Source organism: Massilia genomosp. 1 (assembly GCF_011682185.1).
Classification (GTDB): domain Bacteria; phylum Pseudomonadota; class Gammaproteobacteria; order Burkholderiales; family Burkholderiaceae_D; genus Telluria_A; species Telluria_A rubra.
Window position 1 is genome coordinate 1 of record NZ_WHJF01000049.1, and the last position, 48900, is coordinate 48900.

Annotated in this window: 41 protein-coding genes and 1 other RNA gene; 24 read left to right on the forward strand and 18 right to left on the reverse strand. The window is 63.2% G+C overall.

The window, feature by feature from the left end; translation table 11 throughout:
- Positions 1-131: 131 nt before the first annotated feature.
- From lpdA to aceE, 3 genes are all read right to left on the reverse strand, one after another.
- Positions 132-1940: a dihydrolipoyl dehydrogenase gene (gene lpdA / locus F1735_RS18390; RefSeq protein ID WP_167238291.1), complete on the reverse strand. Its 1809-nt coding sequence runs from the start codon at positions 1938-1940 to the stop codon at positions 132-134.
- 13 nt (positions 1941-1953) lie between these two features.
- Positions 1954-3315 (reverse strand): dihydrolipoyllysine-residue acetyltransferase, encoded by a 1362-nt coding sequence (gene aceF, locus F1735_RS18395; RefSeq protein ID WP_167238292.1) that lies wholly within the window; start codon positions 3313-3315, stop codon positions 1954-1956.
- A 176-nt stretch (positions 3316-3491) separates the two neighbouring features.
- A complete protein-coding gene (aceE, locus tag F1735_RS18400) occupies positions 3492-6188 on the reverse strand; it encodes a pyruvate dehydrogenase (acetyl-transferring), homodimeric type (protein WP_167238293.1) in 2697 nt (898 codons plus the stop codon).
- A gap of 298 nt (positions 6189-6486) precedes the next feature.
- Between aceE and folD the strand changes: the two genes are divergently transcribed.
- The 6 genes from folD to F1735_RS18430 all read left to right on the forward strand — a co-directional run bounded on the left by folD (position 6487) and on the right by F1735_RS18430 (position 12347).
- Positions 6487-7341 (forward strand): bifunctional methylenetetrahydrofolate dehydrogenase/methenyltetrahydrofolate cyclohydrolase FolD, encoded by an 855-nt coding sequence (folD, locus tag F1735_RS18405; RefSeq protein ID WP_167238294.1) that lies wholly within the window; start codon positions 6487-6489, stop codon positions 7339-7341.
- 72 nt (positions 7342-7413) lie between these two features.
- On the forward strand, positions 7414-9498 hold the full coding sequence (locus F1735_RS18410) for a M3 family metallopeptidase (RefSeq protein ID WP_167238295.1): 2085 nt from the start codon (positions 7414-7416) through the stop codon (positions 9496-9498).
- A 26-nt stretch (positions 9499-9524) separates the two neighbouring features.
- The gene (locus tag F1735_RS18415) at positions 9525-10151 is read left to right on the forward strand and encodes a glutaredoxin family protein (protein ID WP_167238296.1); all 627 of its coding nucleotides are present in this window, start codon (positions 9525-9527) and stop codon (positions 10149-10151) included.
- A gap of 8 nt (positions 10152-10159) precedes the next feature.
- On the forward strand, positions 10160-10585 hold the full coding sequence (locus F1735_RS18420) for a DNA polymerase III subunit chi (protein WP_167238297.1): 426 nt from the start codon (positions 10160-10162) through the stop codon (positions 10583-10585).
- On the forward strand, positions 10582-10956 hold the full coding sequence (locus F1735_RS18425; protein WP_167238298.1) for a hypothetical protein: 375 nt from the start codon (positions 10582-10584) through the stop codon (positions 10954-10956). Before F1735_RS18420 ends, F1735_RS18425 begins: the two co-directional genes overlap by 4 nt.
- Positions 10957-11201: 245 nt before the next feature.
- Positions 11202-12347 (forward strand): branched-chain amino acid ABC transporter substrate-binding protein, encoded by a 1146-nt coding sequence (locus F1735_RS18430; RefSeq protein ID WP_167238299.1) that lies wholly within the window; start codon positions 11202-11204, stop codon positions 12345-12347.
- 82 nt (positions 12348-12429) lie between these two features.
- Here the strand turns inward: F1735_RS18430 and F1735_RS18435 are convergent, their stop codons facing one another.
- Complete coding sequence (locus F1735_RS18435; protein WP_167238300.1) at positions 12430-12738, reverse strand: c-type cytochrome; 309 nt, start codon at positions 12736-12738, stop codon at positions 12430-12432.
- Positions 12739-12923: 185 nt separating this feature from the next.
- On the opposite strand from F1735_RS18435, the gene F1735_RS18440 reads away from it, so the two are divergent.
- A complete protein-coding gene (locus tag F1735_RS18440; RefSeq protein WP_167220988.1) occupies positions 12924-13154 on the forward strand; it encodes a TIGR04438 family Trp-rich protein in 231 nt (76 codons plus the stop codon).
- 158 nt (positions 13155-13312) lie between these two features.
- Here the strand turns inward: F1735_RS18440 and ilvD are convergent, their stop codons facing one another.
- Positions 13313-14998, reverse strand: a complete 1686-nt coding sequence (ilvD, locus tag F1735_RS18445) for a dihydroxy-acid dehydratase (RefSeq protein WP_167220986.1) — start codon at positions 14996-14998, stop codon at positions 13313-13315.
- 128 nt (positions 14999-15126) lie between these two features.
- On the opposite strand from ilvD, the gene F1735_RS18450 reads away from it, so the two are divergent.
- Entirely contained in the window at positions 15127-16044 is a 918-nt protein-coding gene (locus tag F1735_RS18450; protein ID WP_167238301.1) for a LysR family transcriptional regulator, read from the forward strand.
- Positions 16022-16861: a prolipoprotein diacylglyceryl transferase gene (lgt, locus tag F1735_RS18455; protein WP_167238302.1), complete on the forward strand. Its 840-nt coding sequence runs from the start codon at positions 16022-16024 to the stop codon at positions 16859-16861. Before F1735_RS18450 ends, lgt begins: the two co-directional genes overlap by 23 nt.
- Here lgt and F1735_RS18460 read toward each other — a convergent pair.
- The 5 genes from F1735_RS18460 to F1735_RS18480 form a co-directional block, all read right to left on the reverse strand.
- Entirely contained in the window at positions 16812-17615 is an 804-nt protein-coding gene (locus F1735_RS18460) for a sulfite exporter TauE/SafE family protein (RefSeq protein ID WP_167238322.1), read from the reverse strand. The genes lgt and F1735_RS18460 overlap by 50 nt on opposite strands.
- Positions 17616-17802: 187 nt before the next feature.
- Positions 17803-18264, reverse strand: coding sequence for an EVE domain-containing protein (locus F1735_RS18465; RefSeq protein ID WP_167238303.1), 462 nt, complete (start codon positions 18262-18264; stop codon positions 17803-17805).
- Between the two features lie 90 nt (positions 18265-18354).
- Positions 18355-18535, reverse strand: a non-coding RNA gene (ssrS, locus tag F1735_RS18470) — 6S RNA.
- A 45-nt stretch (positions 18536-18580) separates the two neighbouring features.
- Positions 18581-18892: a cell division protein ZapA gene (locus F1735_RS18475; RefSeq protein ID WP_166882511.1), complete on the reverse strand. Its 312-nt coding sequence runs from the start codon at positions 18890-18892 to the stop codon at positions 18581-18583.
- Complete coding sequence (locus F1735_RS18480) at positions 18889-19152, reverse strand: hypothetical protein (protein WP_167238304.1); 264 nt, start codon at positions 19150-19152, stop codon at positions 18889-18891. Before F1735_RS18480 ends, F1735_RS18475 begins: the two co-directional genes overlap by 4 nt.
- Before the next feature lie 443 nt (positions 19153-19595).
- Here F1735_RS18480 and groES point away from each other — a divergent pair, with 443 nt between their 5' ends.
- Positions 19596-19886, forward strand: coding sequence for a co-chaperone GroES (groES, locus tag F1735_RS18485; RefSeq protein ID WP_099916332.1), 291 nt, complete (start codon positions 19596-19598; stop codon positions 19884-19886).
- 94 nt (positions 19887-19980) lie between these two features.
- Positions 19981-21627, forward strand: coding sequence for a chaperonin GroEL (gene groL, locus F1735_RS18490; RefSeq protein WP_167238305.1), 1647 nt, complete (start codon positions 19981-19983; stop codon positions 21625-21627).
- Positions 21628-21743: 116 nt separating this feature from the next.
- Here groL and F1735_RS18495 read toward each other — a convergent pair whose 3' ends face one another.
- On the reverse strand, positions 21744-22181 hold the full coding sequence (locus tag F1735_RS18495) for an OmpA family protein (RefSeq protein WP_167238306.1): 438 nt from the start codon (positions 22179-22181) through the stop codon (positions 21744-21746).
- Positions 22182-22484: 303 nt separating this feature from the next.
- Between F1735_RS18495 and F1735_RS18500 the strand changes: the two genes are divergently transcribed.
- Positions 22485-23114, forward strand: coding sequence for a 2-hydroxychromene-2-carboxylate isomerase (locus tag F1735_RS18500; protein ID WP_167238307.1), 630 nt, complete (start codon positions 22485-22487; stop codon positions 23112-23114).
- A gap of 77 nt (positions 23115-23191) precedes the next feature.
- On the forward strand, positions 23192-23662 hold the full coding sequence (locus F1735_RS18505) for a hypothetical protein (RefSeq protein WP_229505848.1): 471 nt from the start codon (positions 23192-23194) through the stop codon (positions 23660-23662).
- Between the two features lie 17 nt (positions 23663-23679).
- Here the strand turns inward: F1735_RS18505 and F1735_RS18510 are convergent, their stop codons facing one another.
- Positions 23680-25533, reverse strand: a complete 1854-nt coding sequence (locus F1735_RS18510; RefSeq protein ID WP_167238308.1) for a glucokinase — start codon at positions 25531-25533, stop codon at positions 23680-23682.
- Entirely contained in the window at positions 25530-27173 is a 1644-nt protein-coding gene (locus tag F1735_RS18515) for an alpha-amylase family glycosyl hydrolase (protein ID WP_167238309.1), read from the reverse strand. The genes F1735_RS18510 and F1735_RS18515 overlap by 4 nt, the downstream gene beginning before the upstream one ends.
- 364 nt (positions 27174-27537) lie before the next feature.
- On the opposite strand from F1735_RS18515, the gene F1735_RS18520 reads away from it, so the two are divergent.
- From F1735_RS18520 to F1735_RS18555, 8 genes are all read left to right on the forward strand, one after another.
- Positions 27538-29100 carry a POT-type proton-dependent oligopeptide transporter gene (locus tag F1735_RS18520; protein ID WP_167238310.1) on the forward strand — a complete coding sequence of 521 codons (1563 nt, stop codon included), beginning with the start codon at positions 27538-27540 and terminating at the stop codon, positions 29098-29100.
- Between the two features lie 67 nt (positions 29101-29167).
- Positions 29168-29629: a cache domain-containing protein gene (locus F1735_RS18525; protein WP_167238311.1), complete on the forward strand. Its 462-nt coding sequence runs from the start codon at positions 29168-29170 to the stop codon at positions 29627-29629.
- Between the two features lie 197 nt (positions 29630-29826).
- Positions 29827-30795: an ABC transporter substrate-binding protein gene (locus F1735_RS18530; protein ID WP_167238312.1), complete on the forward strand. Its 969-nt coding sequence runs from the start codon at positions 29827-29829 to the stop codon at positions 30793-30795.
- A gap of 12 nt (positions 30796-30807) precedes the next feature.
- The gene (locus tag F1735_RS18535; RefSeq protein ID WP_167238313.1) at positions 30808-31629 is read left to right on the forward strand and encodes an ABC transporter permease; all 822 of its coding nucleotides are present in this window, start codon (positions 30808-30810) and stop codon (positions 31627-31629) included.
- Position 31630: 1 nt separating this feature from the next.
- Positions 31631-32428: an ABC transporter ATP-binding protein gene (locus F1735_RS18540; RefSeq protein WP_167238314.1), complete on the forward strand. Its 798-nt coding sequence runs from the start codon at positions 31631-31633 to the stop codon at positions 32426-32428.
- A gap of 45 nt (positions 32429-32473) precedes the next feature.
- The gene (locus F1735_RS18545; protein ID WP_167238315.1) at positions 32474-34246 is read left to right on the forward strand and encodes a sensor histidine kinase; all 1773 of its coding nucleotides are present in this window, start codon (positions 32474-32476) and stop codon (positions 34244-34246) included.
- Entirely contained in the window at positions 34243-35583 is a 1341-nt protein-coding gene (locus tag F1735_RS18550; RefSeq protein ID WP_373888546.1) for a sigma-54-dependent transcriptional regulator, read from the forward strand. Before F1735_RS18545 ends, F1735_RS18550 begins: the two co-directional genes overlap by 4 nt.
- Before the next feature lie 113 nt (positions 35584-35696).
- The gene (locus tag F1735_RS18555; RefSeq protein WP_167238316.1) at positions 35697-38414 is read left to right on the forward strand and encodes an alpha-1,6-glucosidase domain-containing protein; all 2718 of its coding nucleotides are present in this window, start codon (positions 35697-35699) and stop codon (positions 38412-38414) included.
- A gap of 2 nt (positions 38415-38416) precedes the next feature.
- Here F1735_RS18555 and F1735_RS18560 read toward each other — a convergent pair whose 3' ends face one another.
- From F1735_RS18560 to F1735_RS18575, 4 genes are all read right to left on the reverse strand, one after another.
- Complete coding sequence (locus tag F1735_RS18560) at positions 38417-40270, reverse strand: glucokinase (protein WP_167220933.1); 1854 nt, start codon at positions 40268-40270, stop codon at positions 38417-38419.
- 102 nt (positions 40271-40372) lie between these two features.
- A complete protein-coding gene (locus F1735_RS18565; protein ID WP_167238317.1) occupies positions 40373-42025 on the reverse strand; it encodes an alpha-amylase family glycosyl hydrolase in 1653 nt (550 codons plus the stop codon).
- Positions 42026-42059: 34 nt separating this feature from the next.
- Positions 42060-43691, reverse strand: coding sequence for an alpha-D-glucose phosphate-specific phosphoglucomutase (locus F1735_RS18570; protein WP_167238318.1), 1632 nt, complete (start codon positions 43689-43691; stop codon positions 42060-42062).
- Between the two features lie 57 nt (positions 43692-43748).
- Complete coding sequence (locus tag F1735_RS18575) at positions 43749-45080, reverse strand: MFS transporter (protein WP_222853022.1); 1332 nt, start codon at positions 45078-45080, stop codon at positions 43749-43751.
- A 166-nt stretch (positions 45081-45246) separates the two neighbouring features.
- On the opposite strand from F1735_RS18575, the gene F1735_RS18580 reads away from it, so the two are divergent.
- From F1735_RS18580 to F1735_RS18590, 3 genes are all read left to right on the forward strand, one after another.
- Positions 45247-46527: an MFS transporter gene (locus tag F1735_RS18580; RefSeq protein ID WP_229505849.1), complete on the forward strand. Its 1281-nt coding sequence runs from the start codon at positions 45247-45249 to the stop codon at positions 46525-46527.
- A gap of 58 nt (positions 46528-46585) precedes the next feature.
- Complete coding sequence (locus F1735_RS18585; protein WP_167238319.1) at positions 46586-47155, forward strand: hypothetical protein; 570 nt, start codon at positions 46586-46588, stop codon at positions 47153-47155.
- Positions 47156-47234: 79 nt separating this feature from the next.
- Positions 47235-48242: a MerR family transcriptional regulator gene (locus F1735_RS18590; protein ID WP_167238320.1), complete on the forward strand. Its 1008-nt coding sequence runs from the start codon at positions 47235-47237 to the stop codon at positions 48240-48242.
- Positions 48243-48472: 230 nt separating this feature from the next.
- On the opposite strand, the gene F1735_RS18595 is transcribed toward F1735_RS18590, so the two are convergent.
- Positions 48473-48900: transposase (locus tag F1735_RS18595; RefSeq protein ID WP_167238321.1), on the reverse strand; the 428-nt coding region annotated here is incomplete at its 5' end.

The window sequence follows — 48900 nt, forward strand, 5'->3', positions numbered from 1 at the left end:
CTATGGATCCCCGCCTTCGCGGGGACGACGGCTCTAAAAGACAGGGTACTAAAGTCTACGTAGCTATTACAGCGCAATAGAAAAGCCCCGTTGACGCAAACGCGCGAACGGGGCTTTTTGTATTCCTGCGCTTACTTCTTGCGCACCGGCGGCAAGTCCGTGCATGTGCCTTCATACACTTCCGCCGCCATCCCGATCGACTCGCCCAGGGTCGGGTGCGGGTGAATCGTCTTGGCGATATCGATGCCGTCGGCGCCCATCTCGATCGCCAGCGCGATCTCGCCGATCATGTCGCCGGCATGCGTGCCCACGATCCCGCCACCGACAATGCGGTGCGTCTCGGCGTCGAACAGCAGCTTGGTGAAGCCCTCGTCACGCCCATTGGCAACCGCGCGACCGCTGGCGGCCCACGGGAAGTGCCCTTTTTCGAGCTTGATGCCCTTGGCTTTCGCCTCGTCTTCGGTCATGCCGACCCATGCCACTTCGGGATCGGTATACGCCACCGATGGAATCACCTTGACGTCGAAGAAAGCCTTCTCGCCATGCGCCGCTTCGGCCGCGACGTGCGCTTCATGCACCGCCTTGTGCGCCAGCATCGGCTGGCCCACCAGGTCGCCAATGGCGAAAATGTGCGGCACATTGGTGCGCATCTGCGCGTCGACCGGAATGAAACCGCGCTCGGTCACCGTCACGCCAGCCTTGTCGGCGGCGATCTTGCCGCCGTTCGGGCTGCGGCCCACGGCGACCAGCACCATGTCGTAAATCTGCGGCTCGGGCGCGGTGGCGCCGGCTTCCGCTGCTTCGAAGCTCACTTTGATGCCCTCTTCCAGCGCTTCCACGGCGACCGTCCTGGTCTTGGTCATGACCTTGTCGAAGCGCTTCTCGTTGAACTTCTGCCAGACCTTGACCATGTCGCGGTCGGCGCCCTGCATCAGGCCATCGAGCATTTCAACCACATCGATGCGGGCGCCGAGGGTCGAGTACACGGTGGCCATTTCCAGGCCGATGATGCCGCCGCCGATGACCAGCATGCGTTTCGGGATCTGGCGCAGTTCCAGCGCGCCGGTCGAATCGACGATGCGCGGATCTGTCGGCACGAACGGCAGGTTGACCACGGCCGAACCGGCGGCGATGATCGCCTTCTGGAACTGCACCACCTTCTTGCTGCCGTCGGCGGCCGTCACTTCGATGTGGTTGGCGCTGACGAACTGGCCGACACCCTGCACCACATTGACCTTGCGCATCTTGGCCATGCCCGCAAGACCCGTGGTCATCTTGGTGATGACCTTGTCCTTGTAGGCGCGCAGCTGGTCGATGTCGATCTCCGGCTTGGCGAAGCTGATGCCGTGCTTGGACATGGCTTGCGTTTCATCGATCACGGCCGCCACGTGCAGCAGCGCTTTCGATGGAATGCAGCCGACGTTCAGGCACACGCCGCCGAGCGAGGCGTAACGCTCGATCAGCACCGTGTTCATGCCCAGGTCGGCCGAGCGGAATGCCGCCGAGTAGCCGCCGGGACCTGCGCCGAGCACCATCATCTCGCATTCGATGTCGACCTTGCCGTCGTACCTGGCCATGCTTGGCGCTGGTGCTGCCGCCACCGGAGCGGCTGGCGGGGTCGGATGCGCAGGCGCCTGCGATTCGGTTGGCGCGGCAGCGGCAGTTGCCGCCGGAGCCGCCGCCGGGGCCGCAGCAGCGTCGCCAGCCTCGTCGAGCACCAGCAGCATCGAGCCTTCGGCGATCTTGTCGCCCACCTTGACTTTGATTTCCTTGACCACGCCGGCGTGACTGGCCGGGATTTCCATGCTGGCCTTGTCGGATTCGACGGTGATCAGGGATTGGTCGACCTTGATCGTGTCGCCCACCTTGATCATCACTTCAATGACTTCGACTTCCTTGAAGTCGCCGATATTCGGTACTTTTACCTCGATTGTGCTCATCGCTGTGTCGTCCTTATAACAAGGTCTTGCGCAGATCGGCCATCACTTCGGCCAGATATGCGGTGAAGCGTGCGGCCATGGCGCCGTCGATCACGCGGTGATCGTACGACAGCGACAGCGGCAGCATCAGGCGTGGCTGGAAGGCCGCGCCGTCCCACACCGGCTTCATGGACGACTTGGACAGGCCAAGGATCGCCACTTCCGGTGCGTTGATGATCGGCGTGAAGGCCGTGCCACCAATGCCGCCGAGCGACGAGATGGTGAAGGTCGCGCCCTGCATGTTGGCTGGACTGAGCTTGCCGTCGCGCGCCTGGGCCGACAGCTCGCCCATGTCGACGGCGATCTGCGAGATCGATTTCTTGTCGGCGTCCTTGATGACCGGGACCATCAGGCCGTTCGGCGTATCGGCTGCAAAGCCGATGTTGTAGTACTGCTTGAGAATCAGGTTGGCGCCGGTGGCGTCGATCGATGCGTTGAACGCCGGGTACTTTTTCAGCGCGGCGACGCTGGCCTTGATCACGAAAGCGAGCATGGTCAGCTTGACGGTCGACTTGGACTTGGCCAGCGCGGCGTTCGAATCGACGCGGAACTGTTCCAGGTCGGTCACGTCGGACTCGTCGAACTGCGTCACGTGCGGGATCATCACCCAGTTGCGGTGCAGGTTCGGGCCACTGATTTTCTTGATGCGCGACAGCGGCAGCAGTTCGGTCGGACCGAATTTGCTGAAGTCGAGCGATGGCCATGGCAGCAGGTCGAGACCGACGCCGGTACCGCCGCCCGAGGCCTTGGCGCCGTTGCCAGGCGATGCGCTCGCGAGCACGCCCTTGACGAAGTTCTGCACGTCCTGCTGGGTGATGCGGCCCTTCGGTCCGCTGCCGGGCACGCGCAGCAGGTCGACCCCGAGTTCGCGCGCGAACTTGCGGATCGATGGCGAGGCGTGGGCCTTGGCGTTCGATTGGGCAGGGGCGGCGTCGGCGGCGGCAGGTGCGGCGGCTGGTGCTGGCGCTGCGGCTGGCGCTGCGGCTGGCGCAGCGGCGGCTGGCGCTGCGGGGGCTGGCGCCGGAGCGGCTGCGGCGGCTGGCGCTGGCGCGGCTGCGGCGGCTGGCGCGGCTGCGGCGGCTGGCGCGGCGGCTGCGTCGTCGCTTTCGAGGATCAGCAACAGTGCGCCTTCGGCGACCTTGTCACCGACCTTGATTTTGAGTTCCTTGACCACGCCGGCGTGGCTGGACGGGATCTCCATGCTGGCCTTGTCGGATTCGACCGTGATCAGCGACTGGTCGACCTTGATGGTGTCGCCCGGCTTGACCATCAACTCGATGACTTCGACTTCCTTGAAGTCGCCGATATCCGGGACTTTGACTTCCACAATGCTCATAGCGTTTACTCCGTTCTTATTCGTTTAGTCGCGCGTTCGCGGCACCCCGACACTTGGGTTCCCGCCGAGGGCCATCTTGATGCGGGAACGACGAGGCTAGCTCCGTCGTTCCCGCGCCAAGGCGGCCCTCGGCGGGAATCCAAGTTACGCACGAGGGCCAGGACGCCGTGGCAAAGTTACTGGGTCACCGGATTCGGCTTGTCAGGATTGATGCCGTACTTGGCAATCGCCTCAGCCACCACCGAAGTGGCAATCGCGCCTTCGTCAGCCAGCGCTTTGAGCGCCGCCACGACGATATAGTAACGGTTCACTTCAAAGAACTCGCGCAGCTTGACGCGGCTGTCGGAGCGGCCAAAACCATCGGTGCCGAGCACTTTGTAGGTGCGGCCCTTCGGCATGAACGCGCGGATCTGTTCGGCGAACAGGCGCATGTAGTCGGTCGTGGCGATGATCGGACCGGTGGTCTTTTCCATCAACTGCGTGACGTACGGCAGGCGTGGCGCATCGGTCGGATGCACCATGCTCCAGCGCTCGGCGTCCTGGCCGTCGCGGGCGATCAGGGTCAGCGACGGCGCCGACCACACATCGGCCGCAATGCCGAAGTCCTTCTGCAGCAGTTCGGCCGCGAAGATCGATTCGCGCAGGATCGTGCCCGAACCGACCAGCTGCACGCGCTGGGCGGCTGCCGCCTCGCCCGCTTGCAAGAGGTACATGCCTTTCAGGATGCCCTCTTCCGTGCCGGGGGTCAGGCCTGGCTGCTCGTAGTTCTCGTTCATCAAGGTGATGTAGTAGAACACGTCTTCCTGTTCCGCCACCATGCGGCGCAGGCCGTCCTGGACGATGACCGCCACTTCGTGCGCGAAGGTCGGATCGTACGGCAGACAGTTCGGAATGGTCGCCGCCATCACGTGGCTGTGACCATCTTCGTGCTGCAAGCCTTCGCCGTTCAAGGTCGTACGGCCCGCCGTGCCGCCCATCAGGAAGCCGCGTGCGCGCATGTCGCCCGCCGCCCACGCCAGGTCGCCGATGCGCTGCATGCCGAACATCGAGTAGAAGGTGTAGAACGGGATCATGATCCGGTTGTTGGTCGAGTACGAGGTCGCCGCGGCGATCCACGAGCTCATGCCGCCCGCTTCGTTGATGCCTTCCTGCAGGATCTGGCCGGCCTTGTCTTCGCGGTAGTACATGACCTGGTCTTTATCGACCGGCTCGTACAACTGGCCCTGTTGATTGAAGATGCCGATCTGGCGGAACAAGCCTTCCATCCCGAAGGTGCGCGACTCGTCGACCAGGATCGGCACGATGCGCTGGCCCAGGTTCGGGTCGCGCAGCAGGGTCGAAATGATGCGCACGAAGGACTGCGTGGTCGAGATTTCGCGGCCTTCGGCGGTCGCGTCCAGCACGTTCTGGAATGCCGACAGCGCAGGCACCGGCAGCGATTCGGCAGCTTGCGGACGGCGCTGCGGCAGGTAGCCGCCCAGCAGTTCGCGGCGCTTGTGCAGGTAGACCATTTCGGGCGCATCGTCGGCCGGCTTGAAGAACGGGATCTCGGCCAGCTTGTCGTCGGGAATAGGGATCGCAAAGCGGTCGCGCATTTCGCGGATCGCTTCGTCGTCGAGCTTCTTGGTCTGGTGCGCGGTGTTGCGCGCTTCGCCGGACTTGCCCATGCCGAAGCCCTTGACGGTTTTCACCAGCAGGACAGTCGGGGTGCCCTTGTTTTCCTGCGCGATCTTGAAGGCGGCGTAGATCTTGTGCGGATCGTGGCCGCCGCGCGTCAGGCGCCAGATGTCGTCGTCGGTCATGTTGGCGACCATTTCGAGCAGCTTCGGATGCTTGCCGAAGAAGTTCTTGCGCACGTAGGCGCCGTCCTTGGCCTTGTAGTTCTGGTACTCGCCGTCGACGGTTTCCATCATCACGCGCTGCAGGATGCCTTCCTTGTCCTTGGCCAGCAGGGCGTCCCAGCCCGGTCCCCAGATCACCTTGACCACGTTCCAGCCGGCGCCGCGGAAGTCCGCTTCGAGTTCCTGGATGATCTTGCCGTTGCCGCGCACAGGGCCGTCGAGGCGCTGCAGGTTGCAGTTGACGACCATCACCAGGTTGTCGAGGCGCTCGCGCGCGGCCATGCCGATCGCGCCCATCGATTCCGGCTCGTCCATCTCGCCGTCGCCGCAGAAGACCCAGACCTTGCGGTTGGAGGTGTCGGCGATCGAACGCGCGTGCAGGTACTTCAGGAAGCGCGCCTGGTAGATCGCCATCAGCGGGCCCAGGCCCATCGAGACGGTCGGGAACTGCCAGAAGGTCGGCATCAGTTTCGGGTGCGGGTACGAGGACAGGCCCTTGCCGTCGACTTCGCGGCGGAAATTGAGCATCTGGTCTTCCGACAGGCGCCCTTCGAGGAAGGCGCGCGCGTAGATACCGGGCGACGAGTGCCCTTGCAGGTACAGCAGGTCGCCGCCGTGGTCGGCGGTCGGCGCGCGCCAGAAGTGGTTGAAGCCGATGCCGAGCATGTTCGCCAGCGAGGCGAAGCTCGAAATGTGGCCACCCAGGTCGCCGTCGGCGCGGTTGGCCTTGACCACCATCGCCATCGCGTTCCAGCGCATCCACGAGCGCAGGCGCTCTTCGTACTCCAGGTTGCCCGGGCAGTGTTCTTCGAGGTGGGTGGGAATGGTGTTGACGTAGGCGGTGTTGCTGGAAAACGGGATGTGGGCGCCGCGGCGGCGGGCCAGGTCGACCATGCGTTCCATCAGGTAGTGCGCGCGGTCGGTGCCTTCATTTTCAATGACGGCTTCGAGCGCGTCGAGCCACTCCTTGGTTTCGAGCGTGTCGGGATCGTTGGCGGCTGCTGCCGTCAACTGGTCGAGTTGAGCTGACATTGATGCGTCTCCTTTGTTAGTGCCCTACCCGATCGACATCGCGGCGGACGTTTTGCTGATTATTTACCAATACCCAAAATTAGTGCAGCAATTCTAACAGTAGTTTTCTGCTTTTTCAAATTGCGATATATCGTTTCATATCGTGGTAAATTGCTTTCCGTGAAGGTCAAGTCCATATTTCCTTCAAGGCAAGAGTATGGTCGCTTACGGGGATTCGGGGCACGCGATAGCAGCAGTGGCTTTATAATCCCGCTTTTCTCCCGCTCTTTTCCTCCCACTCTTGCTCCGGCTAAAAATCATGTCCGCTCAACTGATCGATGGTGTTCTCCTCTCCCAACAATTACGCGCAGAAATCAAGCAGCGCGCCAGTGTCCTGACCGCCAAAGGCAAGCAGCCCGGCCTGGCCGTGATCCTGGTGGGGGAAGACCCGGCCAGTCACGTGTATGTACGCAACAAGGTCAAGGCTTGCGCGGACGTCGGTTTTCATTCGATCCTGGAAAAGTATGACGCCGACCTGAGCGAAGCGGCTTTGCTCGCACGCATCGCCAGCCTGAACGCCGACCCGGCCATCCACGGCATCCTGGTGCAGATGCCGCTGCCGAAGCACATCAATCCGAACAAGGTGATCGAAGCGATCTCGACCACCAAAGACGTGGACGGCTACTCGGTCCTGAGCGCCGGCGAACTGATGACCGGCCTGCCGGGTTTCCGCCCGTGTACCCCGTACGGCTGCATGAAACTGATCGAAAGCACCGGATACGACCTGCGCGGCAAGCACGCCGTCGTGATCGGGCGCAGCAACACGGTCGGCAAACCAATGGCGCTGTTGCTCTTGCAAGCGAACGCCACCGTGACCATATGCCATAGTGCGACGCCGGACCTGGCTTACCACACGCGCCAGGCCGATGTGGTGGTGGCCGCCGTGGGACGTCGCAATACGCTCACCTTTGACATGGTCAAGCCGGGCGCGATCGTGATCGATGTGGGCATGAACCGCGACGATGACGGCAAGCTGTGCGGCGATGTCGATACCGCGGCGGTACGCGACGTGGCCGCCCACATCACCCCGGTGCCGGGCGGCGTGGGGCCGATGACGATTACCATGCTGCTGATGAACACGGTCGAAGCGGCCGAACGCGCGCGTTTAGCGTAAAACACGTACACGCGCCGGCGCGACTGACGTTGAATTGAAACCGCCATTTGAAACCGACTTGAGGAAACCACCATGACTACCGATACCAGCAATCCCCTGCTCGATTTCAGCGACCTGCCACGTTTTAACGATATCAAGCCGGAGCATGTCACGCCGGCCATCGACCAGCTGATCGCGCAGGCGAGCGCGGTCGTGGCCGGGCTGGAAGCGCCGGCCGACGACGTTAGCTGGGACAACTTCGTCATTCCGCTGGAAGAAGCGACCGAACAGCTGGGCCGCGCCTGGGGCGTGGTCAGCCACCTGAACAATGTGGTGGACACGCCCGAACTGCGCGCCACCTACAACGACAACCAGCCGAAGGTGACCGAATTCTGGACCGCGCTGGCCCAGAACGAAGCGCTGTTCGCCAAGTACAAGGCGATTCGCGCCAGCGCCGCCTACGACACGCTGTCGGCGGCGCGCAAGCGCATCGTCGACAACGCCCTGCGCGACTTCCGCCTGGGCGGGGCCGAACTGCCCGAGTCGAAAAAGGAGCGCTTTGCCGCCATCCAGGAGCAGCACGCCAGCATCTCGACCCGCTTTTCGGAAAACGTGCTCGACGCCACCAACGACTACAAGCTGATGGTGGAAGAGGAGGCCGACCTGGCCGGCCTGCCGGACGACGTCAAGCAAGCCGCGCGCGCCGCCGCCGAGAAAGACGGCAAGGCCGGCTGGCAGTTCACCCTGCACTTCCCGTCCTACTTCCCGATCCTGCAATTTGCCGACAAGCGCGAACTGCGCGCAACGATCTACCGCGCCAGCGCCACCAAGGCGTCGGAAATGGGCACCGTGTTCAGCGAGCTGGAAAAGTGGGACAACAGCAGCAACATCGCCAGTTTGCTCAAATTGCGCGACGAAGAAGCCAAATTGCTCGATTATCGTAATTTCGCCGAAGTCTCGCTGGTGCCGAAAATGGCCCAGAGCCCCGAACACGTGATCGAATTCCTGGAAGACCTGGCGCGCCGCGCGCGTCCGTTCGCCGAGCAAGACCTGGCCGAACTGCGCGCCTTTGCCAAGGATGAACTCGGCATCGGCCAGGTCGAAGCCTGGGACCTGAGCTACGCGTCCGAAAAACTGCGCGAGCGCCGCTACGCCTTCTCGGCCCAGGAAGTGAAGCAATACTTCCCCGAGCCGAAAGTCGTCGATGGCCTGTTCCGCCTGGTGCAAAGCCTGTTCTCGGCCGACATCAAGCCCGATACGGCCGCCGTCTGGCATCCGGACGTGCGCTTTTTCCGCATCGAGAAGGGCGGCAAGCTGGTCGGCCAGTTCTACCTCGACCTGTACGCGCGCAGCGGCAAGGGCGGCGGCGCCTGGATGGACGACGCCCGCGGACGCCGCCTGCAAACCGGCGGCCTGCTGCAGACACCAGTAGCCTACCTGACCTGCAACTTCACCCCGCCGGCCAGCGTCGACGGCCAGTTGCAGCCATCGATCTTCACGCACGACGAAGTGACGACCCTGTTCCACGAATTTGGCCACGGTTTGCACCACATGCTCACGCAAGTGGACGAAATCGCCGTTTCCGGCATTTCCGGCGTGGAGTGGGATGCGGTCGAACTGCCATCGCAATTCATGGAAAACTTTTGCTGGGAATGGGACGTGCTGCAGCACCTGACCGCCCACGTGAAGACCGGCGAACCGCTGCCGCGTACACTGTACGACAAGATGCTGGCCGCTAAAAACTTCCAGTCAGGCCTGCAAACCCTGCGCCAGGTGGAGTTTTCGCTGGTCGACATGCACCTGCACTACGACTTCGACCCGGCCAGCAAGCAGACGGTGCAGGAATTGATCAACGACGTGCGCCAGAAGTTCTCGGTCATGATGCCGCCCGCATTTAACCGTTTCCAACATTCTTTCGGACATATTTTTGCCGGAGGGTACGCCGCCGGTTACTATAGCTACAAGTGGGCTGAAGTATTGTCCGCCGATGCGTACGCCGCCTTTGAAGAAGCGGTCGAGGCCGGCGGCGGAGCCCTTTCCGAAGAAACCGGCAAACGCTTCCAGCAAGAGATACTGGCCGTCGGCGGTTCGCGCCCCGCGCTCGAATCGTTCAAGGCTTTCCGTGGCCGCGAGCCCAGTATCGATGCGCTGTTGCGCCACAGCGGCATGCAGTCCTGAAAGACCGTGCCAGCAGGAGAATTGTAATGACAGTAGCAAAAAAGATGGCTGGCACGATGATGGCACTGCTGTTGTGCGCAGGCGGCGCCGGCGCACAACAGATGTACAAGTGGGTCGATGCGTCGGGCAAGGTGACCTTCAGCGACAAGCCGCCGCCGGCCAACGCCAAGCCGATCGAAATCAAGGCCGGCGCCGGCGGCGCGGCCACCGTGCCGCTGCCGTATGCACTGGCGCAGGCGGCGCGCGCGCATCCGGTGGTGTTGTATACGCGCGCCAAATGCGAATATTGCGACAAGGGCCGCACCTTCCTGAAAGCGCGCGGGATTCCGTTTACCGAGAAGACCGTGCAAACGAGCGCCGATGAAGCCAAGATGAAGGAAGCGGGCGGCGACGGCCGCATTCCGTTCATCAAGATCGGCCGCGCCAAGTCGACCGGTTTTGAAGCGGCCGCCTGGAATTCGATGCTGACCGACGCCGCCTACCCGGAAAAAACGATTCTTCCTTCGGGGTATCAATATACGAAGCCAAGCCCGGCCTCCCCGCCGGAACCGGAAGCACCGAAAGCGGACGACAAGGGCAAGGAGGGCGATCGCAAAGCCGCGCCGGCCCCGGCGCCGGGTGAAAAAACCGCCCCGCCCGGCTTCGTGTTCTGAGGACGACGATGACGCGGATCGATTTCCATACCAATATCCCGGACAAGCTGAGCTACGCTTGCCGGCTGGCGCGCAAAGCCCTTGCCAGCCGTGCCCGCGTGGTGCTGCTGGCCGAGGATGCGGCGCAGGCGCAAGCGCTGGATGAGGCCCTGTGGACCTTGTCGGAAACCGATTTCCTGCCGCACGTGATGGCCGGCGACCCGCTGGCCGCGCACACCCCGATCATCATCGCCCATGACGCCGCGGCCGAGCTGCCGCATCATGACATGCTGGTCAACCTGAGCCGGGCCACGCCGGCCCAGCTCGATCGCTTCGAGCGCCTGTTCGAAATCATTTCCACGGATGAAAGCGACGCCGCCGCCGGCCGCAAGCGCTACGTCGCCTACAAGCAGCAATCCTATCCATTGACCCACTTTGTCGCAGGCCAGTCATGAGCCAGGCTCGTCCATTCGACCCGAATATTCCTGTGTTGACGGAATTGTTTTCCGATCAGGGCGAGGCGTTGGCCGAGCCCGCCACCGACAGCGTGCCGGCAGACCAGGACGGCGCGCCGGCAGGCGCCGATCCGGAATGGGCGGCGCTGGAACGGCGCCTGTCCGACCGCATCGTCCAGCAACTCCAGGGAAGCGTCGACATCATGCTCGAACACCGCCTGCGCGAGAGCTTGGAACAAGTGTTGCGCCAGGCCGTCGGCGATATCACGGCCGAGCTGCGGCGCGGCCTGCAAGACAGTATCGACGCCATCGTCGCGCGCGCCGTCGCGCAAGAGCTGGGCGCGCTGCAACAGCGCCAGCCGCCGCCATAGTCGCCCCACCCGCGCCCGCCTGGGGCCGGCGCCTTTCATTTGCTTACAAAACAGCGTCAATAGTGTGCGACGCGCTGTCTACGCACGCCTGCCACGCGCGTTTATGGTGAGCAAGGTCAAATTGTTGCGAAAATTCTGACAATCGGCTTTGCGTTGCATTTAAATTGTTGTACCTTTTGCCCTACACAAAATTTTCGAAACGGCGCCACGAGCGCTGTCTGTTTTCAATCCAATGGAGAATGCACATGCAGTTCACGACCAAACTCATTCCACTCGCAATCGCCATGGCCTTCGCCGGCAGCGCCAGCGCACAAGATATCGTCAAGATCGGCCACGTTGCTCCGATTTCGGGCGCCAGCGCGCACTTGGGCAAGGATAACGAGAACGGCGCCAAAATGGCCGTGGAAGAATTGAACGCCAAAGGCTTCATGATCAATGGCAAGAAGGTCAAGCTGGAACTGGTGCTGGAAGACGACGGCGCCGATCCCAAGCAGGGCACGGCCGTGGCGCAAAAACTGGTCGATGCCAAGGTCAACGGCGTGATCGGCCACCTCAATTCGGGCACCACCGTACCGGCTTCGCGGATTTACCACAACGCCGGGATTCCCCAGATTTCCCCGTCTTCCACGATTCCCGAATACACCAAGCAAGGCTTCAAGTCGGCCTTCCGCGTGGTCGCCAACGACAACAAGCTCGGCGGCACCCTGGGCCGCTACGCGGTCGACACCCTGAAGGCGAGCAACATTGCCGTGATCGATGACCGCTCGGCCTACGGCCAGGGCGTGGCCACCGAATTCCTCAAGGGCGCCAAAGCCCAGAATCCAGCGGTCAAAATCGTCGGCAAGGAATTTACCAGCGCCACCGCGACCGACTTCACCGCCATCCTGACCTCGATCAAGAACAAGAAGCCGGACCTGGTCTTCTTCGGCGGCATGGATGCGGTCGGCGGCCCGATGCTCAAGCAGATGAAGGCGCTCGGCATCAACGCCAAGTTCATGGGCGGCGACGGCATTTGCACCGAATCGCTGGTGCGCCTGGCCGGTGACGGCGTGGGCGAAGGCAACGTCACCTGCGCCGAAGCGGGTGGCGTGAGCGGCGAGCAAGAAAAATCGTTCGCCGACTTCGTGGCGCGCTACAAGAAACGCTTCCCGAACGAAAGCGTACAGTTGTATTCGCCGTATGTGTACGATGCGGTGATGGTAATGGCGACGGCGATGCAGAATGCCAAGTCGGCTGACCCGGTCAAATATCTGCCGGAACTGCAAAAAATCAAGTATCAGGGCGTTACCGGCCTGATCCAGTTCGACGACAAGGGCGACATCAAGGATGGCGCGCTGACCATGTTCACCTTCAAGGGCGGCAAGAAGACCAAGATGTCCGTGGTCAAGTAAGCGCTGGCGGGCCTTGGCTGCGGCCAACGCTGGCGGCATAAAAAAACGCGCTGACAGCGCGTTTTTTGTTGGGTGCGGCGATTTACTTCTGGGTCAGGATCCATTTCACCAGGGTATGCGCTTCAGCGTCGCTCACCTGCGGATTGGCTGGCATCGGTACCGCGCCCCATGCACCGGCGCCGCCCTTCAAGACTTTGGCCACCAGCTTGGCTTCGGCATCCTTCTGGCCGGCATACTTGGCCGCAACATCCTTGTAGGCTGGCCCGACTACCTTGTTCGCGACCGCGTGGCAAGCCATGCAATTTTTTGCTTTTGCCAGATCGGCGTTCGCCATGGCGCTCGACGAGGCCAGTGCCGACAATACCGTGAACAACATCAGGGACCGTTTCATGTATTTCTCCAGAGTGAACAACTGAATGCAATTTTACCGTGTTTCGTCAATGCGAATGTGCGGCCACACGCTCTATAACGGGTCAAGCGTGTGGACGGTTGACCCAACTATTTGCCAGAGGACACGATTTTACTGCCCCTTCGGAGAAATTGTTTGTAAGATACGCATATGAAAAGGAGTGTGTCATGCCAGTGATTCTATTAATTGCAGCGCTTGTGGGCCTGCGCTATTTCGAAGTCTGGCGTTTTGCCGAGTTGTCGTGGTGGTGGATCATCGGGCTGATGTTCGTGGCCTTCCTGTGGTTCGAGTTTGTCGAAAAGATTTTCGGACTGGACAAGAAAAAAGCCCACAACGTCGATGAGCAACGCCGCAAGGACCGCATCAAGGAAGCGTTTGACAAGGCCAACAAGCGCTAAGCTCTTGCGCGCCGGGCAAGCGCGAACGCCCGATGACCTCAAGACCGGCGCCTGCGCGCCAATCCAGCCTTTGACTTAAACACCATCGCCCCCGCCTGCGCGGGGGCGACGGTTTATGGGTCGACGGCCAGAAGCGACGATCAGAAGCGACGGCTTATTTACCCCGTCACCGCTCCCTTGCTGGCCGACGAGGCCAGCGCCGCGAACTTGGCCAGCACCCCGCGCGTATAGCGCGGCGCCGGCTTGACCCAGTTGGCGCGGCGGCGGGCAATTTCCTCATCGCTCACATTCAGCTGGATCAGTTGCTGGTGCGCATCGATGGTCACCGAATCGCCCTCTTCCACCAGTGCGATCGTGCCGCCATCGAAGGCTTCCGGCGCCACGTGGCCGACCACCATGCCCCAGGTCCCGCCCGAAAAACGCCCGTCCGTAATCAAGCCCACCGATTCGCCCAGTCCCTTGCCGATCAGCGCCGCCGTCGGCGCCAGCATTTCCGGCATGCCGGGACCGCCCTTCGGCCCCAGGTAGCGCATCACCAGCACGTCGCCCGCCTTGATGCCGTCGGCCAGGATCGCATCCATGGCCGTATATTCGTCGTTGAACACGCGCGCCGGACCGGTGATCACGGGATTTTTCAGCCCGGTAATCTTGGCCACGCAGCCTTCCGGCGACAGGTTTCCCTTGAGGATCGCGAGGTGCCCCTGGCGGTACAGCGCCTTGTCGATGGTGCGGATAACATCCTGCTTCGGGTCCGGTACCGACGGGATCTCGGCCAGTTCCTCGGCGATCGTGCGGCCGGTGATGGTGATGCAGTCGCCGTGCAACAAGCCGGCGTCGAGCAAGAGCTTGAGCACTTGCGGCACGCCGCCGGCCTTGTGCAGGTCGGTCGCCACGTACTGCCCGGACGGCTTGAGGTTGCAGATGACCGGCACTTTCTGGCGCACGCGCTCGAAGTCGTCGATGGTCCACTCGACTTCGGCCGCATGGGCAATCGCCAGGTAATGCAGCACGGCGTTGGTCGAACCGCCCGTGGCCATGATCAGGGAAACGGCGTTTTCGATCGACTTGCGGGTGATGATGTCGCGCGGCTTGAGGTCCTTTTTAACGGCCTCGACCAGCACGCGCGCCGATTCGGCGGCCGAGCCGACCTTTTCATCGTCCGGATTGGCCATGGTCGACGAATACAGCAAACCCATTCCCAGCGCCTCGAACGAGGATGACATGGTGTTGGCCGTGTACATGCCGCCGCAGGAACCGGCCGAGGGGCAGGCGTTGCGCTCGATGCCGTCGAAGTCTTCCTTCGACATGCGCCCGGCGGTAAATTCGCCCACCGCCTCGAAGGCCGACACGATGGTCAGGTCCTTGCCTTTCCAGTTGCCCGGCTTGATGGTGCCGCCGTACACATAAATGCCCGGCACATTGGTGCGCGCCAGGGCGATCATCCCGCCCGGCATGTTCTTGTCGCAGCCGCCGATCACGACCACGCCATCCATCCACTGGCCGTTGACGGCGGTTTCGATGCAGTCGGCGATCACTTCGCGCGAGATGAGCGAATATTTCATGCCTTCGGTGCCCATCGACATGCCGTCCGAAATGGTCGGCGTGCCGAACACCTGGGGATTGGCGCCGGCCGCCTTGATCGTGGTGATGGCAATGTCGGCCAGCTTTTGCAAGCCCGAGTTGCATGGGGTAATGGTGGAGTGGCCGTTGGCGATGCCGATCATCGGCTTGTCGAAATCCTCGGTTTCATAGCCCATGGCGTAGTACATCGAGCGGTTCGGGCTGCGCGAGACGCCTTCGGTGATGTTGCGGGAACGACGGTTGTAGCGTGGCTGGTCTGACATGGCTTGCTCCGGATGATTTGATAGCGACAAGAATGCCTTGCAGGCAAGCGCGCGTCAAATATATCATTTGCATCGCTGTGAGTCGCCCCGCATATCACAGTCCATCATTGACATGGAAGCGCATATCGATGCACCTTGAACTGCGCCAATTGCGCTATTTTGTCGCCGTCGCCGAAGAACTTCACTTCGGCAAGGCCGCGCTGCGCCTGCACATGACCCAGCCGCCGCTGTCGCAAACCATCCAGGGTCTCGAAGCGTTGCTGGGCGCGCCGCTGTTCGCGCGCAGCCGCCGCGCCGTCGAGCTCACACCGGCCGGCGCCGCCCTGCTGCCGGAGGCGCGCCGCATCCTGGCCGCGAGCAGCGCCTTGCCCGCGCTGGTGCAACGCGCGGCCGGCGGCGCGGCCGGGCGCCTGTCGCTGGCCTTCGTGTCTTCGGCCGATTACAGCGTGCTGCCGCCCTTCCTGCGCCGCTACCGCGCGGCTTTTCCGCAAGTAAGTATCGCGCTGCAAGAAGCGACTTCCGACGTCCAGATCGACGACCTGCTGCACGGGCGCATCGATACCGGCCTGTTGATCGCGCCGCTGCCGGACAAGGCGCGCCTGGAACTCGATTACCTGAAGGTGTTGACCGAAGCGCTGATCGTGGCCCTGCCGGCCGGCGTCGTCAGCGGCGCGCCCGGCCAGGCGGTGGCCCTGGCCGCGCTGCCGCCGCTGCCGCTGATCATCTTTCCGCGCCCGATCGCGCCGGCCCTGCACGACGCCATCCTGGCTTGCTTCCGCGCGGCCGGCATCACTCCCGAGATCGGGCAGGAAGCGATCCAGATGCAGACCATCGTCAGCCTCGTCTCGGCCGGCATGGGGATGGCACTTGTGCCACAATCGGTGTCCAACCTGATGCGGCCCGGCGTAGAATACCGGGCCCTGCGCGATCCGACGCCGCAGGTGGAAACCGGGCTGGCCTGGCGGCGCGACGCCGTCTCGCCGGTCCTGCAGGGCTTTTTGGATTTACTACGAAAGAATACCGATGCTGACCCACCCGATGCCTGACCCCGTCGCCTTTTCGCTCGGCCCGCTGCACGTACACTGGTACGGCCTGATGTACGTGCTGGCGTTCGCCATGTTCCTCGCCCTCGGGCGCGTGCGCATCAAGCAGCCGCACATCGCCGCGCGCGGCTGGAAAAAGGAAGACCTGGACGACATGCTGTTCTACGGCATGCTCGGGGTGATCATCGGCGGGCGCCTGGGTGAAGTCTTCTTCTATCAACCGGCCCGCTTCATGGCCGATCCGGTGGCCATCTTCAAGATATGGCAGGGCGGCATGTCGTTCCACGGCGGCTTTCTCGGGGTGCTGCTGGCCATGGGATTGTGGGCGCGCAAGGCCAAACGCAATCTGCTCGACGTCTACGATTTCATCGCACCGCTGGTCCCGCTCGGCTACGCGGCCGGACGCATGGGCAACTTCATCAACGCCGAACTGCCGGGCAGGGTGGCCGACCCCAGCCTGCCGTGGGCCATGCTGTGGCCGGGCGTGCAGGGACCGCGCCATCCCTCGCCGCTGTACCAGTTGATCGTCGACGGCCTGGTGGTGTTCGTGCTGCTGTGGATCTATGCGCGCAAGGAGCGTCCACGGCTGGCGGTGGGGGCCATGTTCACCCTGCTGTACGGCTGCGCGCGCTTTTTCACCGAATACTTCCGCGTGCCGGACTGGCAGGTCAGCGTGGCCGGCTTGCCGGTCACGTCGGGCCAGATGCTGTCGCTGCCGATGATCGCGGGCGGCATCGCCATGCTGGTGTGGGCCTACCGGAAAGGCGCTGTCAGTGAAACGCCTTCCACAGCATATAAGCGGCCAGCGCATACAAAATGAACGGGAAGATGCGTTTTAACTGTTGCACCGGCATGCGGTGCGCGGCGCGCGCGCCCAGCGGCGCCGCCAGCACGCTGGCCGTGGCAATCACGGCCAGCGCCGGCAGGTAGATGTAGCCGAGCGAATACGGCGGCAGGCCGGGCTGGTCCCAGCCGAACCAGATGTTCGACAAGGTGCCCGAGAGCGCAATCGGAAAGCCCAGCGCGGCGCTGGTGGCGACCGCGTTGTGGATCTTGACGTTACACCAGGTCATGAACGGGATCGACATGAAGCCGCCGCCCGCCCCCACCACCCCCGACACCACGCCGAACACCCCGCCGGCGGCGAACATGCCGGGCGCGCCGGGCAGCTCGCGCGCGCCGGCGGGCTTTTTCCCGCTCAACATCTGGGTGGCCGAAAACGCCACGAAGGCGGCGAACACCAGCGCCAGCGCGGTGGTGTTGAGCTGCTTGCCCAGCCACGGCCCGATCCAGGAGCCGATCACGATGCCGGGCGTGAGCATGCGCACGATCGGCCACAGCACGGCGCCATGCGCGTGATGCGCGCGCACTGACGACAGGGACGTAAACATGATGGTGGCGAGCGAGGTGGCGATCGCCATATGCACCACCGCGTCGGGCGGAAAATGCTCGGCGGTGTAGATCATCGTAATGAAGGGCACCAGCACCATGCCGCCGCCGATGCCCAGCAAACCGGCCGCGAAGCCGCCGGCGGCGCCCATGGCCAGCAAGATCAGGATCAGGCTCCAGGCCATCGGCGCCCCCTTGAAGTGGCCGTCGTTGCAGTTGCAGTCGTCATGGGTGCGGTCGGTGAGGCTTGCGTTGGTGGCAAGCCACCCGCGGACTCGCCTTGGCAAGTATTCTACAACGCAACGTCCGCATTCACCGCCGAGGCCGCCCCGCGGCCCCAGGCGCGGCACGGACGTGCGAATGCTGGGGCGTCTACTTTTCCAGCAAGGCTTCGATGGTACGCCATTCGTGCGCGTCGACCGGCATGACCGACAGGCGGCTGCCCTTGGCCAGCAGGCGCATGTCGGCCAGGGCGGGGATGGTGCGCAATTGCTTCAGGCTCAACAGAGCTGTCTTGCGCACGGCGCGCACGTCGACGCTGATCCAGCGCGGCTGTTCAAGCGTGGCCTTCGGATCGTAATAATGGCTGGCCTGGTCGAACTGGCTGGCGTCAGGGTAGGCGGCGCTGCACACTTCGACGATCCCGGCGACGCCCGGCTCGGCGCAGCTGGAATGATAAAACAGGGCCAGATCGCCGACCCGCATGCCGTCGCGCATGAAGTTACGCGCCTGGTAATTGCGCACGCCGAACCACGCCACCGTTTGTTCCGGCGCGGCCAGCACGTCGTCGATACTTACTTCGTCCGGTTCGGACTTCATCAGCCAATAGGCCATGCAATTGCTCCGCTTTGGGCGTCGCACAGCAAAGCGCGCGCCCATAAAAAAACGGTTGCGCACCGAATGCTTGCAACCGCTTTGTAAAATCAGTGCCCCGCATGTGCCGTCTTTACCGGCATCCTGAACCTAATGGTTCAAGGCGGTCGCAGTTAGTTCAATTTCGGGTTCGTCGAACGAGCGACGCTCACTCCCATCAAACAAGATTCCGCAACCTGTGCACATAAATGGTTCAAGGAATATATGGCAATCGCGAACACCGCAGGGTGAGACGGAGTTTACTCCGATGTGCCGTCATGTCAAACAAAAATTAAACTCAGAACAGATTTTCCTGGGGAGTCAGGGCGTTGTCGAGCACCGTATGCATCTCGCCGAGTTTCTGCTTGACTTCCAACATCGTCATTTCGGCAAGCGGCCCTTGCGGCGTTTTCACCGACAGGAATTCGGCCGCCATATTGAGCGCAGCCATGACGGCGATGCGGTCGTTTCCCTTGACCTTGCCCGAATCGCGCAAGGTACACATTTTGCCGTCGAGATAACTGACCGCCTCCTGCAAGGTGCGCTCTTCGCCCTCCTTGCACACCAGGCGATAGGAACTGCCCATGATCGTGACATTGAGCTGGATCATTGCACGCCCTCGGCCTGGGGCGCCACGGTGGCCACGGTCACCCCGTTCGGATCGGGTATCTGGGCCAGCAACGCTTCGACCCGGCGCTGCACTTCGTTCAGGCGCACCAGGCAAGCCTCCTTTTCGGCGAACAGCTGCGCATTCGACTGGCGCACCTGTGTATTCCATTGCCGCAACTGAGTATTCTCGGCGCGCAGTGAGAGGGTCAACTCGGCAAGCCGGTCGATTTTTTCGGATAGTTCGATGAATTCAGAAATCATCCCGTAACTATAGGGGTGCGAACGAAAGTCCGTCAACCGAATCAGCAACAGGGGTAGACGATTGATGTAAGGGGATGTAAGAAGGCTGCCGCGAAAGCGCGGGCGTCGGGCCGCCGCTCCATGCACAACCCCCGGTCGCACCCAGGCGCACAGCACAAGTCGCGGGCGGCGCACAGCTGGCCCGGCGCCTCTTGAGATAAGGCCAGTTTTGGCCTCGCCGGCGCTTCCACACTTTGCGCCAGATCAAGCTCATCTGTTAAATAGTCAACAGGATGCCTTGAAAAACCCTTGGACCGTCCCTATAATTAGCACTCGTTAGTAGAGAGTGCTAACAACTCTTTCTAGTCTCGGCGGCAACACCGCGAGACATGTTGAAACACCGGGAACGCCCAGGGCGGTCCTGACCAATAGCTACTAAACCACTGAATATTAAGGAGTTTTGCATGAACCTTCGCCCATTGCACGATCGCGTCATCGTCAAGCGTCTCGACCAGGAAACCAAAACCGCATCCGGCCTCATCATTCCTGACGCAGCCGCTGAAAAACCGGATCAAGGCGAAATCTTGGCTGTCGGCAACGGAAAAGTCCAGGATGACGGCAAAGTACGCGCGCTGGAAGTCAAAGTCGGCGACCGTGTCCTGTTCGGCAAATACTCCGGCCAAACCGTCAAAGTCGACGGCGACGAGCTGCTGGTGATGCGCGAAGAAGACATCATGGCCGTTCTGGTCAAGTGATCGACTCGGTCGGGAACATGGTTTCCCGGCCGGCGCACGACCTTTCATTAAGCATTCCACGCGATAGACATCTACGCACAACGGAGAAAAAAACATGGCAGCTAAAGAAGTAGTATTCGGCGACGCAGCGCGCGCCAAAATGGTTGAAGGCGTCAACATCCTGGCCAACGCAGTCAAAGTCACCCTGGGCCCGAAAGGCCGCAACGTGGTGCTCGAGCGCTCGTTCGGCGCGCCGACCGTCACCAAGGACGGTGTTTCGGTCGCCAAGGAAATCGAACTCAAAGACAAGCTCATGAACATGGGCGCGCAAATGGTCAAGGAAGTTGCTTCCCGCACCAGCGACAACGCCGGCGACGGCACCACCACCGCGACCGTGCTGGCACAAGCCATCGTGCGCGAAGGCATGAAGTTCGTTGCCGCCGGCATGAACCCAATGGACCTCAAGCGCGGCATCGACAAGGCGGTTGCCGCCACCGTCGAAGAGCTGGCCAAGATCTCCAAGCCATGCACCACCACCAAAGAAATCGCCCAGGTTGGCGCGATCTCGGCCAACTCGGACTACTCGATCGGCGAGCGTATCGCTGAAGCGATGGAAAAAGTCGGCAAAGAAGGCGTGATCACCGTGGAAGACGGCAAATCGCTGAACGACGAACTCGACATCGTCGAAGGCATGCAGTTCGACCGCGGCTACCTGTCGCCGTACTTCATCAACAACCCGGACAAGCAAGTTGCCATCCAGGACAGCCCGTTCGTCCTGCTGTGCGACAAAAAGATCTCGAACATCCGCGATCTGCTGCCGATCCTGGAACAAGTCGCCAAAGCCGGCCGTCCACTGCTGATCATCGCGGAAGACATCGAAGGCGAAGCGCTGGCCACCCTGGTTGTGAACAACATCCGCGGCATCCTGAAAACCTGCGCAGTCAAAGCCCCTGGCTTCGGCGACCGTCGCAAGGCCATGCTGGAAGACATCGCTGTCCTGACCGGCGGCCAGGTCATCGCTGAAGAAGTCGGCCTGACGCTCGAAAAAGTCACCCTGGCGGAACTCGGCCAAGCCAAGCGCGTTGAAGTGGGCAAGGAAAACACCATCATCATCGACGGCGCCGGCCAGGCTGAAGCGATCGAAGCGCGCGTCAAGCAAGTGCGCGTGCAGATCGAAGAAGCGACCTCGGACTACGACCGTGAAAAACTGCAAGAGCGCGTTGCCAAACTGGCAGGCGGCGTTGCAGTGATCAAGGTTGGCGCAGCCACCGAAGTCGAAATGAAAGAAAAGAAAGCCCGCGTTGAAGATGCACTGCACGCCACCCGCGCTGCCGTGGAAGAAGGCATCGTTCCTGGCGGCGGCGTAGCCCTGCTGCGCGCACGTGCCAACATCACGGTCAAGGGCGACAATCCTGACCAGGACGCCGGTATCAAGATCGTCCTGCGCGCCATGGAAGAGCCACTGCGCATGATCGTTCAAAACGCTGGCGAAGAATCGTCGGTGGTCGTTGCAGCAGTGTTGGCCGGCACCGGCAACTACGGCTACAACGCAGCGAACGGCACCTACGGCGACATGGTCGAAATGGGTGTTCTGGATCCAGCAAAAGTGACCCGTTCGGCACTGCAAAACGCAGCCTCGATCGCCGGCCTGATGCTGACCACCGACGCCATGGTGTGCGAACTGGCGGAAGACAAGCCAGCTGGCGGCATGGGCGGCATGGGTGGCATGGGCGGCATGGGTGGCATGGACGGCATGATGTAATTGCCCCCGGCTTGCCGCAACGCGCCGCCAGCGACATCGCTTGCGGCGCCGCTGCGACACATAAAAAGCCTGCAAGGTTTGCGCCTTGCAGGCTTTTTTACGTCTGGCGATCCTGTTTACGGTTCGCTCGGGGCCGTTGTTGGCGCCACCAGCTGGACCTCGACCCGGTTGTTGCGGGCGCGCCCTTCCCGCGTAGCGCTATCGGCAACGGGCATGCGCTTGCCCTTGCCTTCGGTATAGATGCGGATGCGTTCGACGCCCTTGTCGGCCAAATAGGTCTTGACCGCTTCCGCGCGCCGCACCGACAAGCGCTGGGCCAGGGCGTCGCCGGGCAGCGCATCGGTATGGCCGATGGCCATGATCAGCTCGGGACTGAGCTCGCGGCTCTTGCCGGCGACCTGGTCCAGGATCGACACCGCGTCGCCCGACAGGCGCGCGCTGCCGCTGTCGAAAAACACTTCGGTCGCGAACAGGATCCGGGCCGGATCGGCACGGACCACGCCCGGCAGCGCGCAAGCCAGGCAAACCGACAGCATGGTGAGAATGTGTCGCATGGCGCAACCTTCCGATGTAAGCTAGTCACGCGACTTTAGCCCAATATTGCACTATAAACAAGCAATCCAGCACCCCGGTGAGCACCCCGGTGTCAGGTCTGACATTCGGACACGGCCTCAGCAACCCCACCCCCGGTGTCAGGTCTGACATTCGGACACGAGCCCGGCTTTAGCAGGCGACTGCGCATTTGTACAGCCGAGGCCGTGTCCGAATGTCAGACCTGACACCGGTGGCGGGCATTTGTATAGCCGAGGCCGTGTCCGAATGTCAGACCTGACACCGGCGGTGGATAAGGAGACTTCATGACGACCCATGATCCGCAGATCGCATTCTGGTTTGATTTCGGCAGCAATTACAGCTACCTCGCCACCATGCGCATCGAGGCGCTCGCTGCCGCCCGCGGCGTGCGCGTGCTGTGGAAACCATTTTTGCTGGGACCGGTCTTCAAGGCCTCGGGCTGGTCCTCGTCTCCCTTCGTGCTGCAAAAGGAAAAAGGCGCTTATGTGTGGCGCGACATGCAGCGCCAATGCGACAAGTACGGCTTGCCGTGGACCCAGCCGGGCGCCTTTCCCCGGCGCGCGCTGCTGCCCCTGCGCGTGGCCCTGCTCGGCGCCGGCGACGCATGGATCGGCACCTTCTGCCGGCACATCATGCATGCCAATTTCGCCCTCGACCGCGAGATCGACGACCCGGCCCTGGTAGGCGACGTCCTCACCGCGCTCGGCCTCGACGCCAGCGCCCTGCTGGCCGCCGCCGGCACCGAACAGAACAAGCTGGCGCTGCGCGCCCAGGGCGAGGAAGCGGTGCGGCGCGGCATTTTTGGCGCGCCGATGTTCTTCGCCGGCGACGACATGTTCTGGGGCAATGACCGGCTCGAGGATGCCGTCGACTGGGCCGTTGACCATGTTGCCGCACGTATAGATTTGGCGTAGTATGGCCGCTCCATCAACGTGTTTTGCCGCCCACAACTATGCCTGGATTGTCGAAAAAAACAGTACTGTTGTTTGCCATGATTGCCTTTGTCGCCGCCGGGGCAGCGCTGTACCACAATCATCACCAGGAGAACCTGGCGCCGGCCGCGTCCAGGGCTGCGCTCACGCCCAAGCCCGCGGCGGCGCGCACCAAGGCACAGGCGATCGACGCCCTGATGGCGCTGCCGGAACTCAAAGCCTGGTCGGCCCACATCGAAAAGGCCTCGGGCGGCAAAGCCCGCGGCGCGGTGCTCGACGATGAGGAAGAAGGCACGAAGCTCATCGGCGGTAAACGCTACTGGAGCCTGTCGTTCATCGAAAACGGCGACGAGGCGGCGCACCGCTGGGAGACCTTCCTGGTCGCCACCAGCGGCGACGAGATCCTGGTCGACGACAGCAACGACGACCGCCAGCTGACCTTGAGCCAATGGCGCGCCGAAAAGCGCCCGCTCGAGCGCATCGTCAAACACGCCGACAGCGCTCCAGGCGGGACCGCCCCGCCACCGTAAGGATACGGGCCGGGTGATTAACCTCCCAGGTGCGAAATCTGCGTGTGCGCGCTGGCGCCGTCGCCCTGGCCATCGGCGCCCAGCGAAATCCCGACCGACAGAATATCGATCAGCAGCAGTTGCATGATGCGCGAGATCATCGACAGGAAGCTGGTGCTGTCCTCGGCATGGTCGACCGCCAGGCACACCGTGGCCTTCTTGGCCAGCGGCGTGCCGCTGCCGGTCATCGCAATCACGTCCGCCCCGGCCGCGCGCGCCGCGTCCACCGCCACCAAGAGCTCGGGCAAGCGCCCCGAGTTCGAAATCGCAATCACCACGTCGCCCGGCTTGAGCAGTTCGGCCGCCAGGGTAAACAGGTGCGAGTCGCCGTACGAGGCGGTCGGGATGCGGAAGCGGAAAAACTTGTGCTGGCCATCCAGGGCCACCACCCGCGAATTGCCCATCGCGTAAAACTCGACCCGGTGCGCGTGGGTCAGCAACGCGATGGCGCGGTCGAGCGCATGCACGTCGAGCTGGTCGCGGAATGTCAGGATCGCCGAGACGGTATTGTCGATCACCTTGGCCGACACATCGTGCGTGCTGTCGCCGCCGCGCACCTGGCTGTGGCGCACGGGGATGGCGCCGGTCAGGCTGCTGGCAAAGCGCAGCTTGAAGTCGGCCAGTCCCAAAAAACCGAGCGAGCGGCAGAAGCGGATCACGGTCGGCTGGCTCACTTCGGCCAGGCGCGCGATGTCGGCAATCGGCTCGCCCAGCACCAGGCGCGGTTGCCCGAGCACCAGGCTGGCCACGCGCTGCTCGGCGGGCGTCAGTTCGTGCTGCAGGTGCTGGACCCGCTCCATCAGCGTGTTGGCGCCGCTGCGTCCGCGCAGGTGCTCCGACAAGATCGTCGCCACGCCGTGAAAGGCAGGATTCGGTGTCGTGATGACGTAGGTGGGAATGCCGGCCAGGTAGCTGGAAAAGCGCCCCTTGGCTTCGAAGCGGCTGCGAAAGGGCGAGCTGGCAAACAACGCGCCGATGCGCGGCACGATGCCGCCACCGATGAACATGCCGCCGAACGCGCCCAGCGTCACCGCCAGGTTGGCGGCGGCCCCGCCCAGCATGCCGCAGAAGCACTCGATCACCTCCAGGCACAGCGGGTCCTGGTCGTCCAGCGCGCCGGCGATGATCTCGGGCGAGGTGCGCGGCGCGCCGGCGACGCCGCGCACGCCATTGCGCTGCGCCAGCGCGCGGTAGATGATTTCCATGCCGGGGCCGGAGATCAGGCGTTCGTTCGATACGTGCGGCCACTCCGTCCAGGCGAACCGCAGGATCGCAAATTCGCGCTCGTCGGCCGGCGCGAAATTGACGTGCCCTCCTTCGCTGCCGAGCGTGACAAAGCCATCGAGCGTGGGAATCACGCCCGACACACCCAGGCCGGTGCCGGGACCGAGCACGCCGATCACGGCGTTGGCGGCGGCCTTGCCGGGGCCGACCTGCATCAGGTCCCCAGGCATGAGGCCCGGCAGCGCCATCGCCAGCGCGGTAAAGTCGTTGACGATCAGGAGCGTGTGCAGCCCCAGTTCGCGCCGCACCGCATCGGTGGAAAATTCCCAGTCGCGGTTGGTCATGCGCACCTGGTCGCCGTTGACCGGGTTGGCGACCGCCAGCGCGGCGTGGTTGAGGGTCATGCCGGCATGGTCGGCCAGGTAGAAACGCAGCAGCGGAACGATGCCTTCGAAGTCGTCGCACTTGAGCACCCGCACCGAACGGAATACGCCCGGCGCGGTTTGCAGCGCGAAGCGCGCATGCGTGGCGCCGATATCGGCCAGCAGGCGCGGGCCGTCGGCAAACGCCGTGCGGCCCAATCTTTCGGCGTCGCTCTGGTCGTTCATCCGTTCTTGGTGCCGAACCAGGCGCCGTAGGCAGGCAGGGTGATGCTGCCTTCTTCGGCATTGCCATGCAAGCCATGACCGATCATCGATACCGCTTCAAGCGCGTCGGCAAACTGGTAGGTGACCGGCTCGGGGCCGAGATTGAACACGGCCAGCACGCTGGGGTGGCCGGCCAGGTCGCGGCGCAGCGCCAGCAGCGGTTCGGGCGCATCGAAAAAGACGATGTCGCCGCGCGTGAGCTGCGCTTGCTGGCGGCGCCAGGCAACGATGCGGCGCGCGAAATTGAGCGGCGAGTCGGTGTCGGTTTCTTGCGCGCTGGCGGCCGAGGCGATGTGTTCTTCGGCTACCGGCAGCCACGGGGTACCGGTGGTAAAGCCGGCGTTGGGCAGTTCGGCGGTCCAGGGAATCGGCGTGCGGCAGCCGTCGCGGCCCTTGAACTCGGGCCAGAAGGTGATGCCGTACGGGTCCTGCAGCAGCTCGAACGGCACGTTCGCTTCGGTCAGCGCCAGTTCGTCGCCCTGGTACAGGCACGGCGTGCCCTTGAGCGAGAGCTGCATCGCCAGCACCAGCTTGGCCAGGGCATGGGTCGGGGCGGCGCCGCCCCAGCGCGTCATGACGCGGATGCTGTCGTGGTTCCCGACCGACCAGGAAGCCCAGCCGCCCTTGACGCGCGCTTCGAACTCTTCCACCTGGCGGCGCACGTGGCCGGCCGAAAACTCGGGCGTGAGCAGGTTGAAGCTGTACGCCATGTGCAGCTTGTCGCCGTCGGCGGTGTAGTCGGCCATGACGCCGAGCGCATCGTCCGCGCCCACTTCGCCGATGGCGACCGCGCCGAATTCGTCGAGCAGCACGCGGATCTTCCGCAGGAAGGCGATGTTCTCGGGCCGCGTCTTGTCGTACACGTGCGCCTGCATGCCGTACGGGTTCACGTCGGTGACGGTGGAGGTGTCGCGGTTGGTGGCGGCTGGATTACTGCGCAGTTCAGGATCGTGGAAGTGGAAATTGCAGGCGTCCATGCGCACGCCGTCGACGCCGCGCGCCAGCCAGAAACGCAGGTTGTCCAGGTGCGCCTGCTGCACCTGCGGATGATGGAAGTTCATGTCCGGCTGGCTGACCAGGAAGTTATGCAGGTAGTACTGCTTGCGCCGGCTGTCCCACTGCCACGACGAGCCGCCGAACACCGACAGCCAGTTATTCGGCGGATTGCCGTCGGCGAGCGGGTCGGCCCACACGTACCAATCGGCCTTGGGATTGTCGCGGCTCTGGCGGCTCAGGGCGAACCACGGGTGGATGTCGGCCGTGTGCGAGAGCACCTGGTCGATCATGATCTTCAATCCCAGGCCGTGCGCTTTGGCGACCAGCGCGTCGAAGTCGTCCAGGGTGCCGAACATCGGATCGACGTCGCAGTAATCGGCCACGTCGTAGCCGAAGTCTTTCATTGGCGAGGTGAAGAAAGGCGAGATCCAGACGATGTCGGCCCCGAGCTGGGCGATGTAGTCGAGTTTTTCGGTAATGCCCGGCAGGTCGCCGATTCCGTCGCCGTTGGTATCACGGAAACTGCGCGGATAAACCTGATAAATGATGGCCTCGCGCCACCATGGCGTATTTTGTTCGGAGTGCAGCGAAATATCGTTGTTCATGATGGGCGCCCAGTTGAGATTCTGTACATAATATACATCAATTTAATCGATCTTACAATTTGCCGGACCGCGCTGGAAGTAGCTGAAAATCCTCTATTTTTCAATCACTTACCTGCCCGTCACGGATATTTCACGAACCGCAACAGTAGTCAAACTACATACAAAACCGCAGACGCCCCTCACTGTCCATACAGCCCCGCGCACCCGCGCGGCGTGCCGGCGCGCCTGGCGGGGCCGATCCTGAATATACCTATTGCCAGCCCCCGGACGTGGGCTTAGCATCCCATCTGTTTATATAGCAGGAGTACCCATGTCGCAGTTGGATAAAGAAAGAGAAAGAGAAAGAGAAAGCGGAAACGGGCCGATGCCCCGGCAGATTCCGTACATCGTGGGCACCGAAGGATGCGAGCGATTCAGTTTTTACGGGATGCGCAACATCCTCACCCCTTTTTTGATCAGCACCCTGCTGCTGTTCATGCCGCTCGCCGAGCGCGCCGGCGAAGCCAAGCACGTGTTCCACACCTTCGTCATCGGTGTGTACTTTTTCCCCTTGTTGGGCGGCTGGCTGGCCGACCGCTTCTTCGGTAAATACGACACCATCTTCTGGCTCAGTCTTGTGTACTGCGCGGGGCACGCCTGCCTGGCGGTTTTCGAAGATAGCCTCAAGGGCTTTTACTTCGGCCTGTTCCTGATCGCGCTCGGTTCGGGCGGCATCAAGCCATTGATCTCCTCGTTCGTGGGCGACCAGTTCGACCAGACCAACAAGAACAAGGCGAAAGTCGTCTACGACGTGTTCTACTGGATGATCAACTTCGGCTCCTTCTTCGCCTCGCTGCTGATGCCCTACTTCCTGTCCAGGCACGGAGCGGCGGTCGCTTTCGGCATTCCCGGCGCGCTGATGTTCGTGGCCACCATCGTGTTCTGGCTCGGGCGCAAAAAGTACATCCATGTGCCGCCCGCTCCACCGGACCCGGACTCGTTCACCCGCGTGGCGTACACCGCCCTGCTGGCGCACAAACCGGGCCAGGCCCGCACCGGCCTCGCGGTCGCCCTGTTCGGCATGGCCGGCGCGGTCGCCTCGCTGGCCATGGCGCCGCAATGGGGCTTTGTTATCGCCGCCTGCACCGCGCTGGTCCTGCTGCTCGCTTTTGGGGGCATCGGCACCTCGATGCAGCTCGAACGCGCGCGCGGCCTGCATCCGGATGTGGCGGTGGACGGCGTGCGCGCCGTGCTGCGCATCCTGATCGTGTTCGCGCTGGTCACGCCGTTCCACTCGCTGTTCGACCAGAAGGCGTCGACCTGGATCGTGCAGGCCAATTCGATGGTCCCGCCGACCATCAATATCTTCGGCAGCGAATTCTCCTTCGTGGCGGCGCAGATGCAGGCCCTCAACCCGCTGCTGGTGATGATCCTGATCCCGTTTAACAACCTGGTGCTGTACCCGGCCCTGCGCAAAATGGGCGTGGAGCCGACCCCGCTGCGCCGCATGACGACCGGGATCGTGTTCTCGGCGCTGTCGTGGATCGTGATCGGCACCCTGCAAGTGCAGATGGATGGCGGCACCCCGACCTCGATGCTGTGGCAGGTCCTGCCTTACGCGTTGCTGACCTTCGGCGAAGTGCTGGTCGCGGCCACCGGGCTCGAATTTGCCTACAGCCAGTCGCCACCGTCGATGAAGGGCGTGATCATGGCCTTCTGGTTCCTGTCCATCACCGTGGGCAGCCTGTGGGTCCTGATCGTCAATGCCAGCATCAAGAACGATGCGGTGCTCTCGAATATCGGCGCCAGCGGCTTTAGCGTCATCGCCTTCCAGATGTACTTCTTCGCCGGCTTCGCGTTCGTGGCCGCCGCGGTCTTCGGCTGGTACGCCACACGCTACAAAATGATGGATAACTACCGTTCCGACGCCGCACCGGCCAAGGCGTAAAACCGGCCGTAGCAAAGGCGGGCAGGCTGCCAGCTTGCCCGCCCCCACAACGAAAAAGGGGATCGTCATGCGTAAATTATTCCAGATAGCGTTCATGTGCTGCGCCGCCGTGTTTTGCACCAGCGCTTTCGCCGCCAGCGACCATGGCAGCGCCGAGGAAGCCAAGGCACTGGTGCAGAAAGTGATCGCCTCCATGAAAGCGAACGGGCGCGAGAAGACCATCGCCGAGATCAACGACATGCAAAGCACCCGCTTTCGCGACCGCGACCTGTACGTGACCATCAACGACATGAGCATGAAGAACCTGGCCCATGGCGCCAACGCCAAGATGCAGGGCAAGGACTTGATCGACCTGAAGGACGCGGACGGCAAACCGTTCATGCGCGAGCGCCTCGACCTGGTCAAGTCCAAGGGCAAAGGGTGGCAGGATTACAAGTTCGTCAACCCGGTCACCAAGCAGATCGAACCGAAGTCGATGTACTTCGAAAAGTACGAAGACTTGATCATCAACTGCGGCATCTACAAATAAGTACGCTTTGCGGGCGCCGCAGCCGTGGCGCCCTTCGCGCGCGCGCGGTTTTCCGCACACCGCAGCGCTTCCATTGCGGATTTCCGCCAGTTTTCCCGCCGCCCCGCGCCTGTGCGCCCGTGTGCGCCCCGTGCGCAAGCGTGGCACGAAAAATGCAACAAGCGTTGATGCACATAAACCATAACGGAGACTCAAGCATGAAAACCATCCATCACCTCGTCCTGGCGGCAGCCGCCCTGTCCGCGTCCGCCCAGGCGGCCGATAATGTCGTCAGGCTCGGCAACCTCAAATTCGCCCACTACGGCGCCGTCTCGTACATCAAGGAGATCGCGCCCAAGTGCGGCATCAAGGTTGAAGAAAACATGTTCGCCAAAGGCCCGGACGTGATGCAGGCGATCCTGTCGGGCGACCTCGATGTGGGCGCCACCGCGTCGGAAGCGGCCATCTCGGGCCGCGCCAACGGAGCGCCGATCTTCATCGTGGCCGGTTTCGCTAAAGGTGGCGCGCGCCTGGTCGCGCGCCCCGACGGCGGCATCAAGTCGGTCAAGGACCTCAAGGGCAAGAAGGTCGGCGTGACGCGCGGCGGCATCCATGAAGTGCTGCTGTACGCGCAACTGGCCAAGCATGGCCTGTCCTGGTCCGACTCCCCCGGCAAGGACGTGCATGTCATCTACCTCGCCTTTGCGGACCTGAACCAGGCGCTGCTCGGCAAGAACCTGGACGCGATCATGCAAAGCGAGCCGCAATCGTCGCAGGCGATCAACAAGGGCTTCGGCATGGAAGTGATGAAACCCTACGACACCCCGATCGGCGAGCCGGTACGCACGCTCGTCATGAGCGAAAAATTCTACAAGGAGAACCGCGCCACCGCCGCCAAGTTCATGAACTGCTTCGTCCAGGCCACCAAGCTGTTCATCGATAACAAGGCCGCCGGCGAAAAATACGTGCGCGAGACGATGTTCAAGAACCAGATCACCAAGGACGATTTCGAGGATGCGATCGCCAACTCGCCCTACACCTACGACATCAGCATCGAGCATATCCAGACCACCACCGACGTGATGGCAAAGACCGGCACCGGCAAGATGCGCGTGCCGCCGGTGGCCAAGGACTGGGTCAAGACCGACCTGCTGGAGCAGGCCAAGAAGTCGCTCTCCGTCCAATAAGCCGGGGTTCCCATGACTCAGACTAAGTGGCGCGAAAGCGCCGTTGGATTCGTCGTGCCGGTCGTCATTGTCGCCTTGTGGCAGGCTGGCGCCATGCTCGGCTTGATCAATCCGCAGGTCTTGCCATCGCCTTGGGCGGTGCTCAAGAAGTGGGTCGAATACGCCCTGCCGCTGACCGCGTTCGACCCGGCCGCCGGTTCGCGCCTGGCCTGGATGTTCTCCGGGGAGCTGCTGATCGACACCGCCGGCAGCATGTACCGCGTGGTGGTCGGTTTTGTCATCGGCGCCGGCCTGGCGCTGCCGCTTGGCCTGGCCATGGGATCGAGCCGCACCATGTACAACTGGCTCAATCCCCTGATGCAGGTGCTGCGCCCGATTCCGCCGATCGCCTACATTCCGCTGGCGATCCTGTGGTTCGGACTTGGCAATGCGCCGGCCGTGTTCCTGATCGCCATCGGCGCGTTCTTCCCGGTGCTGATGAATACCATCGCCGGCGTGCGCCAGGTCGACAGCATCTACATCCGCGCCGCCCGCAACCTGGGCGCCAGCCAAAGCACCATGTTCCTGCGCGTGATGCTGCCGGCCGCCGTGCCGTACATTTTGTCCGGCGTACGGATCGGGATCGGCACCGCTTTCATCGTCGTCATCGTCTCCGAGATGATCGCCGTGAACAACGGGCTCGGTTTCCGCATTCTGGAAGCGCGCGAATACTTCTGGTCCGACAAAATCGTCGCCGGCATGATCAGCATCGGCATGCTGGGCCTGGGCATCGACATCGCCATGAATAAACTGAACAACCATCTGCTGCGCTGGCACCGCGGCCTGGAGACCTGACATGACTTCCTCCCACATCGACATTACGAACGTCAGCAAGATCTTCAACGCCGGCGAGCGCGAAGTGACCGCCCTGCGCGACATCAACCTGCACATCCCGGACGGCCAGTTCGTCTGCCTGCTGGGGCCTTCCGGCTGCGGCAAGTCGACCCTGCTCAATGCGATTGCCGGCTTCGCGCTGCCGTCCACAGGCGACATCCACGCCAACGGCAAGCTGGTGAGCGCGCCCGGACCGGATCGGGGCATGGTGTTCCAGGAGTACGCGCTGTTCCCCTGGATGACGGTCGAGAAGAACATCGGCTTCGGCCTCGGAATCAAGGGCATGGCCCCGGCGGAAATCGACAAGCGCGTCGGCGCCCTGCTCGAGATGCTGTCGCTGGCGGACTTCCGCCACCGCTTTCCGAAGGATCTGTCGGGCGGCATGCGCCAGCGCGTGGCGATTGCGCGGGTGCTGGCGCTCGACTCGCCCATCATGCTGATGGACGAACCGTTCGGCGCGCTCGACGCGCTCACCCGGCGCAACCTGCAGGACGAGCTGCTGCGCATCTGGGCCGAGGTGAAAAAGACGATCGTGTTCGTCACCCACAGCATCGAAGAGGCGATCTACCTGGCCGACCGCATCATCGTGATGACTTACCGGCCCGGCACCGTCAAGCGCGACATCATCGTCGAACTGCCGCGCCTGCGCGATCCGTCGTCGGCCGCCTTCAATGAGCTCAAGCGCGAGCTGGGGGCGCTGGTCATGGAAGAGCAGCAGCGCCACCACAACGACGAAATCCGGATCGCGGCTGTCGATTAAGTGGGTACGTGCAGTAGAATCGACGCCACTCACCGTGGACCGCTCATGCACGTAAAAAAACAACTCGCCTGGCTCCTCGCACCGCTCGCCAGCGCCGCCCTGATTGCAGCCATCTACCAGGGGGCGGTGCGCCAGGGCGGGGCCGACGAACTCGAACGCGGCGCGCGCCAGCTGCAGCTGATGGCGCCCGAGCTGGAGTCGGCGCTCGACAAGTTCGAAACCCTGCCCTACGTCGTCGGCCTGCAGGAGAACGTGGCCGCGCTGCTGATGCAACCGGGCGAGCGCGCGCGCATCGACCAGGTCAACCGCAGCTTGCAGGCGATCGCGCGCCAGTCGAGAGTCGGCGCGATCTACCTGATGGACCGCGACGGCAACACGCTCGCCGCCAGCAACTGGGACTTGCCGCTCACCTTCGTGGGCCGCAACTTCGGCTACCGTCCATATTTTCACGAAGCGCTGGCCGGGCGCGCCGGCCGCTTCTACGGCATCGGCAGCACCACCAGCGAACCCGGCTACTTCATCGCCCAGCCGGTGATGCAAGGCGCGCGCGTGCTGGGCGTGGTCGCAGTCAAGATCAGCCTCGATGAATTCGCCCGCAATTGGGCCGGCCTTGACGACGCGATCGTGCTGGCCGACAGCGCCGACGTGGTGTTCCTGTCCAACCGTCCCGAATGGAAGTACCGCAGCCTGCAAGCGCTCTCCGCCACCACCCAGCGCCAGCTGGCCAGCACCGATCAATACGCGCGCCGTCCGATCACGCCCATCGACGGGCAGTTGCCGCCGCATGCGACGCGCCGGACCGGCCCCCTGAACTGGCAACTGATGCTGTTCCCGGCGCAGGACCGGGTGCGCCGGGTAGCCGCCTTATGGGCGCTGGCCGCAGCGCTGGTGGCGGCCAGCGCCATCGTCGCGGCCTGGGCCCTGTACCAGCGCCGCCGCCGGCTGGAAGAGCGCCAGGCCGCCAACGCCGCATTGCGGCGCGCCGCCGGCGAACTCGATCTGCGGCTGGCCGAGCGCACCGCGCTGCTGCGCCAGGCCAACGACGACCTGGAGGCGCGCTACGCCACCCTGAAACAAACCGAGCAGGTACTGCGCTCGACCCAGGACCAGCTGGTCCAGGCGGGCAAGCTGGCGATGCTGGGCCAGATGGCGGCCGGCGTCACGCATGAACTGAACCAGCCGCTGGCCGCGATCCGCGCGTTTGCCGACAATGCCCGCACCTTCCTGGAACGCGGCCAGCAGGAGCAGGCCAGCGCCAACCTGACCCACATCAGCGACGCCAGCGCGCGCATGGGCGCCATCATCGGCCAGTTGAAAGGCTTTGCGCGGCGCAGCGACGCCGTGGCGACGGTCGACATCGCCCAGTCCCTCGCCGCCTCGGCGTTTTTGCTGCAGGGGGAATTCAAGCGCCTCGGGGTCGCGCTGGCGCTGCCGTCGCCGCTGTCGTCGCCCATGCAGCTGCTGATCACCGGCGACGCCGTGCGCATCGAACAGGTGTTCATCAACCTGCTGCGCAATGCGCTCGACGCCGTCGACGAGGCCCAGGTGCGCGAAGTGTCGGTCACGCTGGCGTCGATTGACGGTTACGCCGTGGTGCGCATCAGCGACAGCGGCCCCGGCATGTCCGACAGCGTGGCCGCGCACCTGTTCGAGCCGTTCTTTACGACCAAGCCATCGGGCAAGGGCCTCGGGCTCGGGCTCGCGATATCATCATCGATCGTGCAAGCCATGAACGGACAGCTCGAAGGCAGCAATCGCCCTGGCGGTGGCGCCGTGTTCGAAGTCCGCCTGCCGCTGCCGGAGAAAAGGAACGAATGAAGACCATGCAGGCTATCCTGGTGGAAGACGAAGCGCCGCTGCGCCTGGCCACCACCCAGACCCTGGAACTGGGGGGCTTTACCGTGCATGCCTACGCCAGCGCCGAACAAGCGCAAGGCGCGCTGGATGCGGCTTTTGACGGCGTCATCGTCAGCGACGTACGCCTGCCCGGGCGCTCCGGCCTGGACCTGCTGGCGCAAGTGGTGGCGCTGGACGCGGAACTGCCCATGATCATGGTGACCGGCCATGGCGACGTGGCGATGGCGGTCGGCGCGATGCGCGCCGGCGCCTACGACTTCATCGAAAAACCGTTCGGCGCCGAACGCCTGATGGATGCCGTCCGGCGCGCCCAGGAGCGCCGGACGCTGGTGCTGGAAAACCGCCGCCTCAAGACCGCGTGGGCGCTGCATCCCGATACGCCGCAACTGGTGGGGCGGTCCGACGCCATTGAACGGCTCAAGGTGTTGGTGCGTAATATCGCCCCGGCCGGGGTCGACATTTTGATCCACGGCCAGACCGGCACCGGCAAGGAAGTCGTGGCCCGCCTGATCCACGCGGCCAGCGCGCGCAAGGGCAATTTTGTCGCGATCAATTGCGGCGCCCTGCCCGAGTCGGTGTTCGAGAGCGAGATGTTCGGGCACGAGGCGGGGGCGTTCACGGGCGCGCACAAGCGCCGCATCGGCAAGCTCGAATACGCCAACGGCGGCACCCTGTTCCTCGACGAGATCGAGAGCATGCCGATGGCGCTGCAGGTCAAGCTGCTGCGCGTGCTGCAAGAGCGCCAGCTTGAGCGCCTGGGCGGGAACGAGGCGATCGCCGTGAACTTTCGGATCATCGCGGCCAGCAAGGCCGACTTGCTGGAACTGAGTAAGGAGGGGCGCTTTCGCGAAGACCTGTACTACCGCATTGGCGTGGCCACCATCGATTTGCCGCGCCTGAACGAACGGCGCGACGACATCGCCCTGCTGATGGCGCACTTTACGCAGGATGCGGCGCAGCGCTACGGACGTGCGGCGCCGCAGTGGAGCAGTGAGCAAATGCGTCAGTGGCAGGCGGCGGAGTGGCCGGGCAATGTGCGCGAACTGCGCAACTTCGCCGAGCGGCTGGTGCTCGGCATCGTCGCCACGGCGGCGCCGGCATCGGTCGCCGCTCCCCTCGCCGGCGCCGCCCTGAGCCTGCCGCAGCAGCTCGACGCGTATGAGCGTGAACTGATCTCACGAAAGCTTGATGCGGTCGATGGCAACGTCGCCACCGCCGCCGACCAACTCGGCGTGCCGCGCAAAACCCTGTACGACAAGCTCAAAAAATATCAGCTCGCCCCGGGAAGAAAAATGTAACCTCACTACAAAGTCGCCGATAATATGCAAAAACCGGGGGCTTGGGCGACATCGAGGTGTAGCAAAGATACTCGCTGCCCCGGCGCTTGTATAACGACGACACCGGACGCCAGATGACCTTTTCACTTTTGAGTGCCGCAGTTCTCGCCGGCGCGAGCGCGTCGGCATCGGCCGCGCAAACGACAGCGGTGTGCGACAGCGATCATTTTCAAACGATCGTGCGGCCGGCGCGCGGCGGCATCGAGGCACGCGCCGTCTGGCTGGACCGGCGGCTCGCGCAGTGGCCGGGAGTGGAGAACACGGGGCGATTCAAGCTGTACTACTCACCCGACGGGCGCATCGTCGCGCCGAGCGGCGGCATGGTCAGCGGCGCTGCCGGCGCACTGTCGCTCGCCCCTTACAAGGACGCACTGGCGCCGGACCTGGCGCAGCGCTTCAAGTATGTGGGCAAAGGCGTGTTGCTCGCCGTGGCGGCATCCGACTTGGCGCGCCTGCCCGACCTGCACCGCCAGCAGTTGGTCCTGGTGCAGGAAGACGCCAACGGAAAAGTAGGCGCGGCGACCAGGTTGCAGGCGGCCGGCGCGCTCGACGATCTTTACGCGGCTGCGGAACTGGCGGACGATCTCGGCGCCGCGCCATCGCACCGGGACACCACCTTCAAGCTGTGGGCGCCGACCGCGCAACGCGTAGCTCTCTGCACCTACGACAGCGGCGGCGGGCGCGCAAAGGCGCTTGATGCGATGCGCTTCGACCGCACCACAGGCATCTGGAGCGCCACGCGAAAAGGCGACCTGTCCGGCAAATACTATACCTATGCCGTCGACGTGGTGGCCGATGGCGCGGGCCTGGTCCGCAACATGGTGACCGACCCGTACTCGGTCAGCCTGACGGCCGATTCGAAACGCAGCTATATCGCCAAGCTTTCGTCGGCGCGCCTCAAGCCGGCCGGTTGGGACAAGTCGACGCCGCCCGCGACCGTGAAAGCGCAGACCGACATGGTCGTCTACGAACTGCACGTGCGCGATTTTTCGATCAACGACGCCACCGTGCCGGCGGCCAGTCGCGGCAAGTACGCCGCCTTTTCCCAAGCCGGTTCGAACGGCATGAAGCACCTTGCCGCCCTGGCCCGCGCCGGCATGACCGACATCCACCTGCTGCCGGTGTACGACATCGCCAGCATTCCAGAGCGCGGCTGCGCGCAGCCTGCTCCCGCGGGCGCGGCCGATGGCGAGACGCAGCAGACGCTGGTCAGGCGGACGGCGGCGACCGACTGCTTCAACTGGGGCTACGATCCGTATCATTACAACGCGCCGGAGGGCAGCTACGCGAGCGACGCGTTCGATGGCGCGCGCCGCATCATCGAGCTGCGCCAGATGGTGATGAACCTGCACCGGACCGGCCTGCGGGTCGGCATGGACGTGGTCTACAACCACACCTTCGCTTCCGGCCAGAAGGAAAAATCGGTCCTCGACCGCATCGTGCCCGGCTACTACCACCGCTTGAATGCGGCCGGCGGCGTCGAGCAATCGACCTGCTGCGACAACACCGCCACCGAAAACCGCATGATGGGCAAGCTGATGATCGACTCGGCCGCCTTGTGGGCGCGCGAATACAAGATCGACTCGTTCCGCTTCGACCTGATGGGCCACCAGCCGCGCGCGGTGATGGAGCAGTTGCAGGCACGCGTGAACGGCGCCGCCAGGCGTCACGTGCAGTTGATCGGCGAAGGCTGGAACTTCGGCGAGGTGGCCGACGGCGCGCGCTTCGTGCAGGCCTCGCAACTGTCGCTCAACGGCAGCGGCATCGGCACCTTCAGCGACCGCGCACGCGACCATGTGCGCGGCGGCTCGGCGGCCGATACGGGAGAAGACATGGTCCGGCGCCAGGGCTACATCAACGGGCTTGTGTACGACCCGAATGCGCTCGCTGGCGAGCGCGCGCCAGCGGACCTGATGCAGGCGGCCGACATGGTGCGCGTGGGGCTGGCCGGTTCAGTGCGCAGCTACGTCATGCAGACCTGGAAGGACAGCACCTTGCAACTGGCCGCCATCGACTACAACGGCCAGCCGGCGGGCTACGCCAGCGAACCGGGCGAGGCGGTCAACTACGTCGAGAATCACGACAACCAGACCCTGTACGACATGAACGTGTACAAGCTCCCGCTGGCAACCACCGGCGCCGAACGCGCACGCGTGCAGGTGCTGGGGGCGGCGATCAACGCGTTCAGCCAGGGCGTGGCCTACTTCCACGCGGGGATCGACACCTTGCGTTCGAAGTCGCTGGACCGCAACAGCTTCAATTCCGGCGACTGGTTCAACCGCATCGACTGGACCTACCAGGATAACTACTTCGGCGCCGGCGCGCCGCCAGCCGACGACAACGGCAAAGACTATGCGCTGATCAAGCCCTTGCTGGCGAACGCCGCGCTCAAGCCCACGCCGGCCGACATCGCCTTTACGCGCGATGCGTTTCGGGACCTGTTGTCGATCCGCGCCAGTTCCACGCTGTTCCGCATGCGCAGCGCGCAGGACATCGGGCAGCGCCTGCGCTTTTACAATACCGGGCCGACGCAGGAGCCCGCCGTGATCGCGGCGCATATCGACGGCAAGGGTTACGCCGGCGCCGGTTTCGCCGGCGTGGCGTACTTCATCAATGTGGACAAGCTGGCGCACACCCTGGATGTGGCCGAACTACGCGGCAAGCGCCTGCGCCTGCATCCGGTGCATGCGGCGCCCACAGCGGCTGACCAACGCGCCGCGACCAGCACCTACGACAGCGCGGCGGGACGTTTTACCATCCCCGCACGCAGCGCCGTGGTGTTCGTGGAGTAGAGCTAGATATCGAGGTGCGAGATCAGCGAGCGCTTCTTGTCGTGATCGGCCGAGTCAATGCCCTGCGCGCCGAGCGAAATCCCGACCGACAGAATATCGATCAGCAGCAGCTGCAGCACGCGCGAGATCATGGACAGGAAGCTGGTGCTGTCTTCGCTGTGATCGACCGCCAGGCAAATCGTCGCCCGCTTCGCCAGCGCCGACTTGCTGCTGGTGATCGCAATGACATCGGCGCCGGTGGCGCGCGCCGCATCCACGGCGGCCAGCAATTCCGGCAACTGGCCCGAGGTGGAAATGGCGATCACCACGTCGCCCGGCTTGAGCAGTTCGGCGGCCAGGGTGAACAGGTGCGAGTCGCCGTACGACGAGGTGGGAATGCGGAAGCGGAAGAACTTGTGCTGGCCATCGAGCGCCACCACGCGCGAGTTGCCCATGGCGTAGAACTCGACCCGGTTGGCCTTGCGCAGCAGCGCGATGGCGCGGTCGATCGAGACCACATCGAGCTGGTCGCGGAATTTCAGGATCGCCGACACCGTATTGTCGATCACCTTGGCCGACAGGTCGTGCGTGCTGTCGGACACGCGCACCTGGCTGTGGCGCACGGGGATGGTGCCGGTCAGGCTGCTCGCGAACTTGAGCTTGAAGTCGGCCAGGCCCAAAAATCCCAGCGAGCGGCAAAAGCGGATCACGGTCGGCTGGCTGACGTCGGCCAGGCGCGCGATTTCGGCGATCGGCTCGCCCAGCACCTTGCGCGGGTGTTCCAGCACCAGCGTGGCCACGCGCTGCTCGGCGGGCGACAGCTCGTGCTGAAGATGCTGCACGCGCTCCATCAGCGTGTTTGCGCCGCTGCGACCGCGCAGATGTTCGGAGAGGATCGTCGCCACGCCGATGAAGGCCGGGTTGGGAATCATGATCACGTAGGTCGGGATCTGGCCCAGGTAGGACGAAAAGCGCCCTTTGGCCTCGAAGCGTGCGCGGAACGGCGATGTGAGGAACCACTCGCCCATGCGCGGCACGATGCCGCCGCCGATGAAGATGCCGCCAAAGGCGCCGAGCGTGACCGCCAGGTTGGCGGCGGCGCCGCCGAGCATGCCGCAAAAGCACTCGAGCACTTCGAGGCAGAGCGCGTCGTTCTCGTCCAGCGCGCCGGTGATGATCTCGGGCGAGGTGCGTGGCGCGGCCTGCACGCCGTTGCGCTGGGCCAGCGCGCGGTAGATCAGTTCCATGCCGGGGCCGGAAATCAGGCGCTCGTTCGACACGTGCGTCCATTCCTTCCATGCGTACTGGAGGATCGCGAATTCGCGCTCATCGGCCGGGGCGAAATTGACGTGCCCCCCTTCGCTGCCGAGGGTGACGAAACCGTCGACGGTCGGGATCATGCCGGACACGCCAAGGCCGGTGCCCGGTCCCACCACGCCGATGACGGCGTTGGCGGCCGGCGTGCCGCCGCCGACCTGCATCAAATCGGCGCCGGACAGGCCGGGCAGCGACATCGCCAGGGCGGTGAAGTCGTTCACGATCAGCAGGGTGTTCAGGCCCAGTTCGCGGCGCACTTCATCGGTGGAGAATTGCCAGTCGCGGTTGGTCATGCGGATCATGTCGCCGCTGATCGGATTGGCCAGGGCGAAGGCGGCGTGATTGATGCGGATGCCGGCGTGGTCGGCCAGGTAGGTATGCAGCAGCGGAACGATGCCGGGGAAGTCGTCGCACTTGAGCACGCGCACCGAGCGCAGGACGCCGGGCGCGGTTTCGAGGGCAAAGCGCGCGTGGGTCGCGCCAATGTCGGCCAGCAGCCGGGGGCCGTCGGCATAGGCGGTACGGCTGTACTTTTGTTCTGAATCGTTTTCTTTGGTCATCGCGGTCACTTCGGACAGTTCGGGCAGTTCGGGCAGTCGCGCGTAGCATACCCTATTGTATGAATAGTATGAAATGCCCCTGCCCAGGCAGGGGCACGCGCATCAGTTCGCGATCAGTACAATGCCGTTCCTGGTGTGGAAATCAACCTTCCCGCCCGCCACCACGGCCTTCTTGCCCGAGTAGTAATCGGTCACCGACTCGCCATCCCTGAAAATCGGCGCCACCACAATCGGCGTCGACTTGTCGGTCGGCAGGTCGAGCCCCACCACGACCCGATCCTTCTCGTAGGTGCGCGCAAACACGTACGGCGTCGCCAGCAGCTTGCGGTGCTCGCCCGCGCCCACCGCCGGATGCATCTGGCGGAAGCGGCCGATGATCCCCCAATGCTTGCGCACCTCCGCGATCCGATACCCGTCGCGCTGCGCGTTGCTGGCCAGTTCATCCCAGTTCATGAATGAGCGCAGCACCGCATCACCCTTCGCGCCCGGGTAAGTGAGCAGGCGCGCGGTCTCGTCGCCGTAATAGATCTGCGCCGCGCCCGGCGAGAGCAGCAGCTTGACCGCCGAGTCGTAAGGACGCGTGCGCGCCGGATCGAACGGCGCCGCGTCATCGTGCGAGCTCAGATAATTCATCACCGAATAGCCGCGCAGCGGCCCTGCCAGCAGCGCCGCATAGCGGCCGAACATGGCGTCGTAGCCGCCCCTGGCGTCCGACGTCATGCTGAAATTGATCACGCTGTCGAAGCCATTGTCGTAGAAGTCGACAAAGGTTTCGCCGCCCATGTCGAACTGGTGCGCGTGGCGCAGCGAGTAGTTATAGACTTCGGCTGTCATGTAGAACTTGCCGTCGCCGAGGCGCTTGGACGGGTTGTCGCGCTTCCAGTCCTCGAAAGCCTTGCTGGCGACCTTTTTCAGCTCCTTCCACACGCGCGGTTCGACGTGCTTGGCCGTGTCGGCGCGGAAGCCGTCGAAGCCGTACTTGCGCACCCAGTCCGCGTGCCACTTCATCAGGTAGTAGCGCGGCGCGCGCGGGTAGCCGGTCTCCTTGAAGAAGGCATCCAGGCTCGCCCCTTCGCGCTCGTAGCGCCCTTCGTCCTTCCACTTGGCCACCAGCGCCGGCGGCAGTGCGACCGGGCGGTCGGCGTCGGTGCGGAAATCCGGCAAGTTCTTTACCAGGGTGCAGTCGATGGTGGTGCGCGCATCCTTGAAGGCGCACACCGGCGCGGTACGCACCCAGTCCTTCGGCCATACCGGGTCCGATGCCGTGACCGGTCCGGTATGGTTCATCACCACATCGAGCAGCACGCGGATGCCGTTGGCGTGCGCGGTATCGACCAGTTCCTGCAGGTCCGCTTCGTTGCCGAGATTGGCGTCGATGCTGGTGAAGTCGCGCGCCCAGTAGCCGTGAAAGCCGTAGGATTTACCGGTGCCTTCATCGGTGCCGGCGTGAATCTGCTCGACCGGCGGCGAGATCCAGATCGCATCGACGCCCAGCTCCTTGAAATAGCCTTCCTTGATCTTGGCGGTCACGCCGGCAAGGTCGCCGCCCATGTAGCCGCGCAGCGGTGCGGCGTCGGCCTTGCGGCCGTAGGCCAGGTCGTTGGCGCGGTTAGCGTTGTTGAAGCGGTCCGTCAACAGGAAATACACAGTCGCGTTTTCCCACACAAACGGGGTGCGCGCCACGGGCGGAGCGGCGCTGACGTGGGCAGCGCCGAAAGTGAGCGCCAGTGAGACTGCAAGTGCGGAAAATTTCATGTATTCCCTGTTGGCTGTTGGTGATTAAAGTGAATCAGGTGGTGACCGTCGGCCGGTCGCGCCCCGTACGCTGGTGCAGGCCGGCCAGCCGGTCGGCGATCGCCGCCAAACCGGCCAGCGCTTCCTGCGCCGGCATGTCGTGCATGGCCACGTCGCCCTCGTAGCGTTCGAGGTAAAGACGAATGGTGGCGCCTTCGGTCCCGGTGCCGGACAGGCGGAACACGATGCGCGAGCCATCGGTCATCACGATGCGCACGCCCTGCTTGCTGGCGATGCTGCCGTCGACCGGGTCCTTGTAAACAAAATCGTCGGCGAAATCGACAGTGTAGCCGTCGATGACCTGGCCGGCCAGTGCGGGCAACTGCTCGCGCAGGTGCGTCATCAGTTCTTCGGCCGCCTTGGACTCGACCGCCTCGTAGTCGTGGCGCGAGTAGTAATTACGGCCGAAGCGCGCCCAGTGCTCGCGCACCAGCGTCTCCACAGGCTTGCCGCTCGCGGCCAGCAGGTTAAGCCAGAACAGCACCGCCCACAAGCCATCCTTTTCGCGGATATGGCTTGAACCCGTGCCGTAACTCTCTTCGCCGCACAGGGTCACCATGCCGGCGTCCATCAGGTTGCCGAAGTACTTCCAGCCGGTCGGCGTTTCGTAGCACGGCACCTTGAGCGCTTGCGCCACCCGGTCAGGCGCGGTGGAAGTGGGCATGGAGCGGGCGATGCCCTTGATGCCGCCGCGGTAGCCGGGTGCGACGCCCGCATTGGCGGCGATGATGGCCAGGCTGTCGGAAGGCGTGACGGCGATGCCGCGCCCGACGATCATGTTGCGGTCGGCGTCGCCGTCCGACGCCGCCCCGAAGTCCGGCGCGTCTTGCGCCGACATCAGCGCCACCAGTTCGGCCGCATTGACGGGATTGGGGTCGGGATGGTGGCCGCCGAAGTCTTCCAGGGGCGTGCCGTTGATGACGGTGCCGGTGGGGGCGCCGAGCAAGCCTTCGAGAATCGCGTGCGCATACGGACCGGAGACGGCGTGCATGCCGTCGAAGCGCATCGTGAAGCCGCGCGCGAAGAGGGCCTTGATGGCTGCAAAATCGAACAGCTCGCCCATCAGGGCTGCGTAGTCGGCAACCGGGTCGATCACTTCGACGTCCATCTGTTCGATGCGCGCGCCGCCGATGGCATCGAGATCGAGCTCGCCGGCGTCGCTGATGCGGTATTCGGTGATCACCCTGGTCCGCTCGTAAATGGCGTCGGTGATTTTTTCGGGCGCCGGGCCGCCGTTGGCGATGTTGTACTTGATGCCGAAATCGCCATCGGGTCCGCCGGGATTGTGGCTGGCCGAGAGCACAATGCCGCCGGACGCGCCGCGCTTCCTGACGACGCAGCTCAGGGCCGGCGTCGACAGAATGCCGCCCTGCCCCACCAGCACTTTGGCAAAGCCATGTGCCGCCGCCATGCGCAGGATGACCTGGATCGCGTGGCGGTTGAAATAGCGCCCGTCGCCGCCGACAACGACCGTCTGGCCGGCGCAGTCGCCGAGCGTATTGAAGATCGACTGCACGAAGTTTTCGAGGTAAGCGGCTTGCTGGAACTCGCTGACCTTCTTGCGCAAGCCGGACGTACCGGGGCGTTGTCCGGCAAACGCCGTGGTGTTTACTGTGTGGATGGTCATTTTTACTCCTGTCTGTTAACAATACGATACGACAGGTAGGAAAATTTCGACGCCACCTTAGGTTTTCTGCTCGCCTTTATCGGTCACGAACACGGTCAGCAAGCCGCCGATGGCCATGCACGCGCCGGCCAGCAGCAAGGTCGCCACCGGACGCCCGCCCAGCAAGGCCTTGCTGATCGGCCCAAGAATCACCCCGCCGATAATCTGCGGGATCACGACAAAGAAATTGAAGACGCCCATGTAAAAGCCCATGCGCTGCGCCGGCAACGCGCCGGCCAGGATGGCATACGGCACGGTGAGAATGCTGGCCCACGCGATGCCCACGCCCACCATCGGAATGAGCAGCATCTCTTTTTGCGTGATGAAGAAAATGCTGGCCAGGCTGATGCCGCCGATGACCAGGCAGGCCAGGTGCGTCATCTTGCGGTTGGTGCGGCGCGCGATCACCGGCAGGATGAAAGCGGCAATGGCCGACACGCCGTTATACACCGCGAACATCACGCCGACCCAGTTGCCGGCGCTCTGGAAGGCGGCCGACTGCGCGTCGACCGTGCCGAAGACGTTTTCGGCCACGGCCGGGGTGGTGTTGACCCACATCGTAAACAGCGCCAGCCACGAAAAGAAGCTCACGCTCGCCAGTTGCACCATCGTGCGCGGCATGGTGGTGAAGCCGCCAAGGATCTCGCGCAGCGCGGTCAAGGTGCCCTTGCGCTTTTCGACCTCGGCGCGGAACGCCTGCATGTCTTCCGGCGGCGCCTCGCGCGTGGTGATGACGGTCCACGACACCGCGCCGATAAAGGCCAGGCCGCCGGCATAGAACGAGTAGCGCACCGTGTCCGGGATGCCGCCGGCGACCGGGATATTACTGACGTTGAACCACTCGGTGAAGATGGTCGGCAGCAGCGAGGCGATCACCGAGCCGCAGCCGATGAAGAAGGTTTGCATCGCAAAGCCCGAGGTCTGCTGGACCGGGTGCAGCTTGTCGCCCACAAAAGCGCGGAACGGCTCCATCGACACGTTGATCGAGGCGTCCATCATCCACAGCACGAACACCGCCATCCACAGCGACGAGGAATTGGGCATCAGGAACATGGCGACGGTGGCGAGGAAGGCGCCGAGGAAGAAGAAGGGTCGGCGCCGGCCCCAGAACGGGTGCCAGGTGTTGTCGCTCAGGTAGCCGATCACCGGCTGCACCAGCAGGCCGGTCATCGGCGCGGCGAGCCAGAACAGCGGCAGGTCGTCGGCGTTCGCGCCCAGGGTCGAGAAAATACGGCTGGTATTGGCGTTTTGCAGGGCAAACCCGAACTGGATGCCAAAGAAGCCGAAGCTCATGTTCCACAACTGCCAGAAGCTCAGGCGCGGTTTGATTGGCGGGAATTGCATCTGCATCGGGAGTCTCCAGGCGTTTGGCTACGCATTCTATTTGTAGGAAAATAACATGGCGATTTCCAAGTGTCAATCTAAACAGTTCCATAGTAGAATCGCCGCAGGAAGCCGGGTAAATCACACAACAAATTCGCGGTTTTGTAGTCAAATAACAGAACGAGATGGGGACATGATGCTGGACATGCAGAAGCGCCTGAACAATTCTTTTTATGCGACCCTGAGCCTGCCGTCGACGGCCATGGGATTCGCGCTCTGCATCCAGATTTCGGCCCTGAGCTGGATTTTGAGCACGCGCTTCAACCTCAAAATCGACGAAATCGGCATCGTCTGGGCGGCCGGGCCGCTGGCCGGCATCTTTGGCCAGGTGATCATCGGCTTGATCAGCGACGACGCCTGGTTCTGGGGCGGACGACGGCGGCCTTTTATCCTCATCGGCGGGACCCTGGCCGCACTGATGGTGTTCCTGCTGCCGCGCATCGACGTGGTCAGCCACCTGCTGGGCATCAAGAATATCCTCATCGTGGCGGTGATCATCGCGCTCACGCTGGACCTGTCGATCAATATCAGCTTCAACCCGACCCGCTCGATCATCGCCGACCTGACCCCGGAAGGCGAAGCGCGCACGCGCGGCTACACCTGGATGCAGACCGTCTCAGGCTTCTTCGGCGTGATGGCGTATGTGATCGGTGCGACCTTGGGCAATGACGTGCTCATTTCGGTCGGCGCGGGCATCGTGTTCGTGTTTTCGGTGGTGCCGATGTTCTTCATCAAGGAAGAACGCGAGGTCGTAAAAAAGACCGAGACCGCCGTGGCCACCAGGGCCGACTGGGGCCAGCTGTGGCGCATCTACATCGCGCACGGCTTTGCGTGGCTTGGGGTGCAGTCGATGTTCGTCTACACCTACGGCTTTATCCAGCAGAAGCTGGTGCCGGCGGGGCTCGCGACCAAGGCGGCGGACGCGATGAGCGGGCAGATTATCGCCTACAGCTTCGCGGTCATGAATACCGTCGGCTTCCTGCTGCCGGCCCTGGTGCTGGCGCCCCTGGCGCGCCGCATCGGGCGCGTACACACGCAGGCCGCTTGCGTCGCCATCATGGCGGTCGGGTACTTTTTGATTGCGGCCACGGCGCGCACGCCGATGATGCTGTACGCGCTAATGGCGGTGGTCGGCATCGGCTGGAGCGCCATTGTCAGCCTGCCGTTTGCTATCATGAGCGACAAGGTGGACAAGAGCCGCATGGGATTTTTCATGGGCGTGTTCAACCTGTCGGTAGTGCTGCCGCAGTTGATGTCGTCCACGGGCGTCGGCTTCGTTCTGAAACGGGTGCCGGACCAGAGCACCTTGTACATCATTTGCGGCGCCTCGTTGGCCATCTCGGCGGCCTTGTGGTGCCTGGTGAAGGACGAGGCGCCGGCCACCCAGGCCGCGATGCCCGCTCCCGCACACTAATCCTGGCCCGCCCGCCGCTTGCCGGCAAGGTCGTTGCAAGAATTAATGAGAAGAAACCATGACGATATCGTTTTTAGAAGAACACGATGTATCCTTGTTGACCAGAGCCCTTCTGGTAGGGGCTGATCGCCCTGGGGCTGCGATCGCCGCGCGCGTTGCCGTAGACTGGGATTGCGGCGCTCGCCTGCGAATCGATGTGGCTTCGGCTGTCGAATGCATCTGCTTCCAGGCAGTCCGGATGGACGGCACCAAAGCGTATATCGGCTACGGAGGGCGCATCTTCATTGTCGATTGCGTGACAGAAGACGTGGTGATGCACCAGCTGGACGGGTATTTTTGCGACTTCTACGATGCTGCGCAATTGCAAACGTCCGGCGATGATTTCCGCCTCCTGGCCAGCTCCGCGTCCGAGCTGTTCGCCTTCGGGCCGGACGGCGCGCTGCGATGGAAAACCGCCGATCTCGGCATTGACGGCGTGCTGGTACACGCCGTCACGCCGACGCATATCGAAGGCAGCGGGCAGTGGGATCCGCCAGGCGGATGGGAGCCGTTTATCCTTGCAACGCGCACCGGTACACGCATCGGCGGTGGTTCCGCTTCCGCGCTTCCTCTGATGCAATGCGCATGATTGTCAAGATCCGCCCTGCCGCTGATACGCAAGAAAAATTGACCCGGCTATATTCTCAGTCCCCGACCGCAAGGAATCGATGCTGCTTAAAATTGGCGAGTTAGCGCGTCGTGCAGGACTGACCGTCCGCGCATTACATCATTACGACGATATCGGCTTGCTTCATCCATCCGGCAGATCGGATGCAGGATATCGGCTATACAACGCGGCAGACATTGAACGGCTTCACACCATCCAAGCCCTGCGCCATCTCGGCCTGTCGCTGGACGACATTCAAACAGCATTGGCTGAGCAGGGTAAATCTCTCCCGGACGTCATTGCCCGCCAACTTGAAGCAGTGGACCAGGACATTGACAAGGCCCTGCGCTTGCGCAGTCAGTTATTGCTCATTCAAAAACGCGTCGCGTCAGGCGTACCGCCGGAATCGGGCGATTGGTTGACAACGCTCTCGCTGATGGCGACGCATAGCCAGTATTTTTCTGCCACTGAATTGCGCATGCTGTTCGAGAACTGGCGGCGCGATGAAGCGCTTTGGCCCCCATTGATCACGGAAATGCAACAAGCCATCCAAGATGGGAATCCGCCGGATTCGGCAGTTGCGCAGCGGCTTGCCCTGCGCTGGATTGAAATATCGTTGCAATGGATGGATGGCAACATCGATTTGTTGCAGCGCTGGGATGCCATGCTTCAGCAAGAGCCAATCGCTGTGGCCAAAAGCCGGATCGATCCTGCAGTACTCGCCTTCTTCCATGCGGCCGTGCAATGCCGAAAAACAGCATTCCTGAAATACCTGACATCCGAGGAATACGCCCAATTACGCCTTGTCCGTACACGTGACTGGCAAGCGCTCGATGACGCCATAGAGGCATTGGCGCGCGCTCATGTGCCGTTCGACGATGTGCGTGTACGCGACCTGGTGCAGCGCTGGCGTGGCTTGCTTGACTACGCATCCAATGATGACCCCGCCATCAAGGCCAAGCTGCTCATTGCAGTCAAAAGCGAACCGGTTTTACAAGTGGGCCTGGCCCTGTCCGGCATCTCGCGCTGCTACCTGCGCAGTGCAAGCGCGGAACTGTCGTCAGAATGACCGCATTGACGATAGGCTGCCGGCGCGCGACCAGATTGGCGAACTTTGTGCTTGACCCTCACGTTGCGTGAGTGTTTATCGTGGTCCTTCCATCGATTTCACAAGGAGCATCCAATGAACACCACCCCAGTCAACCTGATGCAGTCTGGCAAGCCAAGCAAATCAGCACATCGCGTCGCCTTGCATCGCGCAGTACACCAATTGCTGGATGAGCCCATTGTTTTTGGTGATTAGCGCTGATCTTCAGCTAACCGACACCACGCTTCGGTTCGGTTGCCGGTAGCGACAGCAGCGTACAAGAGGCGCGTCAAGATGATCGACAAATCGAAGCGCCGGTTAAATCGATACTGAGCCTCGGCCAGATAGAGAAAACCATATTTATCGAAATCGAAAGCATGGTAGGTTCCGCCGGTGGCGGTTTTCAGGTTACTCAGAACGGTATTTATCCATCTGAAACACGGCATTGCGCTGCTCTTGCGGGCCGTGCCCACGACCGATGGCTCATGCTTTGCACCGGCCGCCTGCACTGCGGTGAAGCAGTTCAAACCATCGGAGACGACGATACTCGCTGCTGCCAGATGTTTCAATGCCCATTGCGCCACATCGGCTTTTCCGAACGTTTTCACCCTGGAGAATATGGCATATACCGGATGGCCTT

What these genes read in the sequence shown, in the direction of transcription:
- aceE (WP_167238293.1), bottom strand. Translation starts at nt 6,188, where the DNA reads ATGTCAGCTCAACTCGACCAGTTGACGGCAGCAGCCGCCAACGATCCC.
- F1735_RS18475 (WP_166882511.1), bottom strand. Translation starts at nt 18,892, where the DNA reads ATGATCCAGCTCAATGTCACGATCATGGGCAGTTCCTATCGCCTGGTG.
- F1735_RS18545 (WP_167238315.1), top strand. Translation starts at nt 32,474, where the DNA reads ATGCACGTAAAAAAACAACTCGCCTGGCTCCTCGCACCGCTCGCCAGC.
- F1735_RS18590 (WP_167238320.1), top strand. Translation starts at nt 47,235, where the DNA reads ATGCTGCTTAAAATTGGCGAGTTAGCGCGTCGTGCAGGACTGACCGTC.
- lgt (WP_167238302.1), top strand. Translation starts at nt 16,022, where the DNA reads ATGCTGACCCACCCGATGCCTGACCCCGTCGCCTTTTCGCTCGGCCCG.
- F1735_RS18535 (WP_167238313.1), top strand. Translation starts at nt 30,808, where the DNA reads ATGACTCAGACTAAGTGGCGCGAAAGCGCCGTTGGATTCGTCGTGCCG.
- groL (WP_167238305.1), top strand. Translation starts at nt 19,981, where the DNA reads ATGGCAGCTAAAGAAGTAGTATTCGGCGACGCAGCGCGCGCCAAAATG.
- F1735_RS18510 (WP_167238308.1), bottom strand. Translation starts at nt 25,533, where the DNA reads ATGAACGACCAGAGCGACGCCGAAAGATTGGGCCGCACGGCGTTTGCC.
- F1735_RS18540 (WP_167238314.1), top strand. Translation starts at nt 31,631, where the DNA reads ATGACTTCCTCCCACATCGACATTACGAACGTCAGCAAGATCTTCAAC.
- F1735_RS18415 (WP_167238296.1), top strand. Translation starts at nt 9,525, where the DNA reads ATGACAGTAGCAAAAAAGATGGCTGGCACGATGATGGCACTGCTGTTG.
- F1735_RS18410 (WP_167238295.1), top strand. Translation starts at nt 7,414, where the DNA reads ATGACTACCGATACCAGCAATCCCCTGCTCGATTTCAGCGACCTGCCA.
- F1735_RS18525 (WP_167238311.1), top strand. Translation starts at nt 29,168, where the DNA reads ATGCGTAAATTATTCCAGATAGCGTTCATGTGCTGCGCCGCCGTGTTT.
- F1735_RS18450 (WP_167238301.1), top strand. Translation starts at nt 15,127, where the DNA reads ATGCACCTTGAACTGCGCCAATTGCGCTATTTTGTCGCCGTCGCCGAA.
- F1735_RS18580 (WP_229505849.1), top strand. Translation starts at nt 45,247, where the DNA reads ATGATGCTGGACATGCAGAAGCGCCTGAACAATTCTTTTTATGCGACC.
- F1735_RS18505 (WP_229505848.1), top strand. Translation starts at nt 23,192, where the DNA reads ATGATTGCCTTTGTCGCCGCCGGGGCAGCGCTGTACCACAATCATCAC.
- F1735_RS18575 (WP_222853022.1), bottom strand. Translation starts at nt 45,080, where the DNA reads ATGCAGATGCAATTCCCGCCAATCAAACCGCGCCTGAGCTTCTGGCAG.
- F1735_RS18565 (WP_167238317.1), bottom strand. Translation starts at nt 42,025, where the DNA reads ATGAAATTTTCCGCACTTGCAGTCTCACTGGCGCTCACTTTCGGCGCT.
- folD (WP_167238294.1), top strand. Translation starts at nt 6,487, where the DNA reads ATGTCCGCTCAACTGATCGATGGTGTTCTCCTCTCCCAACAATTACGC.
- F1735_RS18480 (WP_167238304.1), bottom strand. Translation starts at nt 19,152, where the DNA reads ATGATTTCTGAATTCATCGAACTATCCGAAAAAATCGACCGGCTTGCC.
- F1735_RS18420 (WP_167238297.1), top strand. Translation starts at nt 10,160, where the DNA reads ATGACGCGGATCGATTTCCATACCAATATCCCGGACAAGCTGAGCTAC.
- F1735_RS18465 (WP_167238303.1), bottom strand. Translation starts at nt 18,264, where the DNA reads ATGGCCTATTGGCTGATGAAGTCCGAACCGGACGAAGTAAGTATCGAC.
- F1735_RS18430 (WP_167238299.1), top strand. Translation starts at nt 11,202, where the DNA reads ATGCAGTTCACGACCAAACTCATTCCACTCGCAATCGCCATGGCCTTC.
- F1735_RS18440 (WP_167220988.1), top strand. Translation starts at nt 12,924, where the DNA reads ATGCCAGTGATTCTATTAATTGCAGCGCTTGTGGGCCTGCGCTATTTC.
- F1735_RS18530 (WP_167238312.1), top strand. Translation starts at nt 29,827, where the DNA reads ATGAAAACCATCCATCACCTCGTCCTGGCGGCAGCCGCCCTGTCCGCG.
- F1735_RS18585 (WP_167238319.1), top strand. Translation starts at nt 46,586, where the DNA reads ATGACGATATCGTTTTTAGAAGAACACGATGTATCCTTGTTGACCAGA.
- F1735_RS18435 (WP_167238300.1), bottom strand. Translation starts at nt 12,738, where the DNA reads ATGAAACGGTCCCTGATGTTGTTCACGGTATTGTCGGCACTGGCCTCG.
- F1735_RS18495 (WP_167238306.1), bottom strand. Translation starts at nt 22,181, where the DNA reads ATGCGACACATTCTCACCATGCTGTCGGTTTGCCTGGCTTGCGCGCTG.
- F1735_RS18515 (WP_167238309.1), bottom strand. Translation starts at nt 27,173, where the DNA reads ATGAACAACGATATTTCGCTGCACTCCGAACAAAATACGCCATGGTGG.
- F1735_RS18570 (WP_167238318.1), bottom strand. Translation starts at nt 43,691, where the DNA reads ATGACCATCCACACAGTAAACACCACGGCGTTTGCCGGACAACGCCCC.
- lpdA (WP_167238291.1), bottom strand. Translation starts at nt 1,940, where the DNA reads ATGAGCACAATCGAGGTAAAAGTACCGAATATCGGCGACTTCAAGGAA.
- ilvD (WP_167220986.1), bottom strand. Translation starts at nt 14,998, where the DNA reads ATGTCAGACCAGCCACGCTACAACCGTCGTTCCCGCAACATCACCGAA.
- F1735_RS18550 (WP_373888546.1), top strand. Translation starts at nt 34,243, where the DNA reads ATGAAGACCATGCAGGCTATCCTGGTGGAAGACGAAGCGCCGCTGCGC.
- F1735_RS18520 (WP_167238310.1), top strand. Translation starts at nt 27,538, where the DNA reads ATGCCCCGGCAGATTCCGTACATCGTGGGCACCGAAGGATGCGAGCGA.
- groES (WP_099916332.1), top strand. Translation starts at nt 19,596, where the DNA reads ATGAACCTTCGCCCATTGCACGATCGCGTCATCGTCAAGCGTCTCGAC.
- F1735_RS18460 (WP_167238322.1), bottom strand. Translation starts at nt 17,615, where the DNA reads ATGGCCTGGAGCCTGATCCTGATCTTGCTGGCCATGGGCGCCGCCGGC.
- F1735_RS18500 (WP_167238307.1), top strand. Translation starts at nt 22,485, where the DNA reads ATGACGACCCATGATCCGCAGATCGCATTCTGGTTTGATTTCGGCAGC.
- aceF (WP_167238292.1), bottom strand. Translation starts at nt 3,315, where the DNA reads ATGAGCATTGTGGAAGTCAAAGTCCCGGATATCGGCGACTTCAAGGAA.
- F1735_RS18555 (WP_167238316.1), top strand. Translation starts at nt 35,697, where the DNA reads ATGACCTTTTCACTTTTGAGTGCCGCAGTTCTCGCCGGCGCGAGCGCG.
- F1735_RS18560 (WP_167220933.1), bottom strand. Translation starts at nt 40,270, where the DNA reads ATGACCAAAGAAAACGATTCAGAACAAAAGTACAGCCGTACCGCCTAT.
- F1735_RS18425 (WP_167238298.1), top strand. Translation starts at nt 10,582, where the DNA reads ATGAGCCAGGCTCGTCCATTCGACCCGAATATTCCTGTGTTGACGGAA.